The sequence below is a fragment of the Legionella sp. PATHC039 genome, assembly GCF_026191275.1.
In the GTDB taxonomy this organism is placed as follows: Bacteria; Pseudomonadota; Gammaproteobacteria; order Legionellales; family Legionellaceae; genus Legionella; species Legionella pneumophila.
On the sequence record NZ_JAPHOP010000001.1, the window covers coordinates 287,054 to 344,724 of the forward strand.

Sequence of the window (57,671 nt, forward strand, 5' to 3'; positions counted from 1 at the left end):
ATACAATAAGACTAATTTTTATTAGATTGGGTTTTATTAATATCGCAAAAATTATCTTAATGAATAAAATTATGTCAGATGGTAGCGGTGATTTCTCACATTTCCTGGATATCTATCTTTTTTTACGCGCTCATCCTAAAACCCGTAATTTTGAATTAATACCTGTGATTTGCTGTGATAAAGATCCTGTTAAAACTCAAGTTGAATCACGATTTAAAAAAATACTGAGTAAAATTGAATCGAATAATATCCCTCTCTATTTCTACGGAGACGAAGAGGCATATGATAATGACTTATCGAAAAACAAATCACTAATTCGGTGCTTCTCTGAAGCTGTTCAAATTATTAATATTTCATATCCTGCTATTGGCACTTTCAAAAAATTGCTGAGTTATACTAATCCAAAAGCCAGGTTAAAATCGATTGGAGAACATGAATATAGTATTGCTTCTCAAGGATGGATATCCAGATCATTGGGTCTTGGCCCAAATAGTTATGGGATTAAGTGTAAACAGATTGAACCATTACTACCAGCTGATGCTTTTGCTGTAATGGAAAAAAATGACCCATTATTTACCCAAGCATTATTGAAATCTACCAGTTCAGATACTTTTTTTTCATTCCAAGCAAATAATATATTTACCTCAGCTTATTTTCAGCATACAAGATCAGCCGATTTAAAATTATTCTTGTTATTATTTGCTGTTAATCAAAGTCTGCCAAAAAATAAGGATATTGTTATTTATTTGTCCTCAAACACCGTTAATAAATTTGTAGAGGAAATTAATAACTCTCATGAGTTTAAAGAAATGTTGAGTGGTACCAACCTCAAACGAATCGAATGGATTTCTCCTGACGACGTCCAGATTAACACTGAAATTAATTTAACTGGCAATAGAATAATAAAAATTTTATTTGGATTTAACCTTTGTGATAAATCCTACAGCGCACTATATCAATGTATAGGGATAGCTGCAGTAACAGGAGATAATACTCTGGAGCAGGCTATCTCATCGCATGTATTACCTTTTTATCGCTCCTTTAACTATGAGAATAAGAAAGCAACATTATGGGCGCTTAAGAATATAATTAAAGAAAATTTCAAGGACTTATCTGAAAAATTACTTCAGGATTTGCAATTGTTTTTTGAATATGCACGTCTACCTGGAAAGGATAATAATCCACGATGGTTAAAAACATACAAACAATTCGCTGAAGAATTTAAACATATGGATTTGATATCCATGATCAACACTTGGCCTGAAATTGCAAAATACATTAATGAAAAATATAATTTTTTTAATAAATTGGAAGAGATTTTTTTTGAGGATTTAGATCCAGAACTACTCATAAATGCTCACACATTGGATAATGAAGTAAATAAACAGAACTTGCAGTCTCAAGTTGTATTTACCCAACAGGACCATTTCAGCTTTTTCAGGGAGAATAAAAATAAAATTCTTATTGGAGGTGCTATAGCAGCATCGTGCATTTATTGGGCTACTAATACATTATAAGAAATTTGCCAATCACGCTTTAGTGTATCCGTTTTTTTGTCATTCATTATTTAGCTACTAGAACTTTCTCCACCAAAAAAACGCTCGTTTTCCTGGTGGTCAATATCTCAGAATAGATTCGCTGCCCGATAATTGCATCAATCAAGCCTTGGTGTTGATGACTTGATACACGAGCTGGCAGATGACTCCGGCTGAGCAGCATGATGATCAAAAAATGAATGCGCTACTTTTTGGCCTTCCTCAGTCAATGATAACGTTCCCAAAATGGTCCGAATCGATTGTTTGTTATAACAACGTTGGGGATTGCCTTCCAAAGAACCGCGTCCTTTGAGTCCTCCGCCAAAAAATGCAGTATGATATCGTGGATCATCAGAATCTCCATAGTCAAAAGTGATGTCTTGCAAGCCAAATACCGCCAAAAATTGGGCGGCAATAAAGGCTTCCAGAATCGCGGTTTGCTTCTCGTTCAAATCGGTACGTTCAAAACGACCTGAAACGAGATATACCTGCAAAAAACCATCCCGTTGACAAATATATCCTGCATAGTATGCGCTGCCATCATAATCGCCTTCTGCCAATGTAAGTGATGGATGTCCGTAGCGATCATTCCAATCAATCAGAGCATGCAGTGACTGCGAAAAGCTTTCATAAAAGCCGGTATATCCATATTCTTTCTCATAGGCGTTTTTAACCCCGGTTGCCAAAATAAAATCACTCCTGAGTGCCCAAATACGCTTTTCGCAATAACGCAATGGACCACGAGCAACTGAAATATCCTGGTATCCAGGATTGATGCTGGTTTCATTGGGATAGCAGTATTTCTTGCGGACAGGCGTTATATTTTTCTGAATATACTGCTCTGCTATCCCGAGATTTGTCTCAACGCAGGCTAATTGTATGGCAGCAGCTATGCGTTCAGATGTATAAGTGCGGGAAACCTTGCTTTCGGGGAAGGGGATGTTGCGAAAAAAAAGCGCAGAGTCCGCATCATCTTCATCAGGAATTGTATCGTAAAATATGACGGGTTGTAGGCCATAAGCCCTGTTGAATTGAATGGCTAACCAGGCTTCCACAAATTCGGTTTGAAGTGCTGTTAACGGTTCAATGCCTTCCTCGGATCTTCCGGAACGATTATATCTGCCCGAAGAAAGAAATACCTCAATCGCCGTCTCTCTTTGGCAAATGAACCCGGCGTAATAAACCCTGTTGTCAGGTGCCCCAATGACCAGTGAGGGATGCCCATATCTGTCATTCCAGTCAATAAAAGGGTATACGGAAGGATGAAATGTATCTTTCAAACCTTCGTAACCATGTATTTGCTCGGTATTTTTAACACCAGTCGCCAAAATAAAGTCACTACGCAATACAAATATGCGTTTTTCATGTAGGGGTTCTTTGCAGGAAGGTACGAAATTTCCCAGAACACCCTTACAACCCTTTACCAGTCTGAGTTGAAGCCAATAAATTGATTTTTTCATTGCTCACCAATTTTTTTATAACTTCATGTAAATTAAGACATTCCTTATCATTATAAAATTCATAAACTCCAATCAAGTTAATATGCAGCCATGCAACGGGCGATAGACGAATTATTTTCAAACATTCCTCCTCCATTTTGTTCTGTTTGTAATGCTCATAAAGTCCTGTCAGAAGGGAGGCATTGTAAAAAATAATGCAGTTGGACAGTAGCCGCGCGCATTCGTTATTAATGGTTAGCTCAATCTCGGTTTTACCAGCTAATTTTCGACTACTAATCCTTGCGATAGCAGCTCTGAGCTGGTGGTATGACTCGCCCCTGTTTAAAGAACGATGGACTGTTTTACGCATTCCTTCATCATCAATATAATCAAGCATGTACAGAGTCATGATGATTTGATCCAGTTCTATCAATGCCCGTAACGTATCATTAGATTGGTATGACGATAATTTTTTGATAATAGTGCTTTGGCTGCTCTTTTTCAGCCCCAATGTTGCCATTATTCTTAAAATATTGTCTCACTCTTTAATGATTAACCGCACATTCACTTTCTTACTTGGCTTTACCAGAAGTCCTTCATAAAGCTTTGGATCATCAAAACTGACAAGGTTATTTCCAGCTTTTTTATCCAATTGGGTAAATCGTGGCATAAATCGGTACCCGAAAAGAAAGAGTATGATGAAATTCACGCGGTTTATACTGTGCATGTCTCCGGATATAGCGGCGATTTCAATATCGCTTGTATTACTATTAATCATATCAAACAGGTAATGACTTTCATGCTCGTTTGCTCCGATAATTTTAGTACACAGGGGTAACCAGTTTGCGCATAAGGTGTAGGCTGATACCCCTTGCCCTAACCCAAAATATTTTGTTGAAAATCGCGCCATAATGGAATTGAATTTTGTCTCAAGCTTTTGGCCGTCTATGCTCGCATGAATTCCGTAGTCAGCAAGCGTGTATTTTTCAAATATGGGAAGTTTCTTCAAACGATTCATAACTACGTCACTGGCTTGTGTTAACGTCATGTGTCGAATAAAATCAGCGTACGTTGACTTGAGGTCATGCTCTTTAACATCGCTAATGTCTTTCATTTTGTCAATATCAATACCAGTGCCCTTAGCAACCAGGCAGGCCGACAAAACGGATTCATTCACTTGCTTTTTACTACCTGTTGGCAATATATGAGTGAATCTTTTCATGAAGTCTGTCTGACTATGCGTAAACTGTATAATTTTAGCAATACTGGTTAGCGGCATGTTTTCATAAAATGGATTATTAACCCCATCGTCTGATTTTTTATAAGGTAAAGTCCAGCGAACTACCTCTCCTTTTTTATTGTGCTTCAGTTTGATTTTTTTGTTTTTGCCGGAAGTAATCTTATCATTGACTTCTTTGTAGCGCAGCCCTAATCGGCTTTCAAGCTCTTTAAGAAGGTTGTTGATATGACTCGCCAGCAGCTTATTTTCCAAGCGTTTAATGATCGATTTCTTGTTTTTATCCCAGTCGTGTTTTGGGTGAAGCTCGTCATTTAAGGCTCGGTACGATAAGCTATTATAAACAGTGACTGAGCCTGATTTTATTCCCTTTTCAATTTGAAGGGACAGCATTACTTCGTATTTATCCGCATCAATGTACTTTGTTTTTTTGCCGGTTGTACTCAATCTGATTTTTTTAATAGCATGGCGTCGCAAAATCTTAGGTATAAATTCAATTGGAATATCTTTGAATTGATAAGAGCTGAACACTTTATTACTGGCATAGTGTTCCTTCAAAAAGGTAATTGCCGCTTGCAGTTCCTTGTTTTTGCTCTGAAAATCCAATGCCTTAAATGCGGCACGTGTATTAAGCTTAATTGTAGGTGCTGTTTTTTTATAGTATTCCCAACGATAGAATTCGGGTGTGAAATTTGGTTTTTTTATTTTTCGTATGAACTGTTGAAAGTTTTCTTGCGGTACAATCTCATAGGCTTTTGTTCGTATGGCGTTGTCTGCAACTTTCTTATTGTTTACCAGCGATAAAATCGCAGCGGCAGCATCACGATGGTCTTTGTCATCATCCTTGGCACTAACTATTGCCTCGGCTTGATACTCTTCCGCTTCACCTGCGTAGAAATTCACTTTGTGAGTAAAGCTGCTGATTATATGATCACTGATTTTTAAATATCGATTGTACGCGTAACACATGAGGTATAGTCTGGATAAATTCTTTTGTTTCATAGTACGCAACCCGTAAACTGTGTGATATACAGCCAAGTCAGCATAGTGAATTATATTTTGCTCTGAAATATCCAGTTCTTTGATGATTTCAATGGATTTTTGATAGAGCGATGATAAAAATTGATGCTTTTTGATGGAAGCGTTAATCTCTGCTGTTGTAAAATCTTTTTGGTCTTTTTTTAATGTCGTCAGTTGATAAAATAACTCGTCTTTTTCCAGGAACTCGGCCAATAGTTTCCTGAAAAGCTTATCCATTAAGATATAGATTTTGTTACTTAATCTATTTTTTTCATTGTTCAGTGCCTCAGATACCATGTCTTGTAATGTAGTATAGGATGGCCTAATAATCTTATGCTGATGGAAGTATTCCAGAAGAGAATCAAACACGTATTTTGGCACAGCATGTTGCTTCATCAATTCCCTGGCATAACGAATTGCTTTATCCCTGTGATGGCTCGAGTAGAGTAATGCACCATATTTTTTCAAAATGGCGTTACGATTATCATAGTGATGTCGCTTGCTTATTTTTGTTTTGGGAAATTTCTCTGAGGGGAAATATGTTTTGATTACATACCAGGTATCCTGTCTTTTCCTTTGAAACGTGATATGGTGAAAATAACTTGTGATTCTAAAGAATCCGATTTGCAAAATATAATTAATTTTTTTGGGAACGTTATTAAATGAGTTAAGGTATGCTTTATCTTCTTCATCTAACTCAAATATAAAAGGCCTATCTTCATCATTCAGGGTAGGTAATTTGTATAATTTATTAATGTCATCACTGGACAGTATCGTTAGTCGAGCCACGGGGTCTTTTTGTATAACTTAAAACGGACGTTATTGTACATCAGATTTGTTGCGGTCTTACACTTTATATTTTTATACTTAACTGTATAATTATATCTGTTATTTAAGGTTAAACATTAACGGACTATTTTTTGAGTAAATTATGGCCAAAACAATTGCCTATATTCGTACATCGACCGACAAACAAGATTTGAACAATCAAAAGCTTGAAATTTTTGAATTTGCCAAAAAAAATCAATTGGTAGTGGATGATTTTATTGAGATGACCATCTCAAGTAGGAAAACCAGCAAAGAACGGCGTATTGATGAAATGCTTTCCGTATTAAATGATGCCGATATGCTTATTGTCACGGAATTAAGTCGCTTAGGACGAAGCGCTGCGGAGGTTATCGGTTTAGTTAATGAATTAATTAAAAAACAAGTACGAATAATTGCCATTAAGCAAAATTTGGATATTAAGCAGCATGATATGACATCGAAAATTATGATTACTCTGTTTTCACTTTTTGCCGAACTAGAACGCGATCTCATTAGTTTGAGAACAAAAGAGGCGCTTGCCAATAAAAAATCACAAGGAATAAGGTTGGGTAAACCGAAAGGTACTGTTCAAAAAAGTAAATTTGATAAAGATTTAGAAAAAATTAAAGAATTGTTGGCATTAGGCTTGTCAGTTAGAAAAATTGCTAATCTATTGGGGTTCAGTAACCATATTGGGCTAAATACCTATGTTAAAAAGCGAAATTTACGCCAATCAGAGAACTTGAGTTACCAGAGTCAATTACAAACTAGTTCATACATGAACTTTTGAGGTTACGATGAAAATTATTGAGTTACCACAGGAAAAATATTTTAATGTTCGTAATTTTTTCAATGTTGATTATCCTAATCTTGCATTTGTTCTTGCTGTTATTGAACAGAAGATTCCGGGCAGAATTTTTGTAGATATTGAAAACAATCCAACCACTTGTCTAGTTTTGTGTAGCGGTCTACCCTATTGCTTTATTGCTGGCGAATTTAATAGAGAAGTATTTACTAATTTTTTGTTAATTTTGAAGGAAAAGGTCTTCGTAAAGTTAATTTGCCCATTTAGTAGTACCAAGGAGCAAATAAACTTAACAGCTTATGGTTTTGAGCCTATTGAGCGATTACAATACAGATATAAAGACGGCTCTAAAATACAAGATTGTGCAGGTAATAGTGAGTTCGATTTAATACCTGTTCATAGTGAAGAAACTTTTTCATTATGTAACTGGTATTCATTTATGACTAGTATGTATGGCAACCCAGAAAATTATCTAAAAAATTGCATCGGTCTTACTTTATGGGATCGAGAAAAAAGACGCGTTGCAAGTGAAGCGCATGGAGTTATAGCAGAAAATCTGATAGAAATTGGAACGATAACAAACGAAGAATATCGTGGTAAACACTTATCAACTATTGTCTGTAATAAATTAATACGCGAATCAATTAAACAAGGATTACATCCGATTTGGACTTGTGATAAAGCTAATATTGCCTCTTGGAAGGTAGCAGAAAATCAAGGGATGGATGATAAAATGGAATATACATTTTACTCATTTAAGAATTAAATAAATTTAAACAACGAATGGGAAAAAAGAGAGCACTCTTCTTGGGTTTCTCTTTTTTTTTGTGCTGTATGAATTTTATAAAATAAAGAAAGTATTAATTTACATTAGGTTATAGAAAGGTTGATGCGTAATAAAAAAATCGATTTATTGTCTTCAGCCTATACTAGCAAAGTGTTGTATGGATAGTCTGGGAAATTCCGTACCTTCCTGCAAAGAACCCCAAATACATTGATTTTCGCCTTACCCCAATACCAATTAGTTCTGTCTATAGCGTTATAAATCTTCTGGTGAGAATTAAAAAATAAGGAATAAATCCAACGAGCAATCCAGATAAAATCCAATTCAAATGTTGAAAAAAATCGGTATATCCTTTTGTAGCGTGAATCAATGCTTGCTTTAGTACCATCCATTGCAACCGCTATTTCGCTTAAGTTGACACTTCTTACCATAAATAGCGCTAATAACATTTGAGCAAAACAATCTTCCCGTGACTTGTGCCAATTCAATTGCTGACTTAAAATTCCTCTCACTCGCTGATATATTTCATATTTACATCCTTTTTTAGACAAAATGATTATATGAAATACATTTAATATCAGCGAGTTATTTCTAATCTCTCTTCTTTGTATTCGTTTTTTGTCTGGCACAAAGGCTAAGCCGGACAGCCTAGCATCCTGTTATAGCTCTTCTGAACTCACAAGGAGCCATCATTTTAATTCCCTCATCGGAAGCGTTATTATTGTAATCCTCAAGCCAGGTATGTAAGTTATTCATAGAGATTTAGCATTTATCGGGCCATTAAAAGCGATATGATCGCGCTTAAAAGTTTTAGCAACAGCCTCGGCCATACCATTAATTTCCGGGCTTAATTCCATCTAGCGCTGGCTCTATAATCCTTGCTGCATAAGGGTTATAGTGGGGTATGCTGATAAACCAGCGCTAGATGGAATTAACCCCTTCTTGCCATGGGTGTAACAGCTTCTATTCCAGCGCGCATATCCTCATTTAAGCCGGCAGTGATTATAGCATCAACGGCTGCCTTTGTGCCGCTGTAGACTGCTGAGTTGAGTGAAGGTAAATGTTGTGTCAATATGAATTCATAGTAATCTATTACCCGTTTGGCTTAAATTTAGAAAATGCCTCATTAAGTTTGGTATAAAGATCCTGTAGTGGACTTGTCTTTTCCACGAGTTGATGAACTTTCTCAAGCTCAAACAAAACGGGGTATCCTTTTTCATATAATGTAGACCAATATTTGAAACTCTTCTGCAAATTTGGAAAATTTTCAGAAGTTCTCACCTCTGCCAGCTTTTTTGCTAATACATACATTGCTATGTCATCCCCTTGATGAGCCAAAATTTCCAAACGTTTAATATAACTTTGAGATAACTCTTGAGTACCCGGTTTATATTTCTCAGCAATAGCTTCTTTTTCTAAACTAACGATACTCTTATTAAAAAAAGTCAGAATCCCAGAATGCTGTTTATAAAATTTAGAAGAGAATTTTTTTAATTCCCATTTTTCACGCTCTAACTCAGTATCAATATAGGCAGCAGAGTTCTCAAAAATAGTAATTCCAAGATTATGAGAGTTGATGGTTTTTTCTATTATGGTTTTCCATTTTTCTAGCCCTGAGATTTGTATTTTTTTAAGTTGAGGCATTAGTTTGAGTAGTTGAACTACCTCGTCTTTCTTCAGATAGGCTAAGCCGAGATCGATGCTGGTTATTTTGGTCAGATCACCGCAATGACTTAAAATTAAAAGAGGGTTCGCATGTAAAGATAAATTTAGGTGACCATCCTTTACTTTGGGAACATGAAGCTTTTCCTTTGTTAATACGTAGACTAAATTTCCTTCTTCTAATTTGCTGGGTTGATAGTGAGCATGCCATCCTATTTTTTTAGCATTTTTTCGGGTAATGAGTACTTCATTTTCCCCTCCCAAAACCATAATATCCAGCACACGATAAGCTTGCTGAAAAACTTCCAATGCTTCTAATGTATTGTTGAGCACTAAGCGAGTGATTGAACCGCTAGCAGTAGCAGCAACCAAAAAATTCTTATTGGAATTTTGTTGTTCTATTTCTTTAACTAGCTTTTCTAAAAAGTGAGCCTCCGCCACACTAAATTTGTAATTGGGAAATTTTAATTTTGCTGTCTCAATACTTTTATCATTGGGATCAATGCCTATAGCAATAACATCTTTGGGAATTGATAAAAGCATTTTTGCAGTTAACTCCAAACAGTCTCCTAATCCTGTTCCAATATCGACCACTATAACGTCATTGTTTGATTGTTTCTGCATAAATGCAGAAACAATTTTGGCAATGGATTCTCTAATAATTTCATAATCCTTATGGGTTTTTTCATCATATATTTGCAAATTATCGAACTGTGAAACAAGTAATGCAGGGACTCTAGGGCGTAAAAAAGCCGACTCAGGATAAACCTTTGCTTGTTCTAATAAGGGTTTTAATTTTTTAAAGCTTGCAGGTTCAAGCTTGAATAGAGCAACTACACCATCCGTTCCTGTAATTTGCACAACACTACCGAGTGGTTGAGGTGGGTATTTATTAAAATCAGGTATAGTAAAAAGATCGATTTTCTTAACTGTTGAATGGTTTGACGATCTAACCGAATGAATCGTCATACCAGTGCTATCATCAATTAGTTGATGTAAAAAAGAGTCGTCCTTATTGAGGGGATGAAGGCTTTCAATAATAGCGCTGATAAGCTTATCTATCTCTTTCATAGTAAACCCAGGAAGATGGTTTAATTTAATTATAGATACATCTCACCAAGGCGCCGTCAATTGCCCATATATCCAGCCTACTCGCTGACCAGTTAGATTTGGTCGCGTAAATTTTGATCTATCTACCTTGGGATGACTACCCTTTCAATCTATAGCTGTCGCGGCTCGCTTTTATAAATGTACAGACCCGCATTTATAAAAGCGAGCGGCAACACTTATCCGATAGCCATTCTGAAGAGAAAAAGCTTGTTCCCGCTTCTTGCCTGGCTTTAAAGCTTTTTTGACAGAACATCCTGCAACATCTGCTTATCCAAGCTTCAATCAGCTACCCGCTGTTTCAGGCGCTTATTTTCATCTTCCAACTGCCGCAGTTTTCTAAGCCCGAGGCACCAAGACCACCTTATTTCTTCTTTCATATACAAAACGTCGGTTCGCTGATGCCAAACTTCCGACACACTTCCAGATACGCTTGTGCCTAGCTCTAATTGCTTTAGCCAAATAATATTTGTTCTTCTGTAAATTTACTGCGTTTCATCGCAAATACCCCGTTTTTATTAATTGATATTTTGCCAGATTCTCTAATTTACAGTGGATCTATTTTTATGGAGGAGATCAATAACTTTTCACGGTTAGGTTTTGGAAGTTTCTAAAGTTCGCTAAATTGTGATTCAAAATTGCAGCATGGTATCGCTTTGACAAATTGTTTAAGTAAAACACCATCGATTACATTACTTATGAGGCAAATCGATTTGTGTGAAAATATCAAAATGTACAGAAAGTCTACTATAATTTATTAAATCAACATAATATATGTTACATTATGCCTATCAAACCTACTATAAGGTACAAGGAAGACCTAAATCAAATAAAGAATTTTTATGCACCCTCCTTCCATAAATTAATATCCCCAGAACATGGAACTCTATATTTAATGGGGTCGAAGCACAATCACGATTTAAAAATAACTGAACAAATGAGGATGTTATTAGATACAATTACTATTTTTGCTTGTGAGAGCACTGATATAGCGCTCTTGACCGACCATCGCGGATTAAAATCAATGGATTCTCAGTTAATGCAATATATAATGCATAATACTTATGCACGTGTAATTACTTTGGAATCAAAAAAGAGCAACTGATGGCCCTAGAATTTTCACAAAAGACTAATATTAGTCAAGAAATACGAGATAGCAAGTTACTTTATGAGCGAAACCAAGTAATGGTTAGTAGATTGCTACATAGGACAACAAAGAATGATATTACCTTTGTTGTTGTAGGGCATGAGCATCTCAAACCCTCAGAGGATGCTCATCTCCCTGTAAAAATATGATAGAATTATTTATAGAAGGGGGGGTTACATATGAAAAATATGAAATATGCAGTCCCGAAGAAAATGCTAGTATTTTGGGTTTGCCGCCAAAATGCTGATCTTACCTCGAAATACCGCAGACAGGTTTTATGCAGCTAATTCAAACTAATATGGTGTCTGATATACCAAATCTGAGTGAAGCCGCTGCCGATTATAAAACACTTCAATGATGTGTGTAGAAAATTGTTAAAACAAAAAAATACAAAAGGTGAATACGCATTTTAGTCTCACTGAATTACTCTATTCATTTTTCGCAAGAAACTTGTTGCTGTTCATTAATTCATCAATTGCGGGGTTTGTTGATAAAGTTTCGCGGACTTTTTGAAAATTGCGGCAACTTGGGTTGGCGAAGGCGTTAATGATGAAATAAGCACTCTCGCTATGATTATCCTCTTTATTCTCAGATATCTTTTTTTTGATTTCAACAATGGCATTGGTTATATTCTCTTCCTTTGACGGGTCAATCTTCATTACAATTTCTTTTATTTGCTTGATAATAGTTGATACGGTGCCATCTTGATTTCTCAAAAAATCATCATTTTCTAATACCCTGTAAACTGCAGAAATGTTTTCTTTCCTCTCATCAGCATCTATCTTGGCAATACTCACATGGATTTTTGCGATATTGGATAAAGACAATTGTTTTTCATAAGCTTTAATTCTATCTTCATTTCTATCTGCAAAGTAGCGTCTTTTGTCTCTAGGCAGCACATCTTTAACCATTGCAATTTCCAAGGCGTCTTTAATTTTCTTCTCATGTTTGATTACAAAATCGAGCCTATTAGTCAACGGTAATTCATATAAAACGGAAGCGAGCTCTTTAGCATTGTTAATTTTATCTTCATGCTTAATTGCAAAACTTATTTTTTCATCTTGCGGTAGTTCAATCAAAACCGAAACAACCCCTGCAACATCCTTAATTTTATCTTCGTGTTTGCGTGCAAAATTCACTTTATTTTCTTGCGGCAAATTATTCAAAACATAAGCAAGCCCTTGAGCATCCTTAATTTTATTTTCATGTTTAAGTACAAAATCCATTTTTTCATCCTTAAGCAAACCATATAAAAAAGATCCCAAGTCATAGCCATTTTCAATTTTATTCTCATGTCGTCTTGCAAACTTGAGCCTTTGATCATAGGGTAACAGCAGTAGAATAGAACTAATGTCACTGGCATTGTCAATTTTGTCTTCTGATCTCATTATAAACTCGAGCCGTTGCCCATAAGGTAATCCGAGAGCTACTTCAATAATTTCAGAAGCATTTCTAACTCTGTCTATACAATCGATTGTAAATTTGAACCTTTCAGCTTCAGGTAAACTGGATAAAACCAATGCAAGTCCGGAGGCGTCTTCAATTTTATATTCACAAGTGGTTGCAAACTCAAACTTTTTGTTTTCAGGTAGCTTGGTTAATACACTAGCGAGATCATGCGCATTCCTAATTTTCTTTTTACACTGGTTTACAAAATCTAACCTTTGATCTAGAGCTAAATTCTCTAGCACAGCATTAAGGCCTTTGCTGTCAGTGATTATATCTTTACATTTCCCTGCAAAATCCAGTTTTTTTTCTTCAGGTAGTTCCTTTAAGACATGAGCCAATGTTTGTGCATCTTTGATTTTATCTTGATGGTCAATTGCAAATTGCGTTCTGTTATTCTTTTCTATCACAAAAAAAACTGAAATAAAGGGTAGTTTGTCTAATCTTCCCTCGTAAAACCGTTCGCCATAGATAGCGAGCAATGTCTCCTGGCCGTTTGGGATTGTCAATAATCGCTCGAGCAATGTTTTGCTTTCATATTTAGAGGAATCTCTATTACTATAAGAAATTTTATTTGATTTTAGTAACTTCTCTTTAAATTCAGGGTGAGTTTCGGTAATCCTTTTAATACTCTCAAAATCCCCTGATTCAAGCAACTGAATAACAAGTTCGTCTGTTATCTTGTTGCTGCCAATATTTAACCCGGCTTGTTTGTAAACATCACGCAGATTACGCATCAAAGGCAATTTTGAGTTTAATTTATTCAATTGGTTTTGATGCTTCATAATGTCAAATACAATATTCTCAGCCAGTTTTTCAATTTTATGATTAAAGTTATCTTGCATTTCCTGATTTACGGGGTTACCCCAATGATAATCCCTCGTGGTAATAGGCGCATCAGGGGGTGACATCACACGTGCTTGAAGAGTTTCTATATATTGTTTATCAACTCGACCTCTGGTTATTTCATTTAATAACTGCGAAATATTAGTTGTTTCACCGCTTTCTGTTAACAGAGGATTTAAACGTCCTCCCGGAGCTGCTGCATAGGCATACTTATCCACTACATCTAGAGGGATGCTCACCTGATATAAAGCTCCTTGTCCTTGGTATGGGAATTCTTTTGCCAAGGCTATTAGTTGATTTATTATGCCCACACCCACTCCCATTGATTGAATACTTGCAGACAGCATATTCTGTAAATTAGTTTTAGCAGCCGACTCATTGTTGGTGTAATATTCAATTGTGTTGGAGCCCTCGACATTATGACTTCCAAATAAAAAAAGATTAGCTGATATTGCAGATTCCATATAACCACTATCATAATTACTAACCTTTCCACTTTCAGAAATAACCTTAAAGTGACTGATGAACTCCTCAACGGTAAGGCATTTATGAAAAAGAGGATTATCCATACGTAAAGCACCGATATCGCTGTTTGCAGCAAGGATTTGATAAATTGCTGTGTAGACAGCGTAAGCGTAAGCAATATCACTATTAGTACCATGATAGAAGAAGACTCTCTCGGGATGGTCTTTTTCATACTGAATCATCTCAACAGCTTGATTGATTAGCCGCTGCTTTTCTTCTTCTGATAATCCCTTGTAATGTATATCCAGAAACCGTTTTATATTCTCTGCATTTGATTCTTGAACATGAAAATCATCCCCCATAACTGCCTTAAGATGTAATTCGCTTTGAGAAAGAATAGGTTCGCCAGTTTTTGCCGGTTGGTAATCTTCTTTAATTAGTGCTTTAGGGTTTGAAGAAACAAGTCCTTTATTTTTTATCTCATCGAGCACTTTTGACTTTTTGATAGAGGTTCTTATTATTTCTGTTTCAACTTGTTCAGGAGATGCAATTGGTCGATAAGGATTATTCTTGCTTTGTTCAGAACCATCTGGTTCCTCAGCTAAGCCCTGCGTGCTCTGTTTACGAAAATGACTATTTAGCAATAGGTCATCGATCAGGGTGTTGACCGGTCCTTGACGAAGCATAGAATAGAGAGGCGGAAAAATAATCACATCCTCGTTTTTTATGTCTTTAACCTGAATGGTTATCTGTTCTTCTTCAACAACAGTACTATTTGTTTTTAATGCACTTTGCAAATTCTGTAAGGGAACCCAATGGTAAGACTCGTGCTCTTTATCAAGCAGTTGGGTGGTATCAACCGGATTAATGCCTTCAATAAAATACATTCGATACAAGAATTGTTGACCATTTGTGTCTTGAGTGATAATGTCATGAAATGGGGCCTCAGCGAGCTCTCTATCGCTATAATCCAGCACCCCATTGGACTCTTCTTTTGCCTCTCTTTGAGCGGTTCGTGCAAGTGATACATCGTCTGCATCACTCTTGCCACCGAAATTATCGCACCAGTTGTGACGGGCGCGTTTCGATAATAGAACACATAATTGGCCACGTTCATCCTTTTGGATATGCATCACTCCTGCCGCAGTTTTTCCTGGAATAGCTGCTTTGTCACGTTTGGCAAAATGCTGTGTTGCAAATCCATAGCGTTGAGCCAGATTATCAAGGCGATTGGAAAAACCAGAAAGCAATTGACGTTGAACAAAAGAGGGGATTTCAAGCTGTTGGCTTACTTCCCATATGGTTTTTTCAATTGTAGAACGCTGCTTTATCAAGTCATGAACCTGGCTTTTAATTTCTTCAGGACTTAAATCGCCAAACCATTGAGCCCCTGCAAGATTGATTTCATGATTACGCATCGAGTCTATTTCACTGACTTCTGCTGACATCTCTTCGCGTAAATCACCAAGAGCTCTAAATATAAAAGAGGCGCCTGAGTCGATTAATCTTGCTTCACCACCTTGTGTTTGAATGAAGTTATCCAACTTGGCAACATCAATATTACCCATGAAGGCATGAACTATAAAATTCCTGCGTGCCTGGCTAATAATAACCTGCTCATCCTGATTTTGATCCGGTTTAAGCCATTCGGCAAGTTGAACCGTTCTCTCTGCACGCTCAAAATTTAGTGATTGAGCCAAATCCTGTGAAAGCGAACGATATGCCTGCACATCAGCAACAGGCACTCCCAAACGCTGGTAAAGTACATTGATTAACGCTTCTACTTTTATTTGCACTTCACTAGAGCCAAACTTTAGAACATAGTTTTTTTTGTTGCTCATATCTTGAACTTTATATGTACTTGAAGTTCCACCACCAAGAGAATCTCCAAGTTTAATAGAGGCTAAGTTTTCAGGAAAGCCTTCCTGTTTTGGGTTTGTTAATAGTCGTGTATCAGGTTTGTAATGATAACAAGTGGTTTTTATATTTAGCTCAGCAGTAGAAATGGCTTTATCAATTGCCTCAAGTTGGGCTTTGTCATTGTCAATAACATGTAGGCGTTTAGAAAGTGAGTTTTTCTTTAGATACTCAAGCAGAACAGCTACATTGTCTTTGGCGTGAATTAAAATATCATAACTTAAGTCCAATTGTTTTAACTGCGCAATGGTATTCTCGTTGTATTTTTCATTGTGCGAGGTAAGTAGTATTACCGGATGTTTAGTTTCTTTTAAATACCTGAGCACAGTCGGAAGATTGCTCTCAGTTAATGCTGGCGGAATGTTACCATACTCCATTCCTGGATTATGAACTAAAGCCTCATCAATATTCAATACTACCAAATCACCCTGAGGTATGTTTGCTAAAACTTCACTAATCCCTTTGTTGTTGCTTAGATTTTTGATTGTCATGATATCTATCTCAAAAAACTTTTTGTTGGATATTACTAATATTCATAATTATAGATGATGGAGTGAAATTATGTGGATAACCCCTTTTTTTAATGCAAGATTAAATTAGAGGCATAGGATACTAAGAATTAGGTGACATAATTTTCACGGTAAATTCTATGATACTCGTTACTTAATATTTAGATAATAATAGTTGGATATAATGAAGTTAAATTTTAGCAAATATCTGTCCATTTATTGTTTGGAAGTATACGAGAAGGCAATTAGGCTTAATTATGAAGAGTAAAGAAGAACGATTTAATGAATGGCGCCAAGAAAAGGCGAAATCAGAACAGGCATACATTAAAACTGTTCCATTAGTCGAGGAATACATTAAATCATTTGGTACCTTGGCTGAGCTCAGAAATGATGTGGCTAATCCTAATTCTGAAAAAATTAAAAAAATGGACGCCCATAAAAGGCGCACTTTGGGTGTTTTACTCTATGCCAAATTAAAACTGGATGAAGTGATAGAAAAAATTTCTGATTCAGATAGCCAGGAAAAGGATTTATTAGTTGAGTTAAATAATACTCTGAGCAAAGCGTATGATAATCCCAAATCGGACGCCAAAAACAGAGTAAAAATTTTAATAGAAACGACAGAACACTTATTGGATATCGAACATCACTCTTATCCACAATTGGCTAAAGAATTATGTGTCGATCTATACGCTCTGTTATGTATTGCAAAGAGATCTCTGAAGAAAAATGAAATACTGGCAAGCTGGTTCATTGATGTTCATGAAATTAATAAAAAACTGGAAGAATTATTAGCAAAAACAGAAGAAAAAGTCGAAAGTTTGGACAAAGTCTTGTCAGAAAAACCCAATAAATCACTTGATATTTCCCAAAAAGACAGAACGATACAAGATTATTTTAATGAGCGATTCAAAGAAGTTTTAAGTGGGGACGAGGAGCAAAGAACAAAACTGGATAAATTAAAGGATAGTTTGAAAGACGTGACTGAAGGATTATCAAGTATTGTGAAGTTAAGGAAAGAAAAGACCTCGATTGATGAGAAATTTAAAAAAATTGAAGCTTTACTGAAAATAGTAGAAGAGAACGATAGAAAAGTAATAGGAAGACAATATTTTTTAGATTTGATAGACAGCCATAAAGACCATTTTAATGCTCTAATGAGTACTGAGGGTGGGGAATTAAAAAAACAGTTAGCAGGGAAAATAGAAAAACTCAAGAACCCGGATTTTTATCAAACTATTTCTTCGACCCTTTTATGGGGTGCAAGCTGGGCTACTTCTTTGGGTACAGTTATTTATCGCCAGATAACTCCTCAAGCAGTTCAGGATAGAGTTAGCGCTTATGCTCCTGCGACACAGGATAGTGAAGCAAAAGCTCTTTTGCAGGAATTGGCTAGACAACAGTTAATTGAGTTAAAAAAACAACAGAATCTCAAAATGGATGAATTGGTTCAGAGATATAGCCAACTATCCGCTGATAGTCCTGAATTGGAAAAACTGATAATGAATGCTACCTCAGATAATCTTGAACAAATTGCAATAGCAACACAAGAAACAAGCAAAGTTATTGATGGATATGATCAAATTGAGATTAAGCTTAAAGACAATGTAGAAAAACTTAAAGGAAATCAGATTACTCGAAAGCAATTATCTGATTTTATTGAGAAAAATGACACTTGGATAGTAAAATTATCTAACTGGCTTGCAGAAAATATTCACGAAATATTTAAGTCAGATACAGCTCGGATGGTTGATAAGGCTAGAAAAGCGCAACAAAAACTGTGCGAGTTTGAAAAACAGTATCAAACTGAGATTGAAACTGAAAAAGCAAAAATTGAAAATAATGATTTATTATCTTCAGAGATGAAAGTTTTTTTAAAAAATCAGTTTGAAGAAACCCAAAAAACAGGTAGAGTGGAACAGAAACCTCAGAAAAACTTGAGCAAAGAAACTCTTCAGAAATTACTTGTTAACCTGTTGCCTGAACATGAAGAGATCCCATCTGAGGTAACATTCAGACCGTTTAATTAATCAGGGATTAGAAAATGATATGAGTCAATCGGTTGATCAAGGTCAAGTCATTGATCGATTAAATTCGTATCTCAAATGGCATAACATGCCAGTTAGCATGAATGAAGAAGGAATTTGCAATGGTTTGGTTACCGTGTATGCAAAATACGTTCTCGAAGGTAAAGAAAAGCGCTTTTTTGAATTGCTTGATCAGATAGTCAGAATGGAACCAGACTCAGCAATAGAGTCTGAAGTCAATCAGTTCATCTATGATGTCGTTCTCACTTTATTCCCGCATCAATTTAATAAAAAACTAAGTCAGGCTAATTCCATGTGCGCCTTGACAATAAATAATAAACCCTTGGCTTCTTCTTTTGATTTTGCAATTGCAACTCATGATAAAAACTGGGAAGAAATCTTTAAAAATCTGGCCCTGCAGGAGGATGAGATTGTTCGTGTTAGTGGTACAGCGCATGCTATAGCAGTCAGGAGAAAAAATAATAAATACATTGTATACGATCCTAATTACTCTTCTGGTACTAAAGAGTTTTCCAATGAACACGAATTGATTTCCGAGTTACATTACAATGTGTTCGGGTATCATAATGGATTTTATGTTAAGGGTGGTCTTGTGGGGATGATGATTAGTGTCATCCGCCATCCTGACAATAAGAAGCCAAGAGCTTTTCCTCAAGTGACTCAGTTTTATGATCGTTATTTAACCGAAAATAATATTAATGGCGTTGCTGTTTCATTTCATGGTGGAACATTTAATACTTTAGAGCATGCTGCAATGGTTAGTCATGCCGAAGTAATAAAAAATTTGCTTGAGAAAGGAGCAAAGGATAATGATGATCAGGCTGCTGGAAATGCTGTTATGTGCAACAATGTGGACGCATTAAAAGTTTTACTGGGAAAGAATAGAGATACCGAACTCTTTCAAAGGCTATTTCACGCAGCTTTGGAGAATGGCAGAGAAGAAGCTTATGATGCCTTATTTTCCATGAAAGGTGCTTTGCCATTTAATTCATCTATTCACGCCATTCGAGCTGCGGCAAAAGGGGGCAATCCAGTTCTATTAGCTAAAGTAATGAATTATTTTAAAAGAAATCATACTGGATTTTCAGATCTTGAGAATGCTGTTTCTTCTGCCATTGCCAGTGGAAGTGTCCAATGTGTCAAATTACTTGTTAACCAATTAAATGAAAATAAAAGACCTTTAAACGATAAAAAAAAGATGGAATATTTGCTGGAGTCAATAAAGCAAAATCAATCCTACATGGTTGCTTATTTTATTAAAGATATTCCACCAGAATATTTAAAAACGATCTATATGAGTGTTTCTACTGTTGAAAAAGCAAATCTGCATATTTTATGTCAGTTAAAGCATTACGGGGTTGCATTTACAAGTATATCAAAGGCTGTTTTTGAGCAAAAAGAACATCGTTCTATAGGTTTTATTTCGATACTAGGTATTTTTTTGTGTAAGTTCACTGATTTTCTTAAAGAAATTTTATTGAATGATTGTGGAATCTATTGTTCTCGCTCTGAAGAGAATGGAGAAAAAAAATCATTGTTTACCATCCCCAAAGGGCCGGTTGAAGTTGAACAATCACAATACCCCAAACTGCATTGAGACAAAGTACTAATGACAAACAGTACTCATCAGTTTATATTAATGAAATAGAATAGCCTTAAAGGAGCTTGGTTCATTGTGAATATTTTATTAGCAGGAGGCTCTGGATTAATAGGGCAAGAGTTAGTTGATGGAATGGGAGAGGAGCACCATTTTACCGTGCTGGGGCGTGATAAGGACGCAATACAAAAGATTTTTACAACAAAAGCATCCTCTTTGTCCTGGGATGAATTAAATACCCAGGATGCCAGTCGGTTTGACACTGTAATTAATTTATGTGGCGTCAATATTGCCATTTCACGATGGACACCAAAAATAAAAGAAGAAATAATCAGTTCGAGAGTGCAAACAACAGAAAAATTGCTTCATTGGATTTTACAGCAGAAAGCCAAACCTCGCTTTTATTGCGCCAACGCAGTTGGGATTTATGGCTTACAGGAAAATGGTGACATAACTGATTTGACTGAAGACACAGCAATTAATTGGGAACACCCAAAGGATTACCTAAGTGAAGTGGGAATTCGTTGGCAGCAAGTCTTACAAAAGGCAGAGGAAGTGGGCCTTCCTGTGACTTCCACACGCTTTGGTGTTGTTCTAAAAAAGGGAAAGGGGTTTTTAGGAAAGCTCTATCCCAGCTTTATTTGCGGATTAGGAAGTACTATTGGGGATGGTCGCCAATATCTTTCCTGGATAGACAGTGAGGATTTGGTCAATGCCTATCGGTTTTTGTTAAATCATCCTGAAATTACCGGACCTGTGAATGTGACCTCACCAAATCCATGTATGCAAAGAGAATTTGCTAAAGCTTTTGCCAAGTCTCTGCATAGGCCGCTATTATTGTGGACTCCTGCTTTTGTAATTCATCTTTTATTTGGTGAAATGGGTGATTGTTTAATCAATCAAGGGCAAAAGGTAAAACCCAAACGGCTTTTGGAAGCTGGTTTTGAGTTTAAATGGCCTGGCATTGAAAAGGCATTAAAGCATCAGTATTCCGCTGCATAGTAACAGCGTTTTTAACAGGATTGCATGATTTGGAGGGATATTTAAAATACCCTGTAAGTTACTGAATACTTGACAGGGTATTTAAAGGAGTACTGATTAACGAGCACTCTTAAAGTATTGTTTTAATTTCATTGGAGAAATTTGAGAGCCGTCTTTGATAGCAGCGGCGATTAAATTAGGAGTGCCAGTGTCATAACTGCAAATGATGTCTTCGTCTTGTTGATGAGGAACTCCAGGAGCATTCATCATGCTTAACACTTCATTCGATGCTTCCAAAGCGCCTTCCTCGGAATCTGCTTCAATTGGAGCAATGAAAAAGCCCCAAACAGAAGAGGTGCTGTAATCACTGATATTATAAGCCAGATAGTAATTCATGCCAATTTCTTCAGCCATAGGCAAACCTTCCGTCTTGATTACATTGATATCTGGGCAAGCACCTTGTTGAGAAGCAAAAGCAGAACCGGCGAGAATTAAAGCGCCAAAAAAAGTCGCTAATTTAGATTGAAACATCATGTTTTTTACTCCTGAGTTATTTTTAATTCCGCGCAAAGAGTATCATTTGCCTAGAAGATTTACAATAATGTTGTAATTTGAGATTGGAGGGTAAACGGAAAACAAACTGGCCTTATTCTCGGAGGTATGATCATTGATTACTAATGCTATCGTCCAGAACCAGCAATCAACATAATAAGGTAAATCGCTAATCGTTTTTGAAATCAATAGTAACTATTTCATGGTCAAAACAGTTCGCGCTATCATTACTAAAATTAAAATTTGAAATAATAACCATTAACAGGACATATTATGTGAGTTGGAATCTTGAGGTAGCAATTGTTTCTCAATGACCTGCAACAGCAGAGTAAGTTCTCTTTCATACATGGTCCTGTCATATCCACCTTCCAAGCCCCAATAGATGGTGTCAATACAGTCTTTGCTCTCGTTATACAAAGCGAATATGGATTCGTAGAAATAGCTTAGATCACCGTCATTAAAGCGAAATTGATGGGCGGCAGTTTTTCCCAGCATCTGTCCTTTAACAAATTTACCGCAATATGCTGTTTCATCTTCATGAGAATCCCATCCGGTAGGGAGGTATAAAGCAATTTTTTGCCCTTTTGCTTTCGCCTCTCTAATCGATGCTTTGAATTGCTCTAAAGCAAAAAGAAGCGCAGGGTGCACTCCTACTGATTTTCTGGACGTTAAGCTGAGATCCACCGCGTAATAACTTAAATCATTGTGGTGCCATACATGGATCTTTTTCCCTACATCTACTCCCTCGGAGTTGAATTCGTTATTAATGTAGGAAAAATCTTGTTGGGGATATACTCTTGAATCAAACACATCAATGTGACAAATCGATAGATGGGAAAATGAGTGTCGTAAAATGTCACATAGGCCATTGTCGCGATTGACGTCGGTTCCTATAATGACAAATCTGGGTGGTTGAACAGAACTCAACTCAGCCTGTTTTATCAGCATCGCTGTTTTATTGATAAGGCAAAAACCGCTTCCCATTTGGGTATAGGCATGATGGCTTGGTAAACCAAAAGAAAAATGGGTTTTTCCCGGATTGAACAGAGTTGTTGCACAATCCTTGATTAAAATTTCAAAGGTTTTTGGGGTAACGACCAGATCGGCATTTAGTTGTTTAAAGCCAAAATGTTTCGCTTGAATACAATGTTTAATGAGTTGATAAAGATAATCTTCTGAATGAACAGCTCGTAATGCTCGTAAAATAATATCATCTTGCGGTAGCAGGTGAAAAAGCGTATGTGCTTTTGGTATATCTCCTTCATCTATCGCTGCGAATAAGTCTAGCCAATAGTCTGGTAGACTGGTTTCCTGAGTTGTAATAATTGGTAAATTCCCATATTTTTTTATCAGTGCTGACATGTGTTTTATACGTAAACATTGATCTTCTTCGCCGCCTGCTGGCATGCGGCGCATTTGCTCATTGTCTATTTCAGATGGGATTTGAATGGCACATTCTTCAGTGTATGGAGTGGCAGAACTCTTGTTTTTCCTCGTTTTTGCTTTTTTAAAAAATCCTTTATCCTTGGCCATATCCATTCCTAAATAGCGTGGTTAATTTATTATATTTTAGAATAGGCGAGTGAGAGATATTAATCCAGAGATTTGTTAAGCTCATGACTATCAAGACAAGAGGCGTTACTTTCTTTATAATACAAAGAGAGTTTATGGACAGAATTTCATTTTGTTCTGACTCGACAATTACTCCGTTATCCAATTAAGTCGAGGGTCTATGGTACAACATGACACAATCCAACTGCCTCCAAAACCTTATGGTGCTCATCTAATCACTAATGAAGTGATGCAAAAAATTACGTTGAGGGGTACCGGATTATTACATTTATTTATTCAGCATACCTCTGCGGCACTTGCCTTAAATGAAAATGCTTCCCCTGATGTATTGATTGATCTAAACCATTTCTTTACTCAACTTGTTCCTGAACATCAGCATTATCGTCATGATATAGAGGGGCCAGATGATATGCCCGCCCATATTAAATCAATTTTGTGTGGCTCATCTTTAACTATTCCATTTCAGGAAAACAAGTTGCTATTGGGTGTTTGGCAAGGCATTTATTTAATGGAATTCAGAAAACAAGCAGGAGCAAGAACAATTGTTGCCAGTCAATTGATTTAGGATCATAGGGCATAACTCTACTCACCATTGAATCAATCTGAGCAACTCTTGTATCTTTCTGTGTTTCATTCATAAAAAAGAAAAACCTCCTGTTCTTAACTATACTTTATATTATTTTGAAACCAGGACAGCCTCATGACGAATGATCATTACGTATCTAAAAAAAAGATATTAGCTGTGGTTTTTTGTGTTTTTGCGCCCAATGAGGTTTTATTAGCTAATGATACTGCTGTAGGTGGGGAGGGATCTTTACCTATTCCTGTTTCTCAGCCGCATATAAAAATGGTAAGTGAGTTAATCAGGATCAGTGGAAAGAATTTAAATGAGCCCCAGATGAATGGTTCTTGGCATTATAATTGTAATTTCACTTTTAAAAATACATTAAATAAAGAAGTTACTATTTCAATGGCTTTTCCCTTTCCTATAAACGATGGGAATTCAGAAATTGCCCTACCAGCGGGACAGCAGACTAATGTTGGTCAAGCATTGGTTTATGATTTTCTGGTTATAGTCAATGATAAGCAAGTTCCAGCACAGCGCAGTAATATTGCCCCGGATCAGAATAAAGGCCTTTACTATGAGGATGCTTATTTCTGGAAAACCACCTTTCCACCCTTGGCAACAGTCAATATTCATCATGATTATTCGACGGGAGCTACTTATGATGTAATGGGGTATCATTGGGTTCGTTATGTTTTAAAAACAGGTGCTCTTTGGCAGGATAGCAGTATCGGACATACTCGACTTGAAGTCATTCCTAATACACCAACGCGTTTATGCTCTGAGATAGATCCAAAGGCAGACTACCTCAATCCTACCCCATCAGGGATGAGCATTTCAGGCTCACGAGCGAATAGAAAATACATATGGGATTTACGGGATTTTCAACCTCAAGCAGATTTGTCACTTTGCTTATTTACGGGGATTAGTTATGTTCGCTATAAGGTGATTTATCCTTGGTTAAATTCAGATGATGCATTACGCAAATTAGCCAGATTTAGTAATAAAGAATTACGATTCTTACGAAATACTATTTATGCGCAATATGGGCGTCAATTTCAATCACCCGATTTACAAGAATATTTTAGCAAGAAATGGTGGTATGTACCAAATCCTGATTATTCAGACCGTATGCTCAATGAAGAAGATAAGAAATTATTATCAATGATTAATCAGGCAAAATAAACTCAATCGCTGATAAGCTCTTTATAATAAATCCCATATGAGGCCCCTAAATTAATACAATCTGATTTTGACAGGTGACTATTACCACCCAGGTCTATTTTTATTTTATGCCAATTCTTGTGTTTGTTGCAGGATCGCTTGAGAAAAGCATTGTTGCAATTTTATTGAGATGCATTCTTACTATAATGTCCTACTAATTCAGCCGTATCTATGATATCTCCTTTCATAGCATTCACCACATCCTGAGCAGTGGCTTCTGGGCCAAGATTAAGGTAAGTGTCTAAAGCATAGAGTGTAAAATAGTAACGGTGTGTACCTGCAGGCGGGCAGGGACCACTGTAACCGGTGGTATTCCAGCTGTTTAAACCACTGGTTGCGCCAGCAGGAGTTGTTGTCCCTTCTGTGAGCTGTTTCACTTGAGCAGGGATATTAAATAATACCCAATGTATCCAATTACCTGTAGGAGCATCAGGATCATGCACTATTAACACATAAGATTGGGTTCCCAGATTGGGATCATGCCATATTAGTGGGGGAGAATAATTTAAATTGCTGCATGTGAATTTTTGAGGAATTGCTGCATTCGATGCAAATGCCGGACTATCCAAAGTTAATCCTGCAGAAAAACAAGGTATAACAAGTAATGCATAGCTGACTGATGCCAAGACAAGATTTTTAAATATGTCCATCACTTTCCCTGTTTCTATTGTTTATTTACCTGAAATTATTGAGAGTTTAGTCTTTTATAGATTTCCTTAAATTATAGATTACTATTGATACACTTGTGATTTTTTTTCATCAGAATTTACCAAAAGCACCAATTTATTTATTAAAAAAATATTTAATTGGGTCATTTATTTTTCTAAAAGCCCTCATTAAAAGCATTTTCCTCAACATTCTTTGTTTGTAAGCCTCATTCATATGAGAAATGACTTGTGCTGTTGTTTATAAAATTTTCTAAACCTATAATGAAACTCCAGTATTTTTAAAGGAATAATTTCAATGAAAGCAATAGGTTACTACCACTCTTTACCCATTACAGATAATAAAGCATTGATGGACTTGGATGTATCTGTGCCCAAAGCAACTGGCCACGATATTTTAGTTGAAATCAAAGCTGTTGCAGTGAACCCCGTAGATACCAAGGTGCGTCGTAATGTTCAACCGGAGCCTAATCAGCCCAAAATATTAGGCTGGGATGCCTCCGGGGTAGTTACTGAAATTGGATCGGAAGTGACTATGTTTAAACCAGGTGATGAAGTGTGGTATGCCGGTGATTTAACCAGACCAGGATCTAATTGTGAATTTCACCTTGTTGACGAACGCATCGCAGCCAAAAAACCAAAATCGTTAAGTTTTCAAGAGGCTGCTGCATTACCTTTAACCAGTTTAACAGCTTGGGAGCTTTTATTTGATAGGTTGCAATTATCAGCAGAAGATAAAGGTATTCTATTAATTACTGGAGCGGCTGGGGGGGTTGGTTCTATTTTGGTACAACTGGCAAGGCAACTTACCCAGTTAACTATCATCGGAACAGGAGCCCGTCCTGAATCAATTCAGTGGATCCTTGATAATGGAGCCCACCATGTCATTGATCACACTAAAGGCATGAAGGCTCAATTACAAAATTTACATTATTCTGAAGTGGATTATGTGATCAGTTTGACCCATACCGATCAACATGCCAAATCGCTAGTTGAGGTCCTGAAACCTCAAGGGAAATTTGCATTGATTGATGACCCTCAGGATTTGGATATTAAGTTATTTAAACTAAAGAGTATTTCTATTCATTGGGAAATGATGTACACCCGCTCTATGTTTAAAACAGCTGATATGATTAAGCAACATGATATTTTAACGGAGGTTGCCAGATTGGTGGATGCCGGTAAAATTAAGACAACTATTGCCGAGTGTTTGGGATTGATCAATGCTGACAATTTGAGAAGAGCACATGCTTTACTGGAAAGTGGTACTTCCAGAGGCAAGATCGTTTTGAATGGATTCAAGTCAATTTAGTTATTCTTGAAACAGCGACGATGCCTGGAATGAAACAGATAGAGTCACTTGATTTTTAAATGATTCTCTAAATAGCCTACGCGCCTCAGCTTGTCTGAGGCATCCAGAGAGCGCTTAGTTGGTATCGCTGACAAGCAGCGGTACCCGGAGGATCACCCATTTAGTTTATCTAAACCCCTCATTAAAAACATTTTTTGCCTTGACCTTGGAGTTTTACGCAAATCTATTTGTGTTAAAAAAATATCTTTTAATTAAAAATTGGACATAGTGTTTTGTCGTGTTCTATATTAATTAATACAGGGAATAAAAAATATAAGATCAATTCAATCACAAGGAAAAACTATGATTATTTATCTGCTATGGTTATTAGCAGTAACATCATTTAATTTTTCAACTTCTACAATTCCAGTGTCAAAAGCCGAGCCTCAAGGGAATCTTTTATACAGTGAAATACCGTCAATCAAGATGCCTTTGAATGAAATAAAAACATTGTTACAAAAAGAGGGTAATTCTCTTCAACCTGCCGTTATTGATAAAGTGATAATGACCATACAATGCGCTAATGCTTATCAAGTAGATAGAAATAATATATTGACTATTATTGACTATTCTATGCCTTCTAATCAAAAACGGTTATGGGTGTTTGATTTGGATAAGAAAGAGTTATTATTTCATACTTATGTATCTCACGGGATAAAATCAGGGACTCTTTTAACGGATAAATTTTCAAATAAATTTGATAGTAAGGCCAGCAGTATTGGTGTTTATAAAACAGAGCAATCCTATTATGGTCGAGAAGGGTTGTCTTTACGATTAGTGGGTTTGGATACCAAGTTTAATGATAATGCCTTTAATCGCTATATTGTTATGCATGGCGGATGGTATATGGATGAACAATTCATCAAAAGATATGGTCGGCCTGGCCGTAGTTGGGGCTGTCCTGCGTTACCTTTGCCAATTAAAAAGCAAATTATTGATACTATAAAAGATAATTCTTTACTGGTTATTTATTATCCTAGCGATGAGTGGTTTAATAAGTCGAAATTTTTAAATTGCAGTAAACAGAAATCAGATCAAGTCGTTATTAACAGGCTTTCCGAGACCCAATCTCCTGTTGACGATGAAATACGGGAAGATATTTTGTTTGTTGACCTCAATAAAAATAACAGCCGTGAAGAGCATGAACCTATCATTACTATGTCAGCAGATGCTTATGAGCGTATTTTTCATTCTCAACCTCCTTTGTCCCGCATGTTAAGACGCCAAATTAACAATGCAGAATACATTGCTTTGAGTAAGGAAGAATTTAACAAGCTGGTTCTTCAGGGGAATAGGGAGAGTTTGGGAGAAATTCATTTTGTAATACCTGTCATTATTATGGAACACGGGTATTATGAAACTCAAATGCAGATCGTCAATATGGGTAAAATTAAGGAAGTTCAACCCAATTCTGATACGTCTCGTATTACACAGGCACCTGCTAAAAGCTATAGAATAGATTTTGAATCGAAACCAGCCCTCAATTTAAAAACAACAAACCGCTTTATTCGGTGGCTGGGGCTATAATTTCAATTTGTTACCCTGTTTAATGACAGGGTTGAGTTTATTCGCAGCTAGCTGTGTGTAATATGCACAGTGTAAGGCCCTTGGTAAAAATCTTCACCTTTTCCAAATAAGTTATCCAGATCAAACACATTGGACATAGAGTCATGGCCATGAACATAATTAATGCCATAGGGTTTGTTATTGGGATTAGCGTGGCGATCGAGGATAGAATAATCACGATTCCACAATATTTGCTTAATTGGGCTTGGTGTGTTCGTCTGATTGTGTGCTTCGTTAAGCTCCTTGTAATGTCTAGTGAACGTGTTAGAGAGTATCCATTGTTTTATTTTGGAGTTAATTGCGTCAAGACTTTTGGTTAATTCATGCAAGTTAGAGTCTTTAAAAGGAACTTGCAGATCATTGGCTAATGCTGAGATTATTCCTAAATCGATTGGCGCATGAGTATAAATGGTAAGCTCATTTTTACCTTTATTATGCGTATAACCAGGAAGTACTATATGCTTTAAGTAATGATATTGAATCATTTCCAAAATGTCTTGTTTATCAATCAATCCCCGATCAATCAGTCTTCCCATATTTAGCATGGATTGCACTGTGGATTCGTTTTCACCTTCACCGTAAGGATTATAGTTAAAAGAATGCTCAGGTCTTTCATAGGCTGTTAAAAAAAAGTTGCCATGATTGGATAGAATCACCTCAAAAGGAACGTTGGCCTGGTCGAGCTTTTTATAAATAACCAAAGTGTAATAGTCATTCATACCACGATCACATAGATCATCTCCCAGAAAACGTATCTTGTGCTGGGTGTTGATTTCAGCGGAATTGACTATAATTTGGAAAAAAGACAAATCTTTTGTTGACAGTTCGTTAGGATTTTTCTGATAGATAGTTACAAATAACTTATAGTCCTCTTTGTTGATTTTAATCACATCATTGCGAATTAAAAAATAGAGCAATTTCAATGCATTTCCATGCAAATCTCCAATAGTGATTTCTACACTAGGTGGATAACTATTGATTTCTTTGGGATACTGTTTCAGGTTTGCTTGCTTGACGTACAGTTCGTTGTATGGTTTTTCCTGTTCCGCAAATGATTGAGAAAAATAACAATGAATAATAAAAATGATGAAAAGTGCCATGCGGTTCATGAATGCTACATCCTGTAAAAATTTTTTATTGTTCTGTGTCGATGACCGTAATCTGATAAGCTAGGTATACCTTGGTTTTATCATGAAGGCAATGGCTTTATATTAGACCTCTTGCCTAACCTGATTATTTTGCTTTAGGGCAAAGTGCAAACGTTTGGGAGTAAAGTTTACTACAGTGAATGAAGCACCAAAGAAACGTTTGCAACGCAGCAATAAAATGAAAGAAACAGCTTATTTAAGAGACTTTAAGAGAGAAATAAGCAAAAGACAGAGCCAGGGTATAGAGTATCATCAACAAATTCTGGCTTAGGCTAAGTATAGCTAATGCATGTCATAATGGTAGCTTTAATTCAGATTTTGCAGATTGTTCTTTTTATCGTATTCTATTTGCACAACGGATAACACTTCCCTATAATGCGCATCACGCGATGAATCTAACGTCTTTTGCAGTTAATGCAAGTTTAATTAATTCCGCAAATGCCTTCACGGAGATAGAATGGTTTTTTCATCTTTAATATTTCTTTTTTTATTTCTTCCGTGCCTCAACCTGACTTATCTAGTCTGTTTTAAAAGTATCAAGTGGCAAAATTTTGTTTTAATGCTCTTTAGCCTGTCCTTTTATTATTGGGGCGAGAAAGATCATATCTTTATTATGCTTGCGTGTATTTTGATAAATTACCTATGTGGCCTATTGATTGAGGACAGCAAAAAACCTGGACAACGAAAAATCTATTTGATCACCTCTGTGAGCGCATCACTGGCTATGCTTATGTATTTTAAGTACTTTAATTTTTTTCTTGATTCACTGAACAGTGTCTTTGACTTAAATGTCATGGGAATCAGTAAAATTGTGTTGCCTCTTGGAATAAGTTTTTATACTTTTCATGCCTTAAGTTATGTTGTTGATGTGTATTGGAAAAAAGTACCAGCAGAGCGTAATTTTGTTACTTTTGTATGTTACGTATCCTTTTTCCCGCAATTGGTGGCAGGACCAATCGTTCGCTATGCCGATATAAGACATTCTTTTTATCAGAGATATATCACTCGCGCAGGGGTACGTAATGGAATTTTGCGTTTTTGTTTTGGCTTGGCAAAAAAGGTGCTTATCGCTAATGAAGTGGCAAAGCTTGCTGATTATGTATTTTACTTACCTGCCAATGAGTTGACTTTTTGGGTAGCCTGGCTCGGAGCTATAGCCTATGCTTTGCAAATTTATTTTGATTTTTCCGGCTATTCTGATATGGCCATAGGTCTTGGCTTGATGTTTGGGTTTAAATACAAGGAAAATTTTAATTTTCCCTATAATGCCTTATCGATACAGGAATTTTGGCGGAAATGGCATATCTCATTATCAAGCTGGTTTCGAGATTATTTATATATACCACTCGGAGGGAGCTACAAGTCCAGATTTCGAACGCAGATTAACTTGATCATTGTATTTGGCTTGTGTGGCTTATGGCATGGCGCTAATTATACCTTTATTGTTTGGGGTTTATTTCATGGGTTTTTCCTTATTCTGGAAAGAACCCACTTTGGCTATTTTATGAAAAAATTACCTAAAGTTATTCGCCATGGCTATGTTCTTTCTGTTGTGACAGTCGGATGGGTATTTTTCAGGGAAGATAATATTCAGTCGGCACTGGCATTCCTTAAAACGATGTTTATTCCTGCTGAGTTCAATCTTGATTCCATAGCAGCATGTATTAATATTATTCTTATTTTTGCTTTTATTGTGGGCATTATACTAGCGTTAGGGTTTAACAGCAGAATAAGGGATAGTCTCATCTTAAGTAGAAATAAAAACTGGATTATCGCATACAAGCAATCCAGCAAGGTTTTGGGAATACTGCTTTTACTGGTTTCAATATTGTTATTAAGCACTAATTCTTATAACCCTTTCCTCTATTTTAGGTTTTGATGATGCGTATTTTTTCCAGGTTTTCTGACAGGTTGGTCATCTTTGCTTTTCTGGTAATCATTTTTGTACCAGGGATTGGTATGTTTTTTGAAAAACAAGCGGATGAAGTGAGATCTCTATTAAACAGAGAACCTCATCAACTCCCCCCCATTAATATAAAAAAAATAGGTCGTACTGATTTTAAGGGTATTGAGAATTGGTTTGTTGATCATACTTTGTTCATGACCTCGTTGAGTAAATTCTGGAGTCATGTCGTATATCACTTGGGAGCCAGCATCAAACCTGGGCAAGCCATTTTAGGGAAAGAGGATTGGCTGTTTTTGGGCAATGATTATGCGGCTTCTATCGATCAGTACACAGGGAGAAATAAGCCTGCCGAGGAAGAAATTCTCTTGAAATTATCTGTCTTAAAACAGATGAATCACCTGGCTAAGCAAAATAACATTCCTTTTCTGGTGGTCATTGCCCCAGATAAACATGAGATTTATCCGGAATATTTACCGGCTAACGTTCATAAGAGCTCCAATAAGAACAGGCTTGACCTTTTACAAGAGGGAATGCTTGCTCGAGGTATTGATTTTATCGATTTGAGACAAAAGGAAATTGAAGCCAAAAATACTCTTGGTAAACAGTATGGCGATCTTTATTTAAAGGGGGATAGTCACTGGAATTATGTTGGTGCTTATGTTGCTTACCAGGCGATATCAGATTACATGCAGCAAAAAGGGTTACAGAGGAGACAATTACAGTTTCATTTCATACCCAGAGAAACCACCTACTCTGATCTTACCAATTTTCTGCAGTTGGCACATATTAAATCTAATAATCCTCTTCCCGATGTTTCAAATTTAAAAATCGATTTGTTTGGCAGAGACATTGATGGGAAAGAGATTAAATTGGGTGATTTCCAGGGCAATCCAAATGGTGCAATCCTCATTGCGCCTTACGAGAATATTAATAAAGCTGTACAAAACAAACAAACCTGTTTATTAATAGGAGACAGCTTTTCGGAGTCTCTCAGTTTTTATTTTCATAATGATTTTTATAATACAGTACGTATTCACTCCGGGAATACCTCCTGGAATTTGTCTGATTTAATTCAAAAATACCATCCTGATTTGATTGTGTATGAAAAAGTCGAGCGTGATTTGCTCTATCCTCTCGTTAATTTTCAAACGACAGCAAATCAAGTAAGCCTTGAGCTTCCTAAACAGGCTTTAGCTGCGAGGGGAGAGCTCGATAAATTCAAGATTGGCCCAGATACAATCTCAGTCAATGGCTGGGCTTATATTCCCGATCTAGATGCTGGAAATGGGGAAGTGTTTTTAAAGTTGTCGATGGGAACTCAAATTTATTTATACAGTATGAATAAAATGCAAAAACAAAGCGTTAATCTTGCTTTTAAACAGGATGGTAAGCACTTGGATTTGTCAGGATTTAATGGAACTATCTCGCGTAAGGATTTACCTTATGGCCTATATAAAGTATCACTCATTGTTGTAAACGACGAGGTGATGGGCGAAACGGAGCTTCCAGGCACTTATACTTTAAGTTAGATGGCATTTGTATTGGTTCTGATTCAAAACAACAGAGTTTATATTAAATCGCTATAATATTAATGTATGAGGGTCAATTGGTAGAATCAATGGGAAAATTTTGGTCACAAAGAGTGACGAATACAAGCAATGCGCTTGATCTCGAAAAAGGGGTATTTACCTGGAGTGACCCCCAAAAAATAGCTGCTTCTTTGTTTAACTCAGCATTAAACAGCAATAGACGGAAAGGCACACCTTACCAATCAGCGATGTCTATGTTGAATTTTTACATTAATCGAACTGGAAGCAAATTAGCCGCCGGGCAAAAAGAAATTTTAATGGAAGCTAAAAAGGAGTTGCGATTATTAGCAAAAGACAAAACCCGTTACCATTAAATAAATACTGGGAACATTTCACTCACGAGGCAGATATTGGAGTTCGCGGCATCGGACCTACTCTCCCAGATGCCTTTGAAATGGGGGCTTTGGCATTAACGAATGTAGTTGCAGATGCAAGCCTAATCAAGCCTTCTTTATCAATAAAAATACATTGTGAAGCACCCAATGAAGAAATTTTATTTACTGATTGGCTAAATGCCTTGGTTTATAATATGCAAATTCATAATATGCTGTTTCGTGAGTTTGATGTAAAACTCAATCGCTTCGTTTTGGATGCTGTCATTAGGGGTGAAAAGGTTGATCAAAAAAAGCATCAACCAGTTGTCGAGGTCAAAGGGGCTACCTATACTGAATTAAAAATATACAAAAATAATGACATTTGGATAGCTCAATGTGTTGTTGATGTATAAACTCCTTAACAGGAATTAACGTGGTGAACAGTGATGGATTTAAGTCTCTTGAAAAAAATAAATGATTTTGAATGGCAAATACCGCAACATGGAAAGATGTTGGTGCCAGGAGTTATTTTCGCTTCAGAACAGCTGATTCTTGATATGGATATGAAAGTTTACGAACAATTATCTAATGTTGCTACTTTGCCTGGAATTGTTTCTGCTGCTTATGCCATGCCTGATGCGCATTGGGGATATGGTTTTCCGATTGGCGGTGTCGCTGCTTTTGATCCGGATGATGGAGGTGTTATTTCAGCAGGTGGTGTGGGTTTTGATATTTCATGCGGAGTGAGGCTCCTATCGACCGGATTGAAGCGAGATGAACTGGAGTCTGTCAAAGTTAGCCTTGCAGACGCTTTATTTACACATATTCCAGCTGGAGTAGGTAGTCGAAGCGGCATTCATTTAACTATCAAACAGCTCGATGATATGATGCGAGGGGGCGCACAGTGGGCAGTAAAACAAGGCTATGGTGAAGCTGCTGATTTAGAGCGTATCGAGGATCGCGGTTGTGTGGAAGGAGCTATCCCTGATTTTGTCTCTGAGCAAGCTAAAAAGCGCCAGAAAAATGAAATGGGTACCTTGGGTTCAGGTAATCATTATCTGGAAGTGCAGGAAGTCAGGCAAATCTACTGTTCCGATACAGCAACAGCTTTAAATTTGCATGAAGGGGATATTGTAGTGAGTATCCATTGTGGTTCCAGAGGATTAGGGCATCAAATTGGTACAGATTACCTCCGTTCCATGGTTATTGAATCACAACATTATGGTATCAGGCTGGCGGATAGGGAATTGGCTTGTGCTCCTATTCATTCAAAGCTAGGGGAAAATTACCTGGGCGCTATGAGAGCAGGAATTAATTGTGCTTTAGCCAACAGAGAAATTATCACTCATTTTATGCGCAATGTGTTTCAGGATATTTTACCCCGCACTCAGATTGATCTTATCTATGATGTTTCTCACAATACTTGTAAAGAAGAATTGCATGAGGTAGATGGCAAGAAAAAGCGCTTATTTGTTCATCGAAAAGGAGCAACTCGTGCCTTGGGTCCAGGTCATCCACAATTACCTAAATCCGTTTTTAATATAGGTCAACCTGTGATTATTGGAGGGAGTATGGGAACAGGCTCCTATGTATTAGCAGGAGTCAAAGGTTCTGAGCATAAATCTTTTAGCTCGGCATGTCATGGAGCAGGTCGCGCTATGAGTCGTCATCAGGCGATGAAGAAATGGAACGGGAAAGACATAGTAGATAAATTGGCTCAACAAGGGATTTTAATTCGTAGCGGATCATACCGTGGGGTTGCTGAGGAAGCTCCAGGAGCTTATAAAGATGTTCATTCTATTGTTGATGCCGCTGAAATGTCGGGTTTGGCAAAAAAAGTTGCTAAATTGATTCCCATCATTTGTGTCAAAGGTTAACAATCCATTGTTTATTGAGGTGAATGGAGTAGCTTATAATTGTAAGGAATCTGTAAATAAAATAAACTAAGAGCAATTTTCGATAAATTTTTAGACTAAAATTAGCTCAATAAGTACGAGGAGATATCCAGAATGAGCGCAAAACAAAAAGATCTTGAGAGATTACTTGAATTAAAGAAAAAACAGGAAGACTTGCAAGTTTTGAATGAGAAAGATATACAAGAAAGAATAAAGCTTGAGAGAAAATATATGGATTTTTTGCAGATGACCAGCCAGCAAATGGAAGAAGAATTAAAGAAAAGAGGTCCTGTAAAAGAAGTTGATGTGAAGGGTAAAGATATTAACCCTATTATTGAAGACTACAAAAAGCTTTATAGTAAGGAAAGTTGGTATAAAGAACCCGAAACGAAAGACGGAAAAACTCATTTGACTTTCCCGTCTCAGGAAGCAGCAGGCAACTTCTTTAAAGATCAGGCTGAAAAAAACAGATCTTTTATTGTTATTGATGGGGCAACCAATAAAGTGCTAGCTTACTCTAATGGTGATGGAAAACTATACAATGGGAATGGTAGTGTTTACCAAGGTGGTGACTTCAAAGCGTCAAAAGAAGATTTCACCAGCTTTAAAATGCCTGAAAGAGAAGATCCTAAAATGGGGATGCAACTTTAATCTGCTTTGGTTTAAATCGAATTCGATGCAGATAATCTTTTTATGATTATTCATTCTCGTTCTCTTCGAAAAAACATTACTGTCCAATTTGGACAGTAAGTGTTAAATAATGTATCATCTCGTCTGAAAAAAACATAAACGTTATCAAATATTAGACTTCTGGCATAAGCTGATTATTTTGTTTTAGGGCAAGGCGCAAACATTTTGAGGGGCGGGATTTATATGCGGTAAATGAGAGCACCACAGAAGTGTTTGCAACGCAGCAATAAAATGAAAGAGACAGGCTATGCAAGAAGCCTATTCCCAATTTTGGAAGCAAACCCTAACTTCTTGGGTATCGCTTGCTTACTTATAAGAGAAAAAAACATGTTAACTATTACCAGAGAAAAATTTGAGGAAATTAAAAAACAGCTAAAAGAGAAACAATTAGTTTGCAATCAAATTGCGCAATGGAAAAAAACTCCGCTGTGGTTGAGAGAAATCACTCATCAGCCAGAGATCCCCCCCAATTTTTTAAACGAATTAAGCCAGATTCGGGATGCTATTGTATCCTTTGAGATTGATAAGAATACCTTAGGTTTGGCAGTGTTTTATAATGAGCTTTATAAGCTTTTAGCTCCATCGTACAATGTATTAACACCACTCGATACAGATCTTATGAATAGTCATGTGCTATTGCTCCGGAGAATTAGCAACTACTCAGGCGAGGTAGACAAGCATATAAAAAGTTTATATGCAGATGAAGTAAAGCATCTGGATTACACTGAGTTTTGGTCACTGCTTAATGAGATATGTTCTATTCAAGAGGTGGACAGGCGCAAACATGCAAAGGAAAAATTTTCCCAAAATATATTTTTACGTTTGTACCAGCACAATCCGAAAATTTACCTGGATGTTGCTAAAAGTTTGGAAGAACCCGATGAGCAAAGCAATACTCTGGATTTTTAAAAGATTAGTTGGAGTAAGGTATTGGGATAGCCTTGCTCTGATTGACAGGTTTATTGTCTTGTACCCCATTGATTATTTTGGTTATTTTACCTGAAACAAAATATAACAAGGCAGCACAGAGTAAAGACCAAAGCCCCAATTGCTTAAATGCCGTTAGAAAATCCTGATTTGTAATTAGGGGGTCTACAGATTCTGATTGCACCATGGCATTGGAGAAATATTGGGAAAAAGAGGCTGCGACACCTGTAACCAGCATCCAGGTGCCCATTAAAATCCCTTGTAGTTTTGGGGGAGCTATTCTTCCAATTAACGCATAGCCAACAGGACCAAGAAGCAACTCAGACATTCCTTGCAAGATATGATGGCCTATGATCCAGTATACGCTGATGTACCCATAGGAGTTTGAACAAATAATTCCAAAGATAAGGCATAAAAAGGACAGGGCTAAAAACACGAAGGAACAGGAAAATTGCACTGGAACAGAGACATGAAAACCTTTTGCTTTTAATTTGTTAATGAGCATGGCCATTATTGGTGCTCCTAAAATAATGACAACTGGATTAATATTTTTTATCCATTGAGTAGCCAGTTCAAAGCTGAAAAGATGCTTATCCACATTATTTTTGACAAAAAGAGTCACACCCATTGGGCCAGTTAGATAAATCATCCAAAATAAAACCGAACTGATTGCTAAAATTAAATATGCCATCATTTTTTTCCTGTCGGAGGAGGATTTTTGTTTTAGCCCCAGGATAAAGATGATAATAAACATGAATAAACAGGTAATTATTACCAATCCATTACAAAAGTTTGCAAACTCAAAACATAGACGCATAAAAGGAATAAGGAGTGTAATCAATGCTATTGCCAGAATATTTTTTATGAAATACCAGTGTCGTTTGGTGAGATTGGGTAATGGTAAATTTTTATCGCCAAGGTAGGCCCAGTTTTTGATAATAATCAATAAAGCAATGGAATTAGTCAGGATGCTTGCATAGAACAAATATTGATACTGGTTGGAGTAATCAAAAAAACCGCAGGCTATATAACCTAAGCAATAACCGACATTCATGCCGGCATAACTGAGAAAAAATGCACTTTCCCTGCGATCATCCTGTGGTATGAAACATTGAGTAAGCATGCTGTTGCTGGAAGTAACATTTAAACCCGAACCTACCATAAACAAACTTAAGCCTATGTTAAGTGAGGACGGATTTGCTTGCGCTAAAAAGAATAAACCCATATTTTGAATAAGAATAGTTGTAACAAATAGTAGTCTGTTACTTATAAAACGGCTTCCGATGACGCCGCCAATTAGTTGAAAAATATAGCTAAAACTTAAAAACAGGCCCACTATGCTATTGGCTGATAAATTGGAAATTCCAAGTTGTTTGGTAATAAAAAGTGCGAGCGAAGAATATTGAACAGCGTATGAAAAAGTCGAAAATGCCTGAATTAAGCAGAGCGCAGCAACTCCATGAGGCATTTCCCGAATTATTTTAATCATCAAACATTTTGGCTGATTTTATGAGAATAGACTTTACCATCAATAATCATTTGTCTTCAAGAATGTAACATACTGAATTAACCATAGTAGATAATTTAGGCTGTAACAGGATCTCTTGACCTCTTTGCTGGGCTTGATTTGCAAAAGCAACAGACTCTGTTGCAGGTTAACAATTCATTAGGTTTTTTGCAGAATTTGCTACAATTAAAATTCAGGAAGAAGCCAATTAAAGGAGATAAAGGTGAAATCTATTGCGAATAAGGAAAATGAGGTGGCAATAATTCATAAGCTCCTTGAAGAGTATGCCAATGCAGCTCGCGATAAAGACATTGATAAAATCATGTCCTACTATGCACCAGATATTCGTTCTTTTGATGCAGTTTCTCAGCTTCAGTTTAAGGGAGCTGATGATTATAGAACACATTGGCAAACCTGTCTTTCATTCTGTCCGGGAGCTTCAGTATTTGAAGTACATGAGTTGGAAACTTTAGTTGATAATAATCTGGCGGTTTCCTATTATTTGACATATTGTGGTGGAACGAACGAAAAAGGTGAAATGCAAGGAGGGTGGATGCGAGGTACAATGGTACACTGCAAAATGAATGGAAAATGGAAAATCATGCATGAGCATTATTCTGTTCCCTTTGATATGAAAACAGGAAATACCTTATTTGATTTAAAACCATAAGATATAATTCTATTCAGTCACTACGTAGTTAACATAGTATAGGGTTTATTGATATGAGTCTCAGGATATTGTCTTTAAACGATGTAAAGCATAGCATCACCATGAATCAGGCAATCAGTGCTTTGGAAAGCGCATTTATTCAATTGGCAAATAGCACGGTGAAGTTGCCCTTGAGAACGGGTGTTACCATTGAAGAAGAAAACGGATTAATGTTGACTATGCCGGGTTATCTTGCCCAGGAAAAAAGCTTAGGCTTAAAAGTAGTATCCATTTTTCCTGAAAATTTGGCTAGAAATAAACCTACTATCACTGGTTTTATTATGTTGCTCGACGCAACGACAGGTGAAGCTAAAGTATTAATGGATGCTGCTTACCTCACCTCCTTAAGAACGGGCGCTGTTTCAGGGCTGGCGACACAATATTTTGCACGCGATAATGCGACTCAGGTCGCGATCATTGGGTCAGGTGCTCAAGCGAAAACACAACTTGAGGCAGTTGCTTCTGTGCGGGATATACAACAGGTTTTTGTTTGGTCGCGCAATATTAAAAATGCCGAAAAATTTGCTAAAGAATTCGAAGATCAATTTGATATAACAATTTGTTCTTCTGTCGCCATGGCAGTGAAAGATCCTGATATTATTTGTACAGCAACCAACAGTACAGAACCATTGATTCATTTTGGAGACATTTCGCCACATGTCCATATTAATGCCATAGGTTCTCATCATCCTTCAATGAAGGAAATTAGCCATGATGTGTTAAGCCGGGCAGTGGTGATTGCAGATCAGTTAGACGCTGTTTTAGCTGAATCAGGCGAAATCATTAGTGCAGTTGAGCACAATCATTTAAAAAAGGAATCCATTATTGAAATCGGCCAATGGTTATTACAAAAGAATACTGACTACAAAGATAAGCTCACGGTGTTTAAATCCGTTGGTTTGGCAATACAGGATTTAAGTGTTGCCAATGCTGTTTATCAAAATGCATTGAAGAAAAATCTGGGTGAGTTGTTTTCTATAAGTTAGTAAGGGTAAAACTGATGAGAGTGAGCATAAATGAGTCATCCTATAAAAAAGAAAATACTTTTTTCAGTTTTATATTCCTTACGTCATCTGATTGCTTTACTGGTTATGTTAGTTGGTATTTATTTGATTAATATAGTAACAGTACTATTGTATATTCCTTCTGATTATTCAACGCTTTCACTTTTGTCTTTGTTCCGCGTCTTGTGGTTGTCCAATGAATTTTTTTTACGCTTTATATTAGTTGTTAATTTTATTATTAAACCCCTTTTTCTCTATTTCGGAATTTTATTTTGGTTTTATTACCTGAATGAAAAATATCATTGATTCATGAATGCGAACTATAAGCAGCAAGCCCGCATCAATTCCTGATAAAAGCTTTAGGTATCAGAAATGTTGCGCAGTTGAAAAGACTAATTATTGAAAATTATTAATATCATGATATCACTCATCAAAAAATTGAACTTCTCCTGTCTCAAGCTGATATAAACCACCTACAATCGCAATGTTTTTTTCATTAAGCAATTGATGCACGATCTCACTGCGTTGGGTAATTTCATTCATGGTATGTTTTACATTCAGACTCGTAACGCAACTCAAAAATTCTGGGCTATGAACATCGTGTTTTGCATCCAGCTTTTTTGCTTCCTGAATCACTGGGTTAATTTTATTCAGTAGGTTCGTCAGGTTGCCCAATTTTACACCATCACAGGCTCCTTTAATTGCCCCACACTGAGTATGGCCGACAACTGCAATCAGCTTGACACCTACTACCTGACATGCAAATTCAATGCTGCCCAGGATATCATCATTTAAAATATTACCTGCAACGCGAATACTGAAAATATCGCCAAGGCCTTGGTCAAAAATCAGCTCTGCTGGAGTGCGTGAATCCATACAACTTAAAATAACAGCAAATGGAAATTGCCCTTGAGATGTTTCATTGACTTGCTGGAGCAAGTTGCGATTTAACTTAAGGTTACTAACGAAACGCTTATTGCCTTCTTTTAAGAGCTCAATAGCTTTCTCTGGACTAATTGCTTGTTGTTGTTCTTTGGTTAAAGTCCACATGATTTAAATTCCTATTAATTTAACTTGAATATTTTTAGTTTTTGAATTCAAAATGAAATTTTGAAAGACTTCTTTAATATCATGATCAATAATTTTGGATCGAGATCCATCAATAATTACCTCTGCACCTTCTGGTATATTCTTTAATTCGTTGATTATACTTCCTTTATTTAAAAAAGTTACCTCTTCCGCTAGTTTCAGACAGTATTGGGTTTTGTTTTTGCCACGGATTTTAATAATATCATGTGAATTAAGAAAGTGGTGGCGCAAGATAATAAAAATAGCTACTGAAAAGCCTAAAGTAATCCCGAAAAGCAAATCACTAAAAATAATTCCAACAATTGTAATAAGAAATGGCACAAACTGTTCCCATCCCATTTTATACATTTGTTTGAATAAAGCCGGTTTGGCTAACTTATAGCCTATAACAATCAAAATACTGGCTAATGATGCAAGTGGAATCTCATTGAGTATTTCTGGTATGCTGATGACACAAATAAAAAGTAATAAGCCATGTAAAATGGCGGACAGCTTGGATTTTGCTCCAAAAGCGACATTGGCACTACTACGCACAATAACCTGTGTAATGGGTAGTCCGCCAATCAAGCAAGAGAGTATATTTCCTACCCCCTGAGCTTTTAATTCACGGTCTGTAGATGTTACTCTCTTGTAGGGATCCAGTTTATCAACAGCTTCTACGCAGAGCAGTGTTTCCAAACTGGCGATTAGGGCAATGAGGATTGCTATTTTGTATATTTTCAAATGAGTAATTAGCGAAAAATCAGGCAGTGTTAAATAATTAAATAATTCGGATGCCTTGTTAAATTTCGGCAGTTGAACCAGTTCTGATAGATCAAGGGAAAAACTTGTTAGTCGGTGTTCATAAAACAAGTTCAAAGCAATTCCCAGGATGACCACGACAAGGGGGCCTTGTATCATTTCAAACAGTTTGTGTTTTTTTACCAGCACTTTCTCCCAAAAAATCAGGGTTAAAAGAGAAACAATGCTGATAATAACAACCTCAGGATTAATATCATCCAATGCTTCTCTGATGTCATTAATATCCAATTCACCATCAGACATGCTCAATAGAAGTGGAGTGACGTCGTGCCCTAACAAGTGAGGAATTTGTTTTAAAACAATGATGATACCGATTCCCGTGAGCATGCCTTTGATTACCGAGGAGGGAAAATAGTAAGCAATAATTCCACCTCGCAGAAAACCTGCAATTAATTGCAATATTCCAGCAATCACCCCAGCTAACAAAAAAGCTTCCCAGCTGCCTAATGTCTCTACAGAGGTAATGACTATTGCTACAAGTCCTGCTGCTGGCCCGCTCACTCCAAGCGCTGAGCCGCTGATAAACCCTACGACTACTCCACCAATAACACCAGCAATAATTCCTGAAAAAAGAGGAACATGAGAAGCCAATGCTATGCCCAGACATAAAGGTAAAGCCACAAAAAAAACAACAATGGATGCTGGTAAGTCATGTTTGAGATGGACAAATAAACCACGCTTCATAATGGCCTCATATTCAGTTGTTTGCTTGAGCCTCTGTAATACTAATGTGCTTTCTAAATTGAAAGTATAGTTTATCTGGTATTTTTATTGTAAAAAGTTATTAAAGAGAACAGGTGCAGAAGTATTCTGTCTATTTTATCTCAAATCTGTGCCGGATTTTCCATATCACCCGGCACATTTTTTAATTGGAAATTTTTTTCTTGCTTTCTTGATCAGAAATACTCTTAATTGGAATGATGCGTGGTTTCGCTTCTTCCGGTATTTCACGAATCAAGTTGATAGACAATAGCCCATTTTTTATTTCGGCACCTGTTACCTTCATGTGATCTGCAAGTCGAAAGGTCTGTTCAAAGGCTCTCGTCACAATGCCTCGGTGTAAGTATTCAGACTCCTTGGTTTCTTTTTCCTGAATGCGACCGCTAACTCTTAGCTGGTCATTTTGCACCATGATGTTCAGATCACTCTCCTGAAATCCTGGAACAGCCATTGTGATCATGTAATTGTCTTCTCCATGTTTCTCAATGTCATAGGCCGGATAGGCATAGGTTGAATCATCGGCATTTCGCATCGATTCAAACAAATCATTGAATCGTTCAAAACCAACGGAATGCCTTAGTAACGGGGTTAGTGATAATGAGGTAGTGTTCATAATTTATCTCCTTAACTTTGAGGCCAAGATTAATATTACCCGAGCGCCTTAGTGGCTGCTCCACGTCTCACAATTGAGGTGTAAAACCCTATTTAGTTGTAAATTTAAATAGGGTCGATTGATACAATTTCAAGTAGCAAAATAACAGATTTTTATAGTCTAAAAAGAACACACATGCTGAATAGCAATTCTTTCCATGGGTCGAAATTAGAATACTAAAGTATTTGAAAAATTCATGAGTTACCACCACACTATTAAACAGTAGAATAAATTAAATTATCCGATAAATTTGCACGTTCATAGGGAATTTGTAGATACAGAATAAGGAATCTTTTTATGTCAAAACATCTGTTCTATGGTGTATTTCTTATTTTATTGAGTATGAAAGCCTACTCTCAGGATGCTGTTAGCAGAGATGTTGCAAAGCGAACCGAATCCTTTGAAAAAAAGGGTATTGTCTATCACAATGTTATTGATTGTGATTATAAAATCTCACCTGAAATTTCTCATATTGATTCGGATATCATTTTAAATTGGGCTGAATATGCGGCTATTCTGTCTTTTAATTTCAATTTTGCGTCTATTGAGGACCAATTAAATCAATTGCACTCTTGCTATACTGAAAAAGGGTGGGGGCAAATGAAAAATGCTTTACATAAATCAAATAATATAGAAACCATTAAAGCAGAAAAATTAAAAGTAAAGGGCTATAAAGATGGGGAGGCTCAAATAATAGAGGCTTTGGATAATCGATGGAAAATTATATTGCCCTTAAAAGTTGTTTATGAGAATGATAAAAAAAGAGTGACACATTTTCTTAATGCCTATCTGACCATAGGCTGGAAAAATAAAGATAGTTTGGGGATTATGCAAATGATTACGATTCCTCGTCTGGCGCCACTAGCTCAGAAGGTGACGCCAGCTGATGAGGTAATTAAAAATATGGGCATAATACTGGCTGAGAGAAAAAAGGCCAGTTTAGATAATGCGAGAAAAATAACAGATTCTTTTTTTGTACCTTTATTTTCAAATCATGGAGAACGTTCTAAAAGAAATCTTGCTTTGAGTAACAGGGTTGCGCAAAGAGTGGCAATTATTCAACCAATGCCAAACTTAAATCCCACTCATAATCTTGTGGGAAGGCAATCATTTGATACGCCTGAATCTGCAAAAACTCCATATCTTGCTTTATCCCAACAGAGATCCCTTGTTAACGATTCTGATTTAAAAAAGAGCGATATGAGTTATTTTGATAATAAAAGTCGAAAAATCTATCCAAACTGGTTAAGCCAGATCCGTTTACATTCTTCTAAATTATCACTGAATTCATTGATTACTCGAATTAATCCCTTGCCTTTATGGCGTGCTTTTTCTCAATATCAACTCTCTATAAGAGATAAATCAGATAATATCGAGGCAATCAATAAGCAAAAGCCGATTTTAAGTGCTCACATAGAAGGAGAGCCCCAGTTTATAGAAGTTAAAGAAAATCAATGGGATATTAAATTACCTATAAAAGTTGTTTATCAAAAAGACGATGAGAAAATAACTCAACGCCTTGATGTTAATTTGGCTTTAGATCAAAAGATGATAAATCACTTGACGGTAAAGAATAAGAGCCTTGATTCTAACAGGGTGCTACAATCTTTAAAATCGATACTGGCCTCTTCTTCTCTTCAGCTATCACCTCAATTGTTTCTCGACTCTCAAAACATTCAACTTAAACAACCTGAGCAACTAAAGCCAAAAGGAACGGTTTCTTGTCGCTATAAAATCCCTGAAGAAACTATAAAAACAGATAAAAATATTATTTTACAATGGGCTGAACACGCCGCAACGCAATCTTTTGTTTTTGATTTTACTTCTATTGAGTCGCAGCTAAATAAATTACAATCATGTTATACAGAAAATGGATGGATTGAGTTTAATTCTGCCATGATGAAATCGGGGAATATCGAGGCAATTAAAATGCAAAAACTCACTATGACTAGTGAAATCAATGGGATAGCAGAGTTCATTGAAACAAGAGAGAACCATTGGGTTATAGCATTACCCTTAAAAGTAACTTATAAAAACGATACCACGCGAGTTTCCCAATCACTGAATGTCCAATTAACTGTAGGTAAGAAAACCAATGGTGAGTTGGGGGTTATCCAATTGATTGCTACTCTGGATCCTGCTTCTTCTCCACCCTAGATTTCTTTCAAATGGGGTGTGACCTCACAATAATGTATAAGAATAATTCTGAGTGCCTCTTTATGTGATAAAATTTAAATCACAAAGAAATTTATTTATTCAATTTGTTTTGTTATAATACTTTATCAAATTATCCCATTTGAATAGAAATAAGGCGAACACTATGCAAGATTTTGATGGCTTAGCAGCAGCACCCAAGATAGTCATTACAGAATATTTATCAACCCGTGACTTAGTAAACCTGGCTCAGATATCAAAAGCGTATTCAAAATTATTTGCACCTATGATTGATGTTCGTAAATTATTGCATCATGCGACGCGCGGGGAACATGACAAGGTTGAGGCGATGTTAAAGAAAGATATGAGTTTAATGTTTAAAAGGGGTAATGTAACGGATTGCTCTGGGCGAACCTTTGATAACATAAGTGCCTTTGAATACGCACTTTGGGCCTTGGATAAAAATATGTGGGCAGTAATGATTGGGTGCATACCAAGTAATGAAGAAGGCAGAAAAGTATTCGAAAAATTGAGTGCTCAATACAATAAAGTCAACACCGACGGAGTCACTTATAGGCTCAATGGGAAAACAATCACTGAAAATCATTTTGATTTCAAAAATACGATTATTAAAGAGCTGCAAACACAACTAGATTCGCGAAATGCCCCAGGGGATAACAATTGGGATGCCATTGATAAGCAGTGGCGAGAAGGTGTTGGTGGTGCACAAAAGCTGCTACCTATGCATATTGTTTATGAATACTGCTCTAATGAGCCTTTTTATCCTGTGCCTATGTTTACCTCACAGCCCAAATCATCGAAAAAAATCTACAATTTGACTACTGAGCAGGATGAAGATTGGTTTAATGTTGATTCTAAGTTAGGTATTGAGTTTGCTGTACATAAGGGCTGTTTTGAGTACGCGTCTGGGTGGCAGGTGACGGGGTGTGCGGATGCGGGTGTGTGGCGGTACTGCTTGCCGCGGGTCGTTGCTGAATACGATTTAAATGTCATGAAGGCATTATGTAAAGTAAGAACATACGATTTTATCGATCTCAGATCGCAACTTGAAGAACAGATGAAACTGGATAATCATCACCAAGTTGTTCCGATATGACTTATTTAGCAGCACAACGATGAAAAATCTTAGCGGCCTACGCCGCTAGATGCAAATCCTTGCATGAGTCCAAAAACTATAAAACAAGTCCTGGTATAACCAGTGTGCTGCTGTTCTCACCCACCACAGATGAATATAAATATTTTTATGAAGCTCATAATTTCTAATACTATGGCTATAATGAAAACATATCGATGTAATATAAAAACCATAGAAAAGGCATGGTAGAAATTAATGACTTCAATCAGTGAATGGTGGATGTGGTTAGGCTTTTTAGCATTTGTGCTCATTATGCTGTTTGTTGATTTGTTTGTGTTTGGGGGGAGAAAAGCTCACCGTGTTTCCACGAAAGAAGCTTTATCCTGGAGCATATTGTGGTTCACTTTAGCTATTATTTTCAATTTTCTTCTATGGTGGTATCTTATTCAGAATTTCACTCTCTCTGTAGCGAATGAAAAAGCCCTTGAATTTTTTACGGGTTATCTGATAGAGAAGTCTTTATCATTTGATAATATTTTTGTTTTTCTTATTCTCTTTGACTACTTTGCAATACCGGCAAAATACCAACATCGGGTTCTAATCTATGGTGTGATTGGGGCTATCGTTATGCGCCTGATTCTTATTTTATTGGGAATATGGATAGTGAATCAATTTCATTGGATTCTATATATTTTTGGATTATTCCTGATGATAACAGGAGTCAAGATGTTCATTTTTGCTGATAAGAAACCAGAGCTTGCAAAAAACCCCATACTACAATGGATGCGAAACCATTTGCGAATTACCGAGGAATTACATGGTGAACAATTTTTTCTCAAGAGAAATCAACTTGTCTATGTAACCCCTCTTTTTATGGTGCTTATTCTTATTGAAGTGAGTGATCTGATTTTTGCCGTGGATAGCATTCCAGCGATTTTTGCTATAACCAATGATCCTTTTATTGTATTTACTTCTAATATATTCGCAATATTGGGATTACGCGCTTTATATTTTCTGCTTGTGAATATGCACAAACGATTTTATTTTCTCAAATACGGACTCGCCTTTATTTTAGTATTTGTGGGTTTTAAGATGCTTATCGCACCTTGGTTCAAGATACCGATTTTCATTGCTTTAGGTATTGTTATGGCAACTCTGGTTTTTTGTATTCTATTCAGTGTTTGGCATAGAAAAAATGAAATAAACTGATGAGGTTGCATTTCGGTGTTTCAACGCATCCTTTATGTTTTAAACCTTTATGTTTTAAACTTGAACAATCCTGAGGTTTTGCCATAATTAAATAGTCAGGGCTTACGAAAAAAACAAGGTCAAGGCAAAAAATTTTTTAATGAAGGAGCTTAGATAAGCTAAGTGACCGAATTAAAAACATTTTTTAACAAAGAAATTGGGGTTTTCCGTAAGTCCAGACAGTACGATTCCAAGGAGGTGAATCATGAACGCTTTAAGGATGGCAGGGGTGTTTTTCCTCTTTCTTTTTAGTCTTTTATCAATCAATGCCTATGCCGCACCAAATACGGGTGCAACGAATGCAGAAATGAAAGATGTGTGTCAGTTGGCAGGAGGAACTTTTACCTCAACAATTGAAGGCAATTGGGCTTGCTGCTGGGATAACTGGGGGTGTTATGGATGTGTTCAGGGAGTTTGTAAGATGAAATGTCATACCCAGCGTTGTCGTAGAGCCAATGGCCAATCTGCTGTATTGCAGCCAGGTGAGGTCAAGATAAAAGGCAAATTTGGAACGGATATTGTGGTACCCAAAGTTTCAACTCAGCCTTCATCATCAAACCCTAAACAAATAAAAAATAATAATACTACGGTTAACCAGGCTCAGTAAAATCAGGAAGCAATGGAGGAATCCTCCATTGCTTGAATTAATTCAGCAATATTACAATTATTATTCTCTACAAAAGTTGTAATAAACTGGCTAAGACCGCTTCCAATTTTATTTTTACATTCTATTGTTAATGGCGCATTAATGGAAAGTTGATATTCACCATCCTGATTTTTGGAGAAATAAATCCAAAGCGTTCGATTTCCTATCGGCCTATCCATACATCCAAAATGATTAGGATAGCTGTAATCAAGATTAGCAAAACTCATATCAGGGCGTTCTTTGGTAAAAAAGCTGGGGGTTACGCTAACGAGAACTCTTAATCTTTCTGGTTTTTGCAATGACATATCCAATTTAAATAGTTGATTAAGTCGTTGTTTCATTGAAATGTTTTTTTTGAAGGATACCAGGCGACTTAAATATTTCAGGTAATAGTCAATGATAATCGAATGGAGCTTACTTTCTTTAAAGTGTTTCAGCATAAACATTTTATTTAACGCCAAAGTCAAATATTGACCAAAGGATAAGCTCGAACCTTTTAAGCCACTGTCTTTGATGAGATGGGAACATTTTTGATAGGGAGCTGTTTTTAAGAGTTGCTCTTCAATTGAATGAATACAATCAATAAATTGGCTATTCTCATTTAAGGTAAGATTTATCCTTTTATATTCCGAGAACAAACCCAGGGTTGATTTATATTCCCCACCTTCTCTACCACTGTGAATTAAAATGATCGGTATTTTATTTTGGCGGCTTAGTTTGTAGAAAACAATTTGGCATGCGGCAATCAATCCAGTACTGACATTGATATTTTGGGTTTTATGCCAATTTATAAATTGTTCGGCGTGTTGAGGGTCAATAGGGTAATGAAATAAGTGCTTTGTTTGTTTTGAGGTATCGGATAAATGATACCTATTGTCGAAACTCAGCATTTTAAAGCCTTTATTATAGCTTTGCCAAAAATCAATTTTATTTTTCAGGTTTTTTTGATAGTGATTATTATTTTGTTTCACATAATTAAAATAAGAGCCTTTTTCTGGGGTGGATACTAATTCTTTCCCAAGAGTTAGTTTTTCATAATTGTTTTTAAATTGGCAAAAAACCATTTCGCATGATGCGTCATCGACAATAATATGGGGTATTACGATGTGTAATTCATGTAAGTCATTATTAATCTTATACAAATACACTCTAATCAAGGGTTGTTTGGTGAGTGGAATAGCGCGCAATATATTGTTTTGGAATTCGTGATTCAGCGCCTTAGTCTCATGATTCAGAGAAATATCCTGGTAAATTAATTCAAATTGTCCAACTTTATGCAATTTTTGGGTTGGTTTATCCTTATTAAAATGGATCCAGAAGACACTATTTTGATTCACAACAAATTCAAAAGCCCGTTGGACATAATTTTTATTGATTCGGCCGTGTAATTGTATTTGTGTACCGATATTAAAGTGGTAATCCAATTTGTTAAGCACCCAGAATACATATTGAAAATCACATAATGCAATTTCTCTTTCTGACGGATTTTCAGTAGGATGGTAGTCAGAGTGATTATAAAAAACATGGTCTAATTCATCAGAAATATGTCTGGCGATTTTATTAATGGTAGGAGTATTAATAAAATATTCAATCGGTAAGCTTAGAGTTTGGCATTGTAATTTGTCATAAATGCGATTTCTTATATCCATTGACATCAGTGAATCGAGACCCATTGAAAACAAATCGTGGTGGTTCGAAATGTGTTCGCTGTCATCCAAAGCCAGGACATCCGCTGCAATTTCTCGTAATGCTTGTGACAATATTGAGATGCTTTCTTCTTTGGAATGTTGTCGAAGTGCATTCAAAAAAGACTGATCAGGTAGTGGTTTCGCCTTAACCAGCGCGGATAATTCCGTTTGTTTCGGTGTATGTTTGCAGTAAACATCCCAATTCATAGGACAAGGAGAAATTTGAGGCAATTGACTAGGCAAGAGCACATCAAGAATATCAATGTTGTCTTTATCTAATGGTAAAAAACCATAATGCTGTAGAGTATGAGTCAAATTGGCTGCCATTCCTGTGGTATGGAAAGGTCCCCAGTTGATGGAAATTGCTGGTAAGCACTGTTGGCGCCTTAAATGAGCTAAACCATCTAAAAATCCATTAGCTGCGACATAGTTTGCCTGACCTCTGGCACCTAATAAGGAAGCGGATGAAGAAAACATGACGAACCATTCTAATGGAATATTTTGGGTTAATTGATGTAAAATTAAAGCGCCATCCATCTTCGCACTGATTACTTTTTGCATTGCTTCATCATTCAAATTGACGATGAGCCCATCTTGTATCAAACCTGCCAAATGAAATACGCCTTTCAATCGGTTGGGGCTCTGCTGTATTTCTCCAATCACTTGCTCCATTTTCTGATAATTTCCGGCATCAACCATGTAATGTTTGATATCAATCTGATTTTGTTTGGCCTTATCTATTAATGCCTTAATGTCATCCTGATAGTGGGTGCGGCTGGTAATGGCAATGTGCCTGGCACCGCGCCTCATCAGGTATTCCATCAAGGGTTTGGCTAATCCCCCAGTCCCGCCTGTAATAAGATAAGTGGCATTGCCATCAATTAATCTCCCCGGGGCGGAGTTACTGACCAATTGCTTTTTCTTTAGCCTGGGTAAGTAAAGAGATTCTCTGACTGCTATTTGAGTGTCATGGGTGCCTGTATTCAATAAATACATTAACGCAGTAGCCAAGCGACTCCTGGAGTCTAAATCAATGGCATAATTTTTATTGGGCTCATATTCATTTCTAAAGCTTTTCCAAAAAGAACAGGCCATTGTGTGGTAAGGATTAACCTGATCATGGTCTTGAATGGCATAAGCATGTTCCGTAACCAGTATAAAGCGCTTGGGACGCAATTGAAATAAGATCTGGCAGCAATGAAAAAGATCATGAAACTGTCCTTGTTCATAAAAGAATATTATGTTCCTGTTCTCGATATTTGTGCAGTCATCGATCCTTTCGACCAGCTGATAATTAAGGCCATCCAATATTTCTTTAGCTTTGCCAGGATTTTTTGTAATGGCCAAGAGGTCAGGGATTTTTTGTTGGGGTATGGTTTTCAAAGGGACGGGGCTCCATTCCGTGTAATAAAGGTGGTTTAAAGCAGTGTCATAGGAAACAAAATGGCTTCGTGTTACCCTTCGCAATTTAAGGCCTGCAATTTGAGCAATTAATAAACCAGATTGCTCATATAAATTCATGTTAACGCAAAGATCGCTCGCATCTTCAGTATTTTGTTTAGTTAAATGCACCCATAGGCTTCGTGGCGCTTCCTGAAATACAGTCATGCGGAGGAAGGCATAGGGTATGTAGGTAACATTCTCGGTGTTAAAATTTTTATTCTCGTCATTTTTAATACTTAATAACAAGATACTTTGCATGGCACCATCAAGCAGAACAGGATGATAATAATAGTCCTGGCCCTGGCTTGCCTTGGTCAATGTGACTTTAGCCAGAACACTGTTCGCCCGAACATAGCCCTCTTGCAGGACATGAAATTCATCGCCGTAAAATAATGAACTTTTCTGAAATTGCTCATATATGTCCGACAGCTCTACTTTATCGCCAAAGGATGATTTAAGCACGTCAATATGGATAGATTCCCGGGCTGCTGTCGGCTTGGCATGAATTTCCATTTCACAGAAAGTTTGCCAGTCGTTCTCTTGTTTCGCGAAAAGATTGATTTTGTATTGTCCATCCATTTTAGGTTTGACTTGTAATTGAAACTCCTGATCTTGTTTAGGATGTAGAGGACGTTCGATATTGAATTTTTCAATTTGAAAAGCGCTGGATTGAAATATGGATTTTGCTGCTGCTAAACCCGATTCAATATAGGCTGTTGCTGGAAAAATCACTTTTTCAAAAACACTGTGTTGTTTGATATAAGCCAAATTCTCCAAATCCAGTTTCTGATGAAACAGATATTCATTTCCTGGCATGGCAAGCATTTGCCCTAAAAGAGGGTGTTGCTCACCTTTATGAGTGGCCATGCTATCGTTGTTTTTTTTATCCAGCCAATACTCGCTGCGGTCAAAGGTATAATTAGGCAGCAGAACTTTTGTAAATTCTCCTTTAAGGGATTGATAATAGGATTTCCAATCAACCGGTTTTCCTTGCAGATAATCCATTAACAGGGAATTAAGCGCTCTGTCGTTTTGTAAGTCCAGTGTAATATTTTCATGATAAGACAAGGCAAATTGCCCTGCACCCAGCATACGACTCGCTTCAACCGCATTCTCAGCGGTTAAAGCCAAACGGTAATGATAATGTTCTCGACAAGTCGCTGCGGTAAAGCATATGTCACCAAAATGATGTTCAGTCGTCTCTAAATACTGTTGGTATCGCTGAGTTAAATTATCTAAAGCCGTTTTGGAATGGGCTGAAATAACCAGCAAGTGTTTTTGAGAGGGTTTTGATGTTTTGGGTTTTTCTTCTTTAGGAAACTCCGCAAGGATAACATGTGCATTCGTGCCGCTAAAACCAAACGCATTGACCGCTGCGTAATTGAGTTTTGTATTCGTATTCCAATTGGTTTTTTCTAAAGCAAGTTGAGTACCATCCAGTTTGATGTTGGGATTTAATTTATTAAAATTCAAATTCTTATAAATGGTTTTCCTTTGCAGGCTGATAACGGTTTTTATAACGCCAGCTACGCCTGATGCGCTTTCAAGATGTCCAATATTGGTTTTAACGGTACCCAGGTATAAGGGATTCTCTTTGTTGCGTTGATGACCGTAGACTTTGTTGATTGCATCCACTTCAATGGGATCCCCTAACGGAGTTCCTGTGCCATGAGCCTCAATATAACTGATGTCAGTTCTCGACAATTCAGTCTGGCCAAGCGCTTTTTTCATGACTTCTTCCTGGCTTTTACCATTAGGCACGGTTAATCCAGCCGTTTTACCATCGTTATTTACGGCTGAGCCTTTAATAACGGCGAGGATGTGATCGTTATCCCGCAAGGCATCAGAGAGTCTTTTAAGCAATATTACGCCACAACCTTCGCCTCTGACGTATCCATCAGCCTTTTCATCAAAGGTTTTGCATTGGCCATCAGGTGATAAAGCTTTTGCTTTGCACAAAGTTACATTAGATTCCGGCATAAGTAGTATATTCACACCACCCGCAAGAGCATAATCAATTTCCTTGTTTTTTAAACTTTGGCAGGCGTAATGGATTGCGACCAACGAAGAAGAGCATGCCGTGTCAACACTGATTGATGGGCCTTTAAAATCAAAAGTGTAGGCTACTCGGCCTGGGATTAGATTGAGCACATTACCCGTGATGGAGTAAGCGCTGAGTTCTTCATTTGAAAACCCTGATTTTTCCAGTTGCGCATAATATTCATTGGGACCTACGCCCGCAAATACGCCTGTTAAGCTGCCACGCAAAGATTCCGAAGGGTAGTTGGCATTTTCCAATACTTTGTAGCAACACTCAAGAAATACTCTTTGCTGAGGTTCCATCAATTTTGCTTCTCGGGGACTAATACCAAAAAATGCAGCGTCAAAATATTTAATATTTTCGATTAATCCCAGTTTAGTGACGTAGGATTTACCAGGCACTTCCATATCGGGATCGTAATATTGGCTATTATCCCAGCGGTCATTTGGAATGTCTTTGATACCGCTTAATCCCTCTTCCAACAGTTTTTCAAAGGCAGCGATATCTGGCGCATTAGGTAATAAACAACTCATGCCTATAATCGCTATACCGTCATCAATCGACTTGGGAGCTGATTTTGGACTTTGTATCTTGACCAAGTTCTTATCAAGTTCTGATTCAATGTATTTGGCCAGCTTACTGATGGATGGATAATTAAAACCAATGGTCACGGTAACTTTAAGGAATGGTTCCAGCTTTTTCTTTAGTTCACTGGCCAATTCAGTAATCATGAGCGAGTCAAAACCCAACTCGAAAAAACCTTCGTCTTCATTTAAGTCTTCATTTTCTGTCAGTTCAAGGATTCCTGTGCAAATATCAGATACCATTGCTTTACAGGCTTTCAATCGCTCCTCTTCACTAATTTCCAGATATTGATTAAGCCATGGAGACAGATTTTTTGCCGGGCTTTGATGATGTTGTTGTGGTATTTTTTCAAGCTCCTCATCAAGTTGTCCATAAAACCCAGGTAGGGGCTTGGGTACAAAATCCAGCATAAATTTGAGGTATTCTGGAGATATGATAGTGGCGTGTTTGAATTCGTCGTTGATGAGGCATTTAATGATTACATGACCTTGTGCATTACTGATTAACGCTTGTTTTAGTCCTTCATCACGCGAGCGTTTTTGAGCCATTCCTACTTCACCCCAAGGCCCCCATTGAACAGCGGTGCCAGGTAACCCCATACGTTGGCGCTCCGCGATCAAGGCATCGAGGAAACTGTTCGTTCCACTATAAACGGATTCTTTGTTGCTTCCAAATACGGAGGAAACTGAAGAATAGACAACAAAGAAATCCAGGTTGCAATCCAGACTTAGTTCATGTAAATACCATCCACCTTTTACTTTAGCTGAAAATAAATAATCAACATCTTCATCCTGATGTTCAAGCACAGGCGCTTTAATCGCAGCACCAGCGGCATGGATGATGCCTTTTAACTGACCATTGGCATTAAGCTCTGATAATAAATTTTTTAAACTTTCCCTATCAGTAATATCTAAACTGACAACTCGGATGTTGGCGCCAGGGTAATGGGATTTAATTTTATAAATGGCTTCCTTGATCCTTGGTTTGTCGATATTTCTTGAGGTGAGAATTAATTCTCTTGCTCCAGAGGAAAGTAAGGATTGGGCAGTTACCAATCCCAAACCACCGCAGCCGCCAGTAATAAGATAGCGTCCTTTCACTCCATGCAATAATCGCCGCCTATCTTCCAGCGGAGTCTTTTTTAAACGGGAAGCCAGCCTTTCCCCACCACGGTAAGCTACTATGTGTTCATAGCGGCTTCCATGGTTATAATTGATTTCTTCTATCACTTGTGTCGGGTATTTGTCCTCTTCGATTTTATCCATATCGATGAGAATGGTTTTGAATTGTGGCAGCTCTAAAGTGAGAGTCTTGCAGAAACCAATAAGAGGGCTATTGCTTATATTGATGGGGTGTTTGTCATTCGCCAGTTCAGCAATTCCATTGCTGGTAAGAATGAGCAATTGCAAATCAATTGACTGGTTATCAAATTCTTTAATTAAGTTCAGCAGCTTTTTTAAGGTTTTCTTTTGAAAATCAATATTAGCTTCTATGTCAGGTGGTGCCTGATGCAAACTTTCGGCAAAAATGATGCCTTCCAGTTTGTCTCTAGAATACTCTTCATCTTCGTAGATAATTTCCAGGCTTTGAGCTTTGAAACCATCAGCCAGATGTCTGGGGCCAATTAAAAGCCATCTATTTCCTCTCAGCTTTCGATTGCTTTTATCACATGGTTCATTTTGCCACTGGATTTGAAAACACCAGTCCTTGGGTAGAGGCGCATCTTTCAACTTGTTTTTGTCACCAAACCAATGTTCTATACGTTCAAATTCGTATAAGGGTAATTTTACTTTTGCAAAATGATGGCCAAGGGAGCGATAAAATTCAGACCAGTTGATGGGGAATCCATCCAGGTAGGCTGTTTGCAATTCTGCAAGTGTGCCCGGTTGTTGAGTCCATTCTTTTTCTTTGGTGATATGGCAAATAGTGTATCCATTGTTTTTTATTATATTGGCCGCTTGGGCTGCATTTTGCGCTTTAATTGCTACACGATACATAAAATGACTACGACAAGTTGCTGCTGTGTAGCAGATATCGGCAAATTCTTCCCGGGTATTGGATAAATAGTTTTGGTAACTGGCCAGTAATAACTCCAGAGAGGTTTTACTTTTTGCTGATAAAACGAGCAGAGATTCTTCGGGAAGGGCGCGTGTTTCTTTTTTGTCTTCAGGAGCTTCCTGTATTATTGCATGGGCATTAGCCCCGCTAAAACCAAAAGAACTAACCCCGGCACACCTTAAGCCTTGTTTCTTGGCCCAATCGGTTTTATCAAGAGGGATTACTGTATTAATTAATTGAATGGCAGGATTAAGCTTTTTAAAGTTCAGATGCTTAAATATTGTTTTGGTTTTTAGGCTTAAAACGGTTTTGATAACACTGGCTACACCGGATGCGCTTTCCGAGTGCCCAATATTGGTTTTTACTGAACTGATATAAAGCGGGTTTTCTTTGTTGTGATGCTCACTAAAAATCTTGGTCAGCGTATTCACTTCGATAGGATCAGCTAATGGTGTGCCAGTCCCATGGGCTTCGACAAAATCAATATCACCAGGTGACAGGTTCGCTTTTGTCAATGCGCTTAGGATAACTTCTTCCTGCGCAGCACCATTAGGTACAGTGAAACCACCACTTTTACCATCGCTATTGATGGAGGTGCCTTTGATTACTGCCAGAATATTATCGTTGTCTTTAACGGCATCACTTAAACGTTTTAAAACCACCACACCACACCCTTCACTGCGACCATAGCCATCAGCGTCTTCACTGAAGGTTTTGCAGCGGCTGTCAGGTGAGAGCATTCTGGCTTTTGAAAGAGTAATGTTAGAGTCAGGGCTAAGGATGACGTTCACACCGCCAGCAAGAGCCATATTACAGTCACCGGATTGTAGACTCAGGCAGGCATTATGTATGGCCGTCATGGAGGATGAGCATGCGGTATCTATTGCTTGTATTGGACCATGAAAGTCAAAGGA

The 57,671-nt window shown here is 37.1% G+C and carries 38 protein-coding genes and 1 pseudogene (1 of these 39 cut by a window edge); 24 read left to right on the forward strand and 15 right to left on the reverse strand.

Going from position 1 to position 57,671, the window contains the following annotated elements; genetic code table 11:
- Window positions 1-71 precede the first annotated feature (71 nt).
- Window positions 72-1,517, forward strand: coding sequence for a hypothetical protein (locus tag OQI99_RS01370; RefSeq protein WP_265731149.1), 1,446 nt, complete (start codon window positions 72-74; stop codon window positions 1,515-1,517).
- 137 nt (window positions 1,518-1,654) lie between these two features.
- On the opposite strand, the gene OQI99_RS01375 is transcribed toward OQI99_RS01370, so the two are convergent.
- Together OQI99_RS01375 and OQI99_RS01380 are read right to left on the reverse strand one after the other, a co-directional pair.
- Window positions 1,655-2,995 (reverse strand): hypothetical protein, encoded by a 1,341-nt coding sequence (locus tag OQI99_RS01375; protein WP_265731150.1) that lies wholly within the window; start codon window positions 2,993-2,995, stop codon window positions 1,655-1,657.
- Window positions 2,946-6,020 (reverse strand): annotated as a pseudogene (locus OQI99_RS01380) (Tn3 family transposase). Before OQI99_RS01380 ends, OQI99_RS01375 begins: the two are co-directional and overlap by 50 nt.
- Window positions 6,021-6,162: 142 nt before the next feature.
- Between OQI99_RS01380 and OQI99_RS01385 the strand changes: the two are divergent.
- Window positions 6,163-6,828 carry a recombinase family protein gene (locus OQI99_RS01385; protein WP_265731151.1) on the forward strand — a complete coding sequence of 222 codons (666 nt, stop codon included), beginning with the start codon at window positions 6,163-6,165 and terminating at the stop codon, window positions 6,826-6,828.
- Window positions 6,829-6,835: 7 nt separating this feature from the next.
- Window positions 6,836-7,609 (forward strand): GNAT family N-acetyltransferase, encoded by a 774-nt coding sequence (locus OQI99_RS01390; protein WP_265731152.1) that lies wholly within the window; start codon window positions 6,836-6,838, stop codon window positions 7,607-7,609.
- 158 nt (window positions 7,610-7,767) lie between these two features.
- Here the strand turns inward: OQI99_RS01390 and OQI99_RS01395 are convergent, their stop codons facing one another.
- From OQI99_RS01395 to OQI99_RS01410, 4 genes are all read right to left on the reverse strand, one after another.
- Complete coding sequence (locus OQI99_RS01395; protein WP_265731153.1) at window positions 7,768-8,256, reverse strand: hypothetical protein; 489 nt, start codon at window positions 8,254-8,256, stop codon at window positions 7,768-7,770.
- Between the two features lie 302 nt (window positions 8,257-8,558).
- The gene (locus tag OQI99_RS01400; protein ID WP_265731154.1) at window positions 8,559-8,699 is read right to left on the reverse strand and encodes a hypothetical protein; all 141 of its coding nucleotides are present in this window, start codon (window positions 8,697-8,699) and stop codon (window positions 8,559-8,561) included.
- 20 nt (window positions 8,700-8,719) lie between these two features.
- Window positions 8,720-10,360, reverse strand: a complete 1,641-nt coding sequence (locus tag OQI99_RS01405; protein WP_265731155.1) for a hypothetical protein — start codon at window positions 10,358-10,360, stop codon at window positions 8,720-8,722.
- A gap of 1,611 nt (window positions 10,361-11,971) precedes the next feature.
- Window positions 11,972-16,708, reverse strand: a complete 4,737-nt coding sequence (locus OQI99_RS01410; RefSeq protein ID WP_265731156.1) for an NUDIX hydrolase — start codon at window positions 16,706-16,708, stop codon at window positions 11,972-11,974.
- A 275-nt stretch (window positions 16,709-16,983) separates the two neighbouring features.
- On the opposite strand from OQI99_RS01410, the gene OQI99_RS01415 reads away from it, so the two are divergent.
- From OQI99_RS01415 to OQI99_RS01425, 3 genes are all read left to right on the forward strand, one after another.
- On the forward strand, window positions 16,984-18,756 hold the full coding sequence (locus OQI99_RS01415) for a purine NTPase (protein WP_265731157.1): 1,773 nt from the start codon (window positions 16,984-16,986) through the stop codon (window positions 18,754-18,756).
- 19 nt (window positions 18,757-18,775) lie between these two features.
- Complete coding sequence (locus OQI99_RS01420) at window positions 18,776-20,371, forward strand: ankyrin repeat domain-containing protein (protein WP_265731158.1); 1,596 nt, start codon at window positions 18,776-18,778, stop codon at window positions 20,369-20,371.
- 78 nt (window positions 20,372-20,449) lie between these two features.
- Window positions 20,450-21,373: a TIGR01777 family oxidoreductase gene (locus OQI99_RS01425; protein WP_265731159.1), complete on the forward strand. Its 924-nt coding sequence runs from the start codon at window positions 20,450-20,452 to the stop codon at window positions 21,371-21,373.
- Between the two features lie 96 nt (window positions 21,374-21,469).
- On the opposite strand, the gene OQI99_RS01430 is transcribed toward OQI99_RS01425, so the two are convergent.
- On the reverse strand, window positions 21,470-21,886 hold the full coding sequence (locus tag OQI99_RS01430) for a DUF4949 domain-containing protein (RefSeq protein ID WP_265731160.1): 417 nt from the start codon (window positions 21,884-21,886) through the stop codon (window positions 21,470-21,472).
- 276 nt (window positions 21,887-22,162) lie between these two features.
- Entirely contained in the window at window positions 22,163-23,437 is a 1,275-nt protein-coding gene (locus OQI99_RS01435; RefSeq protein ID WP_265731161.1) for an acetylpolyamine aminohydrolase, read from the reverse strand.
- Window positions 23,438-23,636: 199 nt separating this feature from the next.
- On the opposite strand from OQI99_RS01435, the gene OQI99_RS01440 reads away from it, so the two are divergent.
- Together OQI99_RS01440 and OQI99_RS01445 are read left to right on the forward strand one after the other, a co-directional pair.
- Window positions 23,637-24,041: a secondary thiamine-phosphate synthase enzyme YjbQ gene (locus tag OQI99_RS01440; RefSeq protein ID WP_265731162.1), complete on the forward strand. Its 405-nt coding sequence runs from the start codon at window positions 23,637-23,639 to the stop codon at window positions 24,039-24,041.
- 135 nt (window positions 24,042-24,176) lie between these two features.
- Complete coding sequence (locus OQI99_RS01445; RefSeq protein WP_265731163.1) at window positions 24,177-25,226, forward strand: YARHG domain-containing protein; 1,050 nt, start codon at window positions 24,177-24,179, stop codon at window positions 25,224-25,226.
- A 161-nt stretch (window positions 25,227-25,387) separates the two neighbouring features.
- On the opposite strand, the gene OQI99_RS01450 is transcribed toward OQI99_RS01445, so the two are convergent.
- Complete coding sequence (locus OQI99_RS01450) at window positions 25,388-25,915, reverse strand: YbhB/YbcL family Raf kinase inhibitor-like protein (protein WP_265731164.1); 528 nt, start codon at window positions 25,913-25,915, stop codon at window positions 25,388-25,390.
- A gap of 313 nt (window positions 25,916-26,228) precedes the next feature.
- On the opposite strand from OQI99_RS01450, the gene OQI99_RS01455 reads away from it, so the two are divergent.
- On the forward strand, window positions 26,229-27,242 hold the full coding sequence (locus OQI99_RS01455; protein ID WP_061512749.1) for a zinc-binding alcohol dehydrogenase family protein: 1,014 nt from the start codon (window positions 26,229-26,231) through the stop codon (window positions 27,240-27,242).
- Window positions 27,243-27,584: 342 nt separating this feature from the next.
- Complete coding sequence (locus OQI99_RS01460; RefSeq protein ID WP_265731165.1) at window positions 27,585-28,808, forward strand: murein L,D-transpeptidase catalytic domain family protein; 1,224 nt, start codon at window positions 27,585-27,587, stop codon at window positions 28,806-28,808.
- A gap of 47 nt (window positions 28,809-28,855) precedes the next feature.
- Here the strand turns inward: OQI99_RS01460 and wipC are convergent, their stop codons facing one another.
- Window positions 28,856-29,956: a Dot/Icm T4SS effector WipC gene (wipC, locus tag OQI99_RS01465; protein ID WP_265731166.1), complete on the reverse strand. Its 1,101-nt coding sequence runs from the start codon at window positions 29,954-29,956 to the stop codon at window positions 28,856-28,858.
- A gap of 175 nt (window positions 29,957-30,131) precedes the next feature.
- Here wipC and OQI99_RS01470 point away from each other — a divergent pair, with 175 nt between their 5' ends.
- From OQI99_RS01470 to OQI99_RS01505, 8 genes are all read left to right on the forward strand, one after another.
- On the forward strand, window positions 30,132-30,266 hold the full coding sequence (locus OQI99_RS01470) for a hypothetical protein (protein ID WP_265731167.1): 135 nt from the start codon (window positions 30,132-30,134) through the stop codon (window positions 30,264-30,266).
- 342 nt (window positions 30,267-30,608) lie between these two features.
- Window positions 30,609-31,874 carry an MBOAT family O-acyltransferase gene (locus OQI99_RS01475; protein ID WP_265731168.1) on the forward strand — a complete coding sequence of 422 codons (1,266 nt, stop codon included), beginning with the start codon at window positions 30,609-30,611 and terminating at the stop codon, window positions 31,872-31,874.
- Between the two features lie 2 nt (window positions 31,875-31,876).
- Entirely contained in the window at window positions 31,877-33,430 is a 1,554-nt protein-coding gene (locus OQI99_RS01480) for an alginate O-acetyltransferase AlgX-related protein (protein WP_322783688.1), read from the forward strand.
- An 89-nt stretch (window positions 33,431-33,519) separates the two neighbouring features.
- Window positions 33,520-33,804, forward strand: coding sequence for a DUF3175 domain-containing protein (locus OQI99_RS01485; RefSeq protein WP_265731170.1), 285 nt, complete (start codon window positions 33,520-33,522; stop codon window positions 33,802-33,804).
- The gene (locus OQI99_RS01490; RefSeq protein WP_265732338.1) at window positions 33,774-34,217 is read left to right on the forward strand and encodes an archease; all 444 of its coding nucleotides are present in this window, start codon (window positions 33,774-33,776) and stop codon (window positions 34,215-34,217) included. The genes OQI99_RS01485 and OQI99_RS01490 overlap by 31 nt, the downstream gene beginning before the upstream one ends.
- Window positions 34,218-34,250: 33 nt before the next feature.
- Entirely contained in the window at window positions 34,251-35,681 is a 1,431-nt protein-coding gene (locus OQI99_RS01495; protein ID WP_265731171.1) for an RtcB family protein, read from the forward strand.
- Between the two features lie 132 nt (window positions 35,682-35,813).
- Entirely contained in the window at window positions 35,814-36,350 is a 537-nt protein-coding gene (locus tag OQI99_RS01500; protein ID WP_265731172.1) for a type IV secretion protein Dot, read from the forward strand.
- Between the two features lie 366 nt (window positions 36,351-36,716).
- A complete protein-coding gene (locus OQI99_RS01505; RefSeq protein WP_265731173.1) occupies window positions 36,717-37,298 on the forward strand; it encodes a hypothetical protein in 582 nt (193 codons plus the stop codon).
- Window positions 37,299-37,302: 4 nt separating this feature from the next.
- Here OQI99_RS01505 and OQI99_RS01510 read toward each other — a convergent pair whose 3' ends face one another.
- On the reverse strand, window positions 37,303-38,805 hold the full coding sequence (locus tag OQI99_RS01510; protein WP_265731174.1) for a peptide MFS transporter: 1,503 nt from the start codon (window positions 38,803-38,805) through the stop codon (window positions 37,303-37,305).
- A 241-nt stretch (window positions 38,806-39,046) separates the two neighbouring features.
- On the opposite strand from OQI99_RS01510, the gene OQI99_RS01515 reads away from it, so the two are divergent.
- Complete coding sequence (locus OQI99_RS01515; protein ID WP_061512758.1) at window positions 39,047-39,493, forward strand: YybH family protein; 447 nt, start codon at window positions 39,047-39,049, stop codon at window positions 39,491-39,493.
- Between the two features lie 53 nt (window positions 39,494-39,546).
- The gene (locus OQI99_RS01520) at window positions 39,547-40,518 is read left to right on the forward strand and encodes an ornithine cyclodeaminase family protein (protein ID WP_265731175.1); all 972 of its coding nucleotides are present in this window, start codon (window positions 39,547-39,549) and stop codon (window positions 40,516-40,518) included.
- Window positions 40,519-40,959: 441 nt separating this feature from the next.
- On the opposite strand, the gene OQI99_RS01525 is transcribed toward OQI99_RS01520, so the two are convergent.
- The 3 genes from OQI99_RS01525 to OQI99_RS01535 all read right to left on the reverse strand — a co-directional run bounded on the left by OQI99_RS01525 (window position 40,960) and on the right by OQI99_RS01535 (window position 43,759).
- The gene (locus OQI99_RS01525) at window positions 40,960-41,586 is read right to left on the reverse strand and encodes a carbonic anhydrase family protein (RefSeq protein WP_061512761.1); all 627 of its coding nucleotides are present in this window, start codon (window positions 41,584-41,586) and stop codon (window positions 40,960-40,962) included.
- A gap of 3 nt (window positions 41,587-41,589) precedes the next feature.
- Entirely contained in the window at window positions 41,590-43,110 is a 1,521-nt protein-coding gene (locus tag OQI99_RS01530; protein ID WP_265731176.1) for a SulP family inorganic anion transporter, read from the reverse strand.
- A 181-nt stretch (window positions 43,111-43,291) separates the two neighbouring features.
- Window positions 43,292-43,759 (reverse strand): Hsp20 family protein, encoded by a 468-nt coding sequence (locus OQI99_RS01535; RefSeq protein WP_061512763.1) that lies wholly within the window; start codon window positions 43,757-43,759, stop codon window positions 43,292-43,294.
- A gap of 336 nt (window positions 43,760-44,095) precedes the next feature.
- Here OQI99_RS01535 and OQI99_RS01540 point away from each other — a divergent pair, with 336 nt between their 5' ends.
- The 4 genes from OQI99_RS01540 (at window position 44,096) to OQI99_RS01555 (ending at window position 48,903) form a co-directional block, all read left to right on the forward strand.
- Window positions 44,096-45,955, forward strand: a complete 1,860-nt coding sequence (locus tag OQI99_RS01540) for a DotI/IcmL family type IV secretion protein (protein ID WP_265731177.1) — start codon at window positions 44,096-44,098, stop codon at window positions 45,953-45,955.
- 163 nt (window positions 45,956-46,118) lie between these two features.
- A complete protein-coding gene (locus tag OQI99_RS01545; protein WP_265731178.1) occupies window positions 46,119-47,069 on the forward strand; it encodes an F-box protein in 951 nt (316 codons plus the stop codon).
- A gap of 234 nt (window positions 47,070-47,303) precedes the next feature.
- A complete protein-coding gene (locus OQI99_RS01550; protein ID WP_061512766.1) occupies window positions 47,304-48,257 on the forward strand; it encodes a TerC family protein in 954 nt (317 codons plus the stop codon).
- 244 nt (window positions 48,258-48,501) lie between these two features.
- Window positions 48,502-48,903, forward strand: coding sequence for an acetyltransferase (locus OQI99_RS01555; RefSeq protein ID WP_265731179.1), 402 nt, complete (start codon window positions 48,502-48,504; stop codon window positions 48,901-48,903).
- A gap of 2 nt (window positions 48,904-48,905) precedes the next feature.
- On the opposite strand, the gene OQI99_RS01560 is transcribed toward OQI99_RS01555, so the two are convergent.
- Window positions 48,906-57,671, reverse strand: the 3' portion of a protein-coding gene (locus OQI99_RS01560) for an SDR family NAD(P)-dependent oxidoreductase (RefSeq protein WP_265731180.1). Its footprint extends 2,577 nt past the window's final position; 8,766 of the gene's 11,343 nt are visible here — the last part of the coding sequence; the start codon falls outside the window, past its right edge; the stop codon is at window positions 48,906-48,908.

Bases quoted from the DNA above. Each gene is read 5' to 3' on its own strand.
- OQI99_RS01410 (WP_265731156.1), bottom strand. From the start codon at position 16,708: ATGACAATCAAAAATCTAAGCAACAACAAAGGGATTAGTGAAGTTTTA.
- OQI99_RS01535 (WP_061512763.1), bottom strand. From the start codon at position 43,759: ATGAACACTACCTCATTATCACTAACCCCGTTACTAAGGCATTCCGTT.
- OQI99_RS01510 (WP_265731174.1), bottom strand. From the start codon at position 38,805: ATGATTAAAATAATTCGGGAAATGCCTCATGGAGTTGCTGCGCTCTGC.
- OQI99_RS01550 (WP_061512766.1), top strand. From the start codon at position 47,304: ATGACTTCAATCAGTGAATGGTGGATGTGGTTAGGCTTTTTAGCATTT.
- OQI99_RS01375 (WP_265731150.1), bottom strand. From the start codon at position 2,995: ATGAAAAAATCAATTTATTGGCTTCAACTCAGACTGGTAAAGGGTTGT.
- OQI99_RS01420 (WP_265731158.1), top strand. From the start codon at position 18,776: ATGAGTCAATCGGTTGATCAAGGTCAAGTCATTGATCGATTAAATTCG.
- OQI99_RS01555 (WP_265731179.1), top strand. From the start codon at position 48,502: ATGAACGCTTTAAGGATGGCAGGGGTGTTTTTCCTCTTTCTTTTTAGT.
- OQI99_RS01480 (WP_322783688.1), top strand. From the start codon at position 31,877: ATGCGTATTTTTTCCAGGTTTTCTGACAGGTTGGTCATCTTTGCTTTT.
- OQI99_RS01520 (WP_265731175.1), top strand. From the start codon at position 39,547: ATGAGTCTCAGGATATTGTCTTTAAACGATGTAAAGCATAGCATCACC.
- OQI99_RS01415 (WP_265731157.1), top strand. From the start codon at position 16,984: ATGAAGAGTAAAGAAGAACGATTTAATGAATGGCGCCAAGAAAAGGCG.
- OQI99_RS01500 (WP_265731172.1), top strand. From the start codon at position 35,814: ATGAGCGCAAAACAAAAAGATCTTGAGAGATTACTTGAATTAAAGAAA.
- OQI99_RS01430 (WP_265731160.1), bottom strand. From the start codon at position 21,886: ATGATGTTTCAATCTAAATTAGCGACTTTTTTTGGCGCTTTAATTCTC.
- OQI99_RS01390 (WP_265731152.1), top strand. From the start codon at position 6,836: ATGAAAATTATTGAGTTACCACAGGAAAAATATTTTAATGTTCGTAAT.
- OQI99_RS01385 (WP_265731151.1), top strand. From the start codon at position 6,163: ATGGCCAAAACAATTGCCTATATTCGTACATCGACCGACAAACAAGAT.
- OQI99_RS01530 (WP_265731176.1), bottom strand. From the start codon at position 43,110: ATGAAGCGTGGTTTATTTGTCCATCTCAAACATGACTTACCAGCATCC.
- wipC (WP_265731166.1), bottom strand. From the start codon at position 29,956: ATGAACCGCATGGCACTTTTCATCATTTTTATTATTCATTGTTATTTT.
- OQI99_RS01460 (WP_265731165.1), top strand. From the start codon at position 27,585: ATGATTATTTATCTGCTATGGTTATTAGCAGTAACATCATTTAATTTT.
- OQI99_RS01405 (WP_265731155.1), bottom strand. From the start codon at position 10,360: ATGAAAGAGATAGATAAGCTTATCAGCGCTATTATTGAAAGCCTTCAT.
- OQI99_RS01540 (WP_265731177.1), top strand. From the start codon at position 44,096: ATGTCAAAACATCTGTTCTATGGTGTATTTCTTATTTTATTGAGTATG.
- OQI99_RS01455 (WP_061512749.1), top strand. From the start codon at position 26,229: ATGAAAGCAATAGGTTACTACCACTCTTTACCCATTACAGATAATAAA.
- OQI99_RS01495 (WP_265731171.1), top strand. From the start codon at position 34,251: ATGGATTTAAGTCTCTTGAAAAAAATAAATGATTTTGAATGGCAAATA.
- OQI99_RS01525 (WP_061512761.1), bottom strand. From the start codon at position 41,586: ATGTGGACTTTAACCAAAGAACAACAACAAGCAATTAGTCCAGAGAAA.
- OQI99_RS01370 (WP_265731149.1), top strand. From the start codon at position 72: ATGTCAGATGGTAGCGGTGATTTCTCACATTTCCTGGATATCTATCTT.
- OQI99_RS01440 (WP_265731162.1), top strand. From the start codon at position 23,637: ATGGTACAACATGACACAATCCAACTGCCTCCAAAACCTTATGGTGCT.
- OQI99_RS01545 (WP_265731178.1), top strand. From the start codon at position 46,119: ATGCAAGATTTTGATGGCTTAGCAGCAGCACCCAAGATAGTCATTACA.
- OQI99_RS01450 (WP_265731164.1), bottom strand. From the start codon at position 25,915: ATGGACATATTTAAAAATCTTGTCTTGGCATCAGTCAGCTATGCATTA.
- OQI99_RS01505 (WP_265731173.1), top strand. From the start codon at position 36,717: ATGTTAACTATTACCAGAGAAAAATTTGAGGAAATTAAAAAACAGCTA.
- OQI99_RS01445 (WP_265731163.1), top strand. From the start codon at position 24,177: ATGACGAATGATCATTACGTATCTAAAAAAAAGATATTAGCTGTGGTT.
- OQI99_RS01475 (WP_265731168.1), top strand. From the start codon at position 30,609: ATGCTTGCGTGTATTTTGATAAATTACCTATGTGGCCTATTGATTGAG.
- OQI99_RS01485 (WP_265731170.1), top strand. From the start codon at position 33,520: ATGGGAAAATTTTGGTCACAAAGAGTGACGAATACAAGCAATGCGCTT.
- OQI99_RS01435 (WP_265731161.1), bottom strand. From the start codon at position 23,437: ATGGCCAAGGATAAAGGATTTTTTAAAAAAGCAAAAACGAGGAAAAAC.